General features: G+C 72.4%; 51 protein-coding genes (2 of these 51 only partly in view). 25 read left to right on the top strand and 26 right to left on the bottom strand.

Annotation, left to right across the window (positions count from 1 at the left end; translation table 11 throughout):
• From OG896_RS39600 to OG896_RS39565, 8 genes are all read right to left on the bottom strand, one after another.
• On the bottom strand, positions 1 to 1484 hold the 5' portion of the coding sequence (locus OG896_RS39600) for a UxaA family hydrolase (protein ID WP_329373340.1). The gene continues 46 nt to the left of window position 1, outside the view; the window shows 1484 of its 1530 coding nt (coding positions 1-1484); its start codon is at positions 1482 to 1484; its stop codon lies beyond the left edge, outside the window.
• A 228-nt stretch (positions 1485 to 1712) separates the two neighbouring features.
• Positions 1713 to 2807 carry an ABC transporter permease gene (locus tag OG896_RS39595; protein ID WP_329373339.1) on the bottom strand — a complete coding sequence of 365 codons (1095 nt, stop codon included), beginning with the start codon at positions 2805 to 2807 and terminating at the stop codon, positions 1713 to 1715.
• Complete coding sequence (locus tag OG896_RS39590; protein ID WP_329373337.1) at positions 2800 to 3804, bottom strand: sugar ABC transporter substrate-binding protein; 1005 nt, start codon at positions 3802 to 3804, stop codon at positions 2800 to 2802. The genes OG896_RS39595 and OG896_RS39590 overlap by 8 nt, the downstream gene beginning before the upstream one ends.
• Positions 3801 to 4892 carry an ABC transporter permease gene (locus tag OG896_RS39585; protein WP_329373335.1) on the bottom strand — a complete coding sequence of 364 codons (1092 nt, stop codon included), beginning with the start codon at positions 4890 to 4892 and terminating at the stop codon, positions 3801 to 3803. The genes OG896_RS39590 and OG896_RS39585 overlap by 4 nt, the downstream gene beginning before the upstream one ends.
• Positions 4889 to 6394: a sugar ABC transporter ATP-binding protein gene (locus OG896_RS39580; protein ID WP_329373333.1), complete on the bottom strand. Its 1506-nt coding sequence runs from the start codon at positions 6392 to 6394 to the stop codon at positions 4889 to 4891. Before OG896_RS39580 ends, OG896_RS39585 begins: the two co-directional genes overlap by 4 nt.
• 488 nt (positions 6395 to 6882) lie before the next feature.
• Positions 6883 to 8406, bottom strand: coding sequence for a UxaA family hydrolase (locus tag OG896_RS39575; RefSeq protein WP_329373331.1), 1524 nt, complete (start codon positions 8404 to 8406; stop codon positions 6883 to 6885).
• 451 nt (positions 8407 to 8857) lie between these two features.
• Entirely contained in the window at positions 8858 to 10381 is a 1524-nt protein-coding gene (locus OG896_RS39570) for a ricin-type beta-trefoil lectin domain protein (protein WP_329373329.1), read from the bottom strand.
• A 191-nt stretch (positions 10382 to 10572) separates the two neighbouring features.
• Positions 10573 to 11046, bottom strand: a complete 474-nt coding sequence (locus tag OG896_RS39565; RefSeq protein WP_329373327.1) for a cupin domain-containing protein — start codon at positions 11044 to 11046, stop codon at positions 10573 to 10575.
• Positions 11047 to 11395: 349 nt separating this feature from the next.
• Here OG896_RS39565 and OG896_RS39560 point away from each other — a divergent pair, with 349 nt between their 5' ends.
• Entirely contained in the window at positions 11396 to 13036 is a 1641-nt protein-coding gene (locus OG896_RS39560) for an MFS transporter (RefSeq protein ID WP_329373325.1), read from the top strand.
• A gap of 266 nt (positions 13037 to 13302) precedes the next feature.
• Here OG896_RS39560 and OG896_RS39555 read toward each other — a convergent pair whose 3' ends face one another.
• The 4 genes from OG896_RS39555 to tdh form a co-directional block, all read right to left on the bottom strand.
• Positions 13303 to 14109 carry a DUF6461 domain-containing protein gene (locus OG896_RS39555; protein WP_329373323.1) on the bottom strand — a complete coding sequence of 269 codons (807 nt, stop codon included), beginning with the start codon at positions 14107 to 14109 and terminating at the stop codon, positions 13303 to 13305.
• A gap of 103 nt (positions 14110 to 14212) precedes the next feature.
• Complete coding sequence (locus OG896_RS39550) at positions 14213 to 15133, bottom strand: LysR family transcriptional regulator (RefSeq protein WP_329373321.1); 921 nt, start codon at positions 15131 to 15133, stop codon at positions 14213 to 14215.
• Positions 15134 to 15137: 4 nt separating this feature from the next.
• Positions 15138 to 16349: a glycine C-acetyltransferase gene (locus tag OG896_RS39545; protein WP_329373319.1), complete on the bottom strand. Its 1212-nt coding sequence runs from the start codon at positions 16347 to 16349 to the stop codon at positions 15138 to 15140.
• Positions 16350 to 16478: 129 nt separating this feature from the next.
• Complete coding sequence (tdh, locus tag OG896_RS39540; RefSeq protein WP_329373318.1) at positions 16479 to 17507, bottom strand: L-threonine 3-dehydrogenase; 1029 nt, start codon at positions 17505 to 17507, stop codon at positions 16479 to 16481.
• Positions 17508 to 17943: 436 nt separating this feature from the next.
• On the opposite strand from tdh, the gene OG896_RS39535 reads away from it, so the two are divergent.
• The 7 genes from OG896_RS39535 to OG896_RS39505 all read left to right on the top strand — a co-directional run bounded on the left by OG896_RS39535 (position 17944) and on the right by OG896_RS39505 (position 26860).
• Complete coding sequence (locus tag OG896_RS39535) at positions 17944 to 20079, top strand: ROK family protein (RefSeq protein WP_329373316.1); 2136 nt, start codon at positions 17944 to 17946, stop codon at positions 20077 to 20079.
• A 26-nt stretch (positions 20080 to 20105) separates the two neighbouring features.
• The gene (locus OG896_RS39530) at positions 20106 to 21002 is read left to right on the top strand and encodes an ABC transporter permease (protein WP_329374575.1); all 897 of its coding nucleotides are present in this window, start codon (positions 20106 to 20108) and stop codon (positions 21000 to 21002) included.
• Positions 20995 to 21921, top strand: a complete 927-nt coding sequence (locus OG896_RS39525; protein ID WP_329373314.1) for an ABC transporter permease — start codon at positions 20995 to 20997, stop codon at positions 21919 to 21921. The genes OG896_RS39530 and OG896_RS39525 overlap by 8 nt, the downstream gene beginning before the upstream one ends.
• Positions 21921 to 22922, top strand: a complete 1002-nt coding sequence (locus tag OG896_RS39520; RefSeq protein ID WP_329373311.1) for an ABC transporter ATP-binding protein — start codon at positions 21921 to 21923, stop codon at positions 22920 to 22922. The genes OG896_RS39525 and OG896_RS39520 overlap by 1 nt, the downstream gene beginning before the upstream one ends.
• Positions 22897 to 23913, top strand: a complete 1017-nt coding sequence (locus tag OG896_RS39515) for an ABC transporter ATP-binding protein (RefSeq protein ID WP_329373309.1) — start codon at positions 22897 to 22899, stop codon at positions 23911 to 23913. The genes OG896_RS39520 and OG896_RS39515 overlap by 26 nt, the downstream gene beginning before the upstream one ends.
• Before the next feature lie 60 nt (positions 23914 to 23973).
• A complete protein-coding gene (locus tag OG896_RS39510; protein ID WP_329373307.1) occupies positions 23974 to 25569 on the top strand; it encodes a peptide ABC transporter substrate-binding protein in 1596 nt (531 codons plus the stop codon).
• Between the two features lie 100 nt (positions 25570 to 25669).
• Positions 25670 to 26860, top strand: coding sequence for a Gfo/Idh/MocA family protein (locus tag OG896_RS39505; RefSeq protein ID WP_329373305.1), 1191 nt, complete (start codon positions 25670 to 25672; stop codon positions 26858 to 26860).
• Between the two features lie 78 nt (positions 26861 to 26938).
• Here OG896_RS39505 and OG896_RS39500 read toward each other — a convergent pair whose 3' ends face one another.
• A complete protein-coding gene (locus OG896_RS39500) occupies positions 26939 to 28033 on the bottom strand; it encodes a DUF4037 domain-containing protein (protein ID WP_329373303.1) in 1095 nt (364 codons plus the stop codon).
• Between the two features lie 172 nt (positions 28034 to 28205).
• Here OG896_RS39500 and OG896_RS39495 point away from each other — a divergent pair, with 172 nt between their 5' ends.
• Both OG896_RS39495 and OG896_RS39490 read left to right on the top strand, forming a co-directional pair.
• On the top strand, positions 28206 to 28376 hold the full coding sequence (locus OG896_RS39495; RefSeq protein WP_329373301.1) for a hypothetical protein: 171 nt from the start codon (positions 28206 to 28208) through the stop codon (positions 28374 to 28376).
• A gap of 218 nt (positions 28377 to 28594) precedes the next feature.
• Entirely contained in the window at positions 28595 to 28987 is a 393-nt protein-coding gene (locus OG896_RS39490; RefSeq protein ID WP_329373299.1) for a PPOX class F420-dependent oxidoreductase, read from the top strand.
• A 151-nt stretch (positions 28988 to 29138) separates the two neighbouring features.
• Here the strand turns inward: OG896_RS39490 and OG896_RS39485 are convergent, their stop codons facing one another.
• From OG896_RS39485 to OG896_RS39465, 5 genes are all read right to left on the bottom strand, one after another.
• Positions 29139 to 30107 carry a phosphotransferase family protein gene (locus OG896_RS39485; RefSeq protein WP_329373297.1) on the bottom strand — a complete coding sequence of 323 codons (969 nt, stop codon included), beginning with the start codon at positions 30105 to 30107 and terminating at the stop codon, positions 29139 to 29141.
• Positions 30097 to 30666: a universal stress protein gene (locus OG896_RS39480; RefSeq protein ID WP_329373295.1), complete on the bottom strand. Its 570-nt coding sequence runs from the start codon at positions 30664 to 30666 to the stop codon at positions 30097 to 30099. The genes OG896_RS39485 and OG896_RS39480 overlap by 11 nt, the downstream gene beginning before the upstream one ends.
• Before the next feature lie 182 nt (positions 30667 to 30848).
• Positions 30849 to 31655 carry a helix-turn-helix domain-containing protein gene (locus OG896_RS39475; protein WP_329373293.1) on the bottom strand — a complete coding sequence of 269 codons (807 nt, stop codon included), beginning with the start codon at positions 31653 to 31655 and terminating at the stop codon, positions 30849 to 30851.
• Positions 31648 to 32217: a carboxymuconolactone decarboxylase family protein gene (locus OG896_RS39470; protein ID WP_329373291.1), complete on the bottom strand. Its 570-nt coding sequence runs from the start codon at positions 32215 to 32217 to the stop codon at positions 31648 to 31650. The genes OG896_RS39475 and OG896_RS39470 overlap by 8 nt, the downstream gene beginning before the upstream one ends.
• A 290-nt stretch (positions 32218 to 32507) precedes the next feature.
• The gene (locus OG896_RS39465; RefSeq protein WP_329373289.1) at positions 32508 to 33323 is read right to left on the bottom strand and encodes a class I SAM-dependent methyltransferase; all 816 of its coding nucleotides are present in this window, start codon (positions 33321 to 33323) and stop codon (positions 32508 to 32510) included.
• A 489-nt stretch (positions 33324 to 33812) separates the two neighbouring features.
• Here OG896_RS39465 and OG896_RS39460 point away from each other — a divergent pair, with 489 nt between their 5' ends.
• The 3 genes from OG896_RS39460 to OG896_RS39450 all read left to right on the top strand — a co-directional run bounded on the left by OG896_RS39460 (position 33813) and on the right by OG896_RS39450 (position 39687).
• Entirely contained in the window at positions 33813 to 37217 is a 3405-nt protein-coding gene (locus OG896_RS39460) for a lectin (RefSeq protein WP_329373287.1), read from the top strand.
• A gap of 258 nt (positions 37218 to 37475) precedes the next feature.
• Positions 37476 to 38588 (top strand): PP2C family protein-serine/threonine phosphatase, encoded by a 1113-nt coding sequence (locus OG896_RS39455; RefSeq protein ID WP_329373285.1) that lies wholly within the window; start codon positions 37476 to 37478, stop codon positions 38586 to 38588.
• A 124-nt stretch (positions 38589 to 38712) separates the two neighbouring features.
• Positions 38713 to 39687 (top strand): aminoglycoside phosphotransferase family protein, encoded by a 975-nt coding sequence (locus OG896_RS39450; protein ID WP_329373282.1) that lies wholly within the window; start codon positions 38713 to 38715, stop codon positions 39685 to 39687.
• Between the two features lie 173 nt (positions 39688 to 39860).
• Here OG896_RS39450 and OG896_RS39445 read toward each other — a convergent pair whose 3' ends face one another.
• The 4 genes from OG896_RS39445 to OG896_RS39430 all read right to left on the bottom strand — a co-directional run bounded on the left by OG896_RS39445 (position 39861) and on the right by OG896_RS39430 (position 42628).
• Positions 39861 to 40481 carry a hypothetical protein gene (locus OG896_RS39445; RefSeq protein ID WP_329373280.1) on the bottom strand — a complete coding sequence of 207 codons (621 nt, stop codon included), beginning with the start codon at positions 40479 to 40481 and terminating at the stop codon, positions 39861 to 39863.
• Positions 40482 to 40599: 118 nt separating this feature from the next.
• Positions 40600 to 41181 (bottom strand): histidine phosphatase family protein, encoded by a 582-nt coding sequence (locus OG896_RS39440; protein WP_329373278.1) that lies wholly within the window; start codon positions 41179 to 41181, stop codon positions 40600 to 40602.
• Positions 41182 to 41228: 47 nt separating this feature from the next.
• Positions 41229 to 41636 (bottom strand): RidA family protein, encoded by a 408-nt coding sequence (locus tag OG896_RS39435; protein ID WP_329373276.1) that lies wholly within the window; start codon positions 41634 to 41636, stop codon positions 41229 to 41231.
• Between the two features lie 98 nt (positions 41637 to 41734).
• Positions 41735 to 42628 carry a helix-turn-helix domain-containing protein gene (locus OG896_RS39430; RefSeq protein WP_329373274.1) on the bottom strand — a complete coding sequence of 298 codons (894 nt, stop codon included), beginning with the start codon at positions 42626 to 42628 and terminating at the stop codon, positions 41735 to 41737.
• A gap of 245 nt (positions 42629 to 42873) precedes the next feature.
• Here OG896_RS39430 and OG896_RS39425 point away from each other — a divergent pair, with 245 nt between their 5' ends.
• The 5 genes from OG896_RS39425 (at position 42874) to OG896_RS39405 (ending at position 46099) form a co-directional block, all read left to right on the top strand.
• Positions 42874 to 43191, top strand: coding sequence for a carboxymuconolactone decarboxylase family protein (locus OG896_RS39425; RefSeq protein WP_329373272.1), 318 nt, complete (start codon positions 42874 to 42876; stop codon positions 43189 to 43191).
• Between the two features lie 135 nt (positions 43192 to 43326).
• A complete protein-coding gene (locus OG896_RS39420; RefSeq protein ID WP_329373269.1) occupies positions 43327 to 43728 on the top strand; it encodes a (R)-mandelonitrile lyase in 402 nt (133 codons plus the stop codon).
• A gap of 98 nt (positions 43729 to 43826) precedes the next feature.
• Entirely contained in the window at positions 43827 to 44849 is a 1023-nt protein-coding gene (locus tag OG896_RS39415) for a zinc-dependent alcohol dehydrogenase family protein (RefSeq protein ID WP_329373267.1), read from the top strand.
• Positions 44850 to 44943: 94 nt separating this feature from the next.
• Positions 44944 to 45321 carry a DUF2255 family protein gene (locus OG896_RS39410; RefSeq protein ID WP_329373265.1) on the top strand — a complete coding sequence of 126 codons (378 nt, stop codon included), beginning with the start codon at positions 44944 to 44946 and terminating at the stop codon, positions 45319 to 45321.
• A 112-nt stretch (positions 45322 to 45433) separates the two neighbouring features.
• A complete protein-coding gene (locus OG896_RS39405; protein WP_329373262.1) occupies positions 45434 to 46099 on the top strand; it encodes an SDR family NAD(P)-dependent oxidoreductase in 666 nt (221 codons plus the stop codon).
• A gap of 76 nt (positions 46100 to 46175) precedes the next feature.
• On the opposite strand, the gene OG896_RS39400 is transcribed toward OG896_RS39405, so the two are convergent.
• Complete coding sequence (locus OG896_RS39400) at positions 46176 to 46322, bottom strand: hypothetical protein (RefSeq protein WP_443057216.1); 147 nt, start codon at positions 46320 to 46322, stop codon at positions 46176 to 46178.
• 121 nt (positions 46323 to 46443) lie between these two features.
• Here OG896_RS39400 and OG896_RS39395 point away from each other — a divergent pair, with 121 nt between their 5' ends.
• Positions 46444 to 47340, top strand: coding sequence for a DUF3626 domain-containing protein (locus OG896_RS39395; protein ID WP_329373260.1), 897 nt, complete (start codon positions 46444 to 46446; stop codon positions 47338 to 47340).
• A gap of 189 nt (positions 47341 to 47529) precedes the next feature.
• On the opposite strand, the gene OG896_RS39390 is transcribed toward OG896_RS39395, so the two are convergent.
• Positions 47530 to 48138: a YdeI/OmpD-associated family protein gene (locus OG896_RS39390; protein ID WP_329373257.1), complete on the bottom strand. Its 609-nt coding sequence runs from the start codon at positions 48136 to 48138 to the stop codon at positions 47530 to 47532.
• 302 nt (positions 48139 to 48440) lie between these two features.
• Here OG896_RS39390 and OG896_RS39385 point away from each other — a divergent pair, with 302 nt between their 5' ends.
• From OG896_RS39385 to OG896_RS39370, 4 genes are all read left to right on the top strand, one after another.
• Entirely contained in the window at positions 48441 to 49115 is a 675-nt protein-coding gene (locus OG896_RS39385; RefSeq protein WP_329373255.1) for a DUF6000 family protein, read from the top strand.
• Between the two features lie 166 nt (positions 49116 to 49281).
• Positions 49282 to 50385 (top strand): NAD(P)/FAD-dependent oxidoreductase, encoded by a 1104-nt coding sequence (locus OG896_RS39380; protein WP_329373253.1) that lies wholly within the window; start codon positions 49282 to 49284, stop codon positions 50383 to 50385.
• Between the two features lie 349 nt (positions 50386 to 50734).
• Positions 50735 to 53368 (top strand): hypothetical protein, encoded by a 2634-nt coding sequence (locus OG896_RS39375; RefSeq protein WP_329373250.1) that lies wholly within the window; start codon positions 50735 to 50737, stop codon positions 53366 to 53368.
• 221 nt (positions 53369 to 53589) lie between these two features.
• Positions 53590 to 54159 carry a histidine phosphatase family protein gene (locus OG896_RS39370; RefSeq protein WP_329373249.1) on the top strand — a complete coding sequence of 190 codons (570 nt, stop codon included), beginning with the start codon at positions 53590 to 53592 and terminating at the stop codon, positions 54157 to 54159.
• A 271-nt stretch (positions 54160 to 54430) separates the two neighbouring features.
• Here the strand turns inward: OG896_RS39370 and OG896_RS39365 are convergent, their stop codons facing one another.
• Positions 54431 to 54982 (bottom strand): TetR/AcrR family transcriptional regulator, encoded by a 552-nt coding sequence (locus OG896_RS39365; RefSeq protein WP_329373247.1) that lies wholly within the window; start codon positions 54980 to 54982, stop codon positions 54431 to 54433.
• Between the two features lie 110 nt (positions 54983 to 55092).
• On the opposite strand from OG896_RS39365, the gene OG896_RS39360 reads away from it, so the two are divergent.
• On the top strand, positions 55093 to 56112 hold the full coding sequence (locus OG896_RS39360) for an NADP-dependent oxidoreductase (RefSeq protein WP_329373244.1): 1020 nt from the start codon (positions 55093 to 55095) through the stop codon (positions 56110 to 56112).
• 39 nt (positions 56113 to 56151) lie between these two features.
• Here OG896_RS39360 and OG896_RS39355 read toward each other — a convergent pair whose 3' ends face one another.
• Entirely contained in the window at positions 56152 to 56526 is a 375-nt protein-coding gene (locus OG896_RS39355) for a nuclear transport factor 2 family protein (RefSeq protein WP_329373242.1), read from the bottom strand.
• Positions 56527 to 56564: 38 nt separating this feature from the next.
• On the opposite strand from OG896_RS39355, the gene OG896_RS39350 reads away from it, so the two are divergent.
• A protein-coding gene (locus OG896_RS39350) for a TetR/AcrR family transcriptional regulator (protein ID WP_329373240.1) crosses the window boundary here: on the top strand, positions 56565 to 56908 show its 5' portion. It continues 247 nt past the right edge of the window; the window shows 344 of its 591 coding nt (coding positions 1-344); it begins with the start codon at positions 56565 to 56567; its stop codon lies beyond the right edge, outside the window.

Here is a 56908-nt window from a genome sequence, read left to right as displayed (position 1 = left end):
AAACCGAGTTCCTCGGACTTGCTCGACCGTCCCGACGCGGTGTCCACCAGCAGCTCGAACAAGCGGGTGCCGTGGCGGACCTGCTCCGCGTGCGACAGGGCGGGACCCGCGTCGAAGTCGACGTCGCCCGTCATGTGCCGGAACAGCCGGGTGGTCGTGCTGATCTTCACGCAGGGCACCGGGCGGGAGCCGAACAGCGAGCCCCGACCGGTGGTGAACGCCAGCAGGTTGGCGCCGCCGGCGACCATGCCGGTCGCCGACACCGGGTCGTACCCGGGGGTGTCCATGAAGGTCAGGCCGGGTGCGGTGACCGGCTCGGCGTAGTCCACCACCGCGTTGAGCGGGCTGGTGCCGGCCTTCAGCACCGCGCCGAGCGACTTCTCCCAGATGGTGGTGATGCCGCCCGCGCGGTTGCCGGCGGACGGGTTGTCGTCCAGCGCGGCGCCGTTGCGGCGGGTGTACTCCTGCCACCAGCGCAGCAGTTCGTCGATGCGCCCGGTCAGCTCCGGCGTGGCCGCGCGGTCTTTCAGCAGGTGCTCGGCGCCGTGGATCTCGGGTGTCTCACCGAGCACGACCCGGCCGCCGGCGGCCACCAGCAGATCGGCGGCCACGCCCAGGGTCGGATTGGCGGTCAGGCCCGAGTAGGCGTCGCTGCCGCCGCACTGCAGGCCGAGGACCAGCTCGGACACCGGGATCGGCTCGCGCCGCGGCCGCGCCGTCCGGTCCGCCAGGCAGGCGATCCGGCGCAGTCCCTCGGCCACCGCGGCGGCGGTGCCGCCGTGGTCCCGGATCGTCAACTCCTCGACGGGGGCGGCCCCGAGGCCGCTCTCCACCTGGCCGGCCTCGCCCCCCAGCCCGACCAGCAGGACGCCGGCGATGTTCGCGTGGGCGGCGTAGCCGTGCAGGGTCCGGCGCAGGATGTCCGCGCCGGGGCCACCGTCCGGCGTGTCGCGGCCCAGGTCGTGGGTGAGGGCCACGACTCCGTCGAGGCCGGCCCGGCCCGCGTGCGCCGCGCCCGCCGCCTGGGCGACGAGCCGTGCCACGGTCGCCGACGACCCGGTGGCCGGCAGCACGGCGAGGTAGTTGCGGGTGGCGGCCCGCCCGTCCGGGCGCCGGAAGCCGAGGAAGTGCTCGCGGGTGGGCGCCGCGGGCGGCTTCCACCCGGCCGTCGCCGCACCGCGTGCGGACGAGGCGGCCGGCTCCCGCCCCACCCCCATGTTGTGCAGGTGCACATGGTCCCCGGGCGCGATGTCCGCCGTGGCGTGGCCGATCGTCTCGGCGTACTTGCGCACCGCGGCGCCGCGCGCGATCGCCTTCAGCGCGATCTTGTGGCCGGCCGGGATGTCGCCGCGTGCGGGCACGGCGCCGGTGTCGACGGCGACTTCCGTGCCCGCGGCGACGTCCGCCAGGACGAGTCCCACGTTGTCGGGACCGGGACGGGCGACGAGCGGAGTGACCAACTGCTGGTGTGGATCGTCAATCACCCGGAATCCAATCGCACACGTCCGTGCCGGCTTCCTGCCGGCCGGTTGCGGACAAGGAACAATGAGGGACCGGAGTACGGCCGCGGCCGTAGTCCCGATCATAGGGAGCGGTTCTCCGTGCCGACAGCGCGTCCGGCGGAAGAGCGTCATCCGGTATGCGGATCGGCCGGCCGAAGGCGGCCGCGGGAGAAGGCGGCCGCGGAAGCACCCGGCCCACCGTCCCGCCGGTCAGGCGGCGGCCGTCCGCGGCCGCACCCAGCGGGCGAGGCCGTCGGCACTGGCGGCCAGGAAGATGAGCGCGCCGGTCACCATCTGCTGGTCGTAGGAGGCCAGTCCCAGCAGGCTCATCCCGTTGGAGAGGAACCCGAGGAACAGCACCCCTGTCGCGGTGCGCAGCAGGCTCCCCCGGCCGCCGAACAGGCTGGTCCCGCCCAGCACGACTCCGCCCACGACGTTGAGCAGCAACGGGCTGCCCATACTCGCGCCGGCCCCGGCCAGTTCGGAGGTCAGGACGACGCCCGCCAGCGCCGAGAACAGGCCCGCCACCGCGTAGACGCCGACCTTCACCCGGCCGACGCTGACGCCGTTGACACGGGCGACCTCCTCGCTGGCGCCCAGCAGGATGACGCGGCGTCCCCAGGCCGTACGGGTCAAGGCGATCTGCGCGCACACGTACAGCCCGAGCGTCATCCACACCGCGTACGGCACGCCGCCGGGACCGTCGATGCTGAAGTCGATGAATCCGGCCGGCACGGGCGCGATGGTCCTGCCGTGGCTGAGCAGCGTGGTGCCGCCGCTGACGACGTACAGCGCGGCGAGGGTGACCGCGAACGGCACGACGGGCAGCCTGGCGACGAGCAGGCCCACCAGTGCCCCGATGCCGGCGCCGACCAGGAGCGCGAACGCGATGCCCGCCGGGACGCTGTGGACGGTGGTGATGACCCAGGCGCCCGCGACACCGCTCGCCCCGATCACGCTCCCGGTGGACAGGTCGATGCCCCCGGTGAGGATGACGAAGGTCGCCCCGATGGCCGCGATCGCGACCACGGTCGACTGGCTGAACACGTTGATGATGTTCGAGGACGTCAGCAGCCCGTCGGTGGTCACGCTCAGCACGACGATCAGCACGGCGAGGGCCGGCAGCATCGACAGGTCCGCGAACCATGCGGGCCGGCGGGCCGGATCGCGCAGCCGGGCCAGGGGCGCCGGTCGCGGTCCGGCGCCTGCGTCGGCGTCGGCGTCGGTGTCGGTGTCGGTGTCGGGTGCCGGGGTTGCGGGGGCGGACGCGTGCGCCGGGTCCTCACCGGTCCTGGAGCTAGCCACCACAACCCCAGACCCGGGACTCGGTGGCCGCGCGGTTGGCCTGGTCGAGGGTGACGCCGGCGCTGCGGACCGTCCTGGGCACGACGTCCTTGCCGGCCAGCGCCGTGGTGATCGACGTGACGGCCTCCTTGCCGAACTGGTCGACGCGGGTGGCGATGTCGGCGTCCAGGGTCTTGGCGCGGATGGCCTTGCAGCCGTTCTGGTCGCCGTCGATCGTCACGAGGAAGACGTGCTGGGGGTCGCCGACCGGTGCCAGCCGCTTGGCGGTGGTCAGTGCCGACTGCACGGACGGCAGGAGGAAGTCCGAGGGGACGAAGACCGCGTTGATGCCGGGGTTCTTCTGCAGCGCGTTCGAGGTGCCGTCCAGCGCCTGGGACGGGTCCCAGTTGGTGGGCACCTGGCTCACCACGGTCACCTTCGGGTTGCCCTTGAGGGTGTCGCCGAACCCGTCCCGGCGGCCGATCGCGTTCTGGTCGGTCAGCGCGCCCACCAGTTCGAGGACCTTCAGCGGCTTGGTCCTGGCCGCCGCGATGAACTCGTCCGCCGCCAACTCGCCGTCGGCCTTGGGGTCTCCGGTGATCTGGAAGGAGACGTCCTGCTCGTCGGCGACCGCCCGGTCGATGGTGACGAAGGGGACGTGGCGGGCCTTGGCCAGGCTGATCGAGGAGGCGATCTGCTTGCCGTCCTGGGCGATGACGATCAGGGCGTCGACCCGGCGGGTCTGGATCAGGTCCTGGATCTGCGACGCCTGCTTCTGGGCGTCCTGGTCGGCGACGTCGAAGACCACCTTGTAGCCGGCCGAGGCGGCCGCCTTCTGGATGGCCGACTTCTCCGACGTGCGGACCGCGTTGAGCAGGTCGAAGCTGACCCCGATCGTGCCGTGGCCCTTTCCCGACGCCGCTCCCGAGCCGGACGTGGAGGTAGGGCCGCAGGCCGCGAGCGCCAGGGTCGCCATGGCGGCCACGGCCGCGCATCGGGCAACGGGGTACCGTCTCATCTGAACTCCTTCATCATGGTTGCGCCGGCTTCCGCCGGCTCGGTCCGGCCCCTGCCCCACGGAGCGCCACCGGCCGGCGCGACCGCCCGGACCAGCTCCCGCCACCGCACCGCGGCCGCCAGAACGGCGACGAGCAGCACCGCGCCCCGCACGATGTCGAAGACGTAGGGCGAGGCTCCCGAGAACACCAGGCCGGTCTGCGCGGTGGTGAGGACGAGCGCGCCCAGCACGGTGCCGGTGACGCTCCCCCGGCCGCCGAACAGGCTGGTGCCGCCGAGGACCACGGCGGTGACGACGGTCAGTTCGTACCCCTGGCCGATGGACGGCTGCACCGCGCCGAGGCGGCCGGTCTGGGTCAGGGAGGCGAGCGCGGCCAGCAGTCCGGCCAGCACGTACGCCCCGACGGTGACCCGCCGCACGGGAAGGCCCGCGTGCACGGCCGCCTCCCGATGGGAGCCCACCGCCTGGAGGTACCTGCCGAACACGGTGCGGCTGAAGAGCAGTCCCCCGCCGACGGCCGTGCCCGCCGCCAGCCATACCGGCACGGGGACGCCGAGCGCGGTCGCCGTGCCGATCCCGCGCAGGTTCGCCGGCAGGGTGATGTTCCGCTGGCCGGTGATGTGCCCGCCCGCGCCGCGGAAGACCTGGAGCGTGGCGAGGGTGACGACCAGGGCCGGCACCCGGGTCGTCGCGACCGCGGCGCCGTTGACCAGCCCCATGCCCACGCCGGCCGCCGCGACCGCGAGGAAGACCAGGCCGGCCGGTCCGCCGGACAGGGCGTCGCTGGACTCGATGGCGGCCGCCAGGAAGAGCATCGAGCCGACGGACAGGTCGATGCCCGCCGTGATGATCACGTAGGTGGCGCCGACGGCGGCGATGGTCAACGGGCTCGCCTGGACGGCGATGTTGCGGAAGTTCGCGGTGCCGGCGAAACCGCCGTAGGACACGGACAGCGCGACCAGCAGGACCAGGAGGACGGGCAGCAGCGGCTGGCGCCGCACACCGGCGAGAAGAGCGTCGCGGACGTAGCGGACATCGCGGACGTCCCGGATGTCGCGGACGCCGCGGACCCGGGTGGCCGGCTTCATCGCCCGCCCCCCGTGGCGAGCCGGATGACCGCTTCCTGGGTGGCCTGCGAGCGGTCCAGGACACCGGCCAGCGCGCCGTCGTGCATGACCCCGACACGGTGGCTGAGGCCGAGCACCTCCTCCATCTCCGAACTGATCAGCAGGATCGCGGAACCTGCGCGGGCCAGATCGACGAGCAGCCGGTGGATCTCCGCCTTCGCGCCCACGTCGATGCCCCGGGTCGGCTCGTCCAGGATGATCAGCCGGGGCCTGCCGGCCAGCCACTTGCCGATCACGACCTTCTGCTGGTTTCCCCCGCTCAGCGAACGGCCGCCCGACTCCAGCCCGCCGCGCGCGACCAGCCGCACCTTGGCGGCGAGTTCCCCGGTGAGACGGCGTTCCGCGCCGCTCCTGAGCCAACCGCCCCACCGGGAGGCGGACACCGAGCCGAGCACGACGTTGGACAGGCTCTCCCGGATGGGGCGGTCGAGGAACAACCCCTCGTGCGCCCGGTCCTCGGTGACGAACGCCATTCCGGCCGCTATCGCGGCCCGCACGTCGCCACGGCGCAGCGGTCTCCCGTCGACCTCGATCCGCCCCGTCTTTCCGCCGAGCCCGAAGACGGCCCGGGCGACCTCGGTGCGGCCGGAGCCCATGAGTCCCGCCAGTCCGAAGATCTCCCCCTGGGCAATGTCGAACGAGATCCCGTGCACCCGCGCGTTGTCGTCCAGATCCCGTACCGACAGCATGACGTCGGGGCGCGGCCGTGGAAGAGCCGGATGTCCCCGGGCCAGTTCGCGGCCCACCATGAGCGATTCGAGGGTGGTCCGGTCCAGTTCAGCCGTCGGCCGGTCGCCGACGACGCGTCCGTCCCGCATCACGACCACCCGCCCGCTGAGCCTGGCGATCTCCTCCAGGTAGTGGGAGATGTAGAGCACCGCCACTCCGTCGTCGCGCAGCTGCTCGACGATCCGCATCACCAGCTCGCGCTCGTCGAGGTTCAGCGAGGCGGTCGGCTCGTCGAAGACGACGGCGCGCGGGTCGGCGGCGAGCGCCTTGGCGATCTCGACGAGTTGGCGCTGCCCGGCGGCCAGGTCCCGCACCACCGCGTCGGGGCCGAAGCGGGCTCCGACCCGCTGGAGGAGGGGGGCCGCGATCCGCCGCAGCCGCCCTGGCCGTACGACCGGCGACCGCCCGGTGCGAAGCCGCCCGATGAGGATGTTCTCGGCGACCGTCAGGTCCGGGAAGAGGCTGGTCTCCTGGTGGACGGTGGCCACACCGGAGTGCCTGGCGCCGCCCGTGCCGGCGGCGGGCCCGGCCCCGCCGAACTCGACCTGTCCGGCGTCGGGCCGCAGGATGCCGCCGATGAGGTTCTTCACCGTGGACTTGCCCGCGCCGTTCTCCCCGGCCAGCGCTACGACCTCGCCGCCGGAGACGGTGAAGGACACGTCCTGGACCGCGGCGACGCCACCGAACGACTTCGACACGTTGCGCACCGCGAGCGTCGGCGCCCGGCCGGTCATCCTCGGCTCGCAATCCCGGCGATCGGGGTTGCCCGCGCCGGCGACGCGCAGCCCGCCGTCGCGTCAGCCGGGCAAGCGGTGCCCGGCTGCGATGTGCCGATCCGCCCCCAGTGCTCAGACATGCTTCCTCCGTGGAGTTCCGGTCCTGTGTACGTCGGCGGGCTCGCGTCCTTCCGCCGTCGCGCCCTCGTGCATGCCGAAGGGAATGGCAGGGGACGGCCCTTGGTACCGCTCTTCTCCCGGCGTCGAATTCCCGCTCGTCAGGATGCGATCGACGCTAGGCCCCGGGGTCGCGGGTGTGAAGTTCGTGTTTCGGCAGGCGTCAATCCGTTAACCGGATAGCCGCCCTGCCCACCGCCGTCGCCAAGCGGCGGGCATGCCTTTGCACCGCGCCGCGGAGGCCGACGGTTCGCTATTCCGGCGATTCGCGCGGGGCGGGGCAGAGCAGGGCAGGGAAGGTCAGGACAGGAAGGGTCAGCGAGTGGCGGTCACAGCACCGCGCCCATCCGCCACGGCGTGATCTCCTCGGCGCCGAAGCCGAGTTGCTCCGCCGTGGTCGGGTGTCCGGACGCGGTGTCCACGAGGGCTTCGAACAGCAGCCGGCCGTGTGTCACGTGTTCCGGGCGGGCCGTCGCCCGTCCACCGTCGAAGTCGATGTCGCCGCTCATGGCCTGGTAGAGCCCGGTGGTGGTGCTGATCCGTACGCACGGGGTCGGGCGGGAGCCGAACAGCGAGCCGCTGCCGGTGACGGAGGCGAGCACCGTCGCTCCCCCGGCGACCATGCCCGTCGCCGAGACCGAGCCGTGCCCGGGGGTGTCCATGAGCGTCAGCCCTGCCCCGGTCACCGGATCTGCGTACCCGACGACGTGCTCCACCGGGGCGGTGCCGGCCTTCAGTACGGCGGCCAGCGACTTCTCGCCGAGCGTGGTGATGCCGCCGGCCCGGTCCTCCCGCGAGGGTTCGCCGTGCGGGCCGGCCCCTTCGCGGGCGGCGTACTCCCGCCACCACGCGAGGAGTTCCTCGATACGGACGGCGACGCCGGAGGTCGCGGCCCGGCGGCGCAGAAGGTGCCCGGCGCCGTGCAGGGCGGGCGTCTCGCCGAGGATCACCCCCCCGCCCGCGGCCACCAGCAGATCGGCGGCGACGCCCACCGCCGGGTTCGCGGTGATCCCGGACCAGGCGTCGCCGTCGCCGGACTGCAGTCCCAGGGTGAGTTCGGCCAGCGCAACGGGTTCCCGGCGCAATGTCCTTACCTCGGCGACGAGTTCGGCGACCTGGGCGAGGGCCGCCCGCACCGCCGCCGCGGTGCCGCCGACGTCCTGGATGGTCACGGTGGTGTCCGCCACGTCGCCGAGGGCGTTCCCGGGCTGGTTGATCTCGCAGCCGAGGCTGACCACAACCGCCCCCACCACGTTGGGATGCGTGGCGTATCCGTGCAGCGTGCGGCGCAACAGGCCGTCGCCCGGCGTCCCTTCGGCCATCCCGCAGCCCAGGTCGTGGGCGAGCGCGATGACGCCGTCCAGGCCGGGCACGCCGGCGTGTTCGCGTTGCGCGGCCTGCGCGACCATCCGGGCCACGGTGGCCGAGCAGTTCACGGTGGGCACGATCGCGATGTAGTTGCGGGTCGCGCCCCGGCCGTCGGGGCGGCGGTAGCCGAGGAAGTGGTCGCGGGTCGGGGCGATCGGCGGGGACCAGGCCGGCGGGGCGGACCACCCGCGCTCACCGGGGTGGTCCTGGCCGGGCCCGAGGTTGTGCAGATGGACGTGGTCGCCGGGTCTGATGCCGGTCAGCGCCACCCCGATGACCTCGCCGTGCCTGCGGACCGGCTGTCCGGCGGCGACCGCGCGCACCGCCACCTTGTGTCCGGCCGGGATGTCCGTGGCGGCCGGGACCGTCGTGCCCCCGACCATGACGGGAGCGCCGCCCGGCGCGTCGCCGAGGACCAGTCCGACGTCGTCGACGTCCGGGCGCAGGACCAGCGGCCGGACCGGGGCGAGGGCCTCCCCGTTCATACCGCGGCCTGCCGGGCGGTACCGATCTCCGGGGACGGCATTTCCCCGCGCCTTTCGGCAACGTGCCGGGCCCCGGCGCGCGTGACGCGCATTCCCTTTGCGGAGCGGTCGTTCAGGAAGCGGTCGGGGCCCGGAGGGGGCCCCGGGGAGCGAGTCGTCATGTCACCGACGGTAAATTCCCGTTCCGGAAAACCCAAGTGCGAGAATCGGCAGGCGTCCATCCGGATTTCGGATCTTTCCTCCGGCGAAACGGGCGCCTTACGGAAACGGGCCGGCGGTTTCGTGATTCTCCCGGCGGCGGGCTTCTCCCGTTGGCGGTTCGCCCAGCGGCTCGCCCGGGCGGCGGTTCGCCCGGCGGCGGTTCGCGGGAATGCCCGCCGCCGGTCACGGTGACGGTTCCCGTGGCCGGCGGCGCGCGTACGCGGTGGCGGTCCCTGCCTGTAGGGCCTGCCTACACGGTCTGCCACTTCTGGTTGTCGCCGTTGCCGCAGGACCAGAGCTGGACGTTCTGCTCGCTGTACAGGTCCGCGTCCAGGCAGAGCTTGGAGCCGGCGTTGCGGATCGTCCCGTCGGAGAACTGGTACCACTGCTGCCCGGCCCCGCCCTGGCAGTCGTCGATGACCACACGGGTGCCGTTGGTCGTGCCGGAACCCGCGGCGGCCAGGCACTTCGTCCCGCCGTACACGGTGATCGTCCCGTCGGAGTGCCGGGTCCACTGCTGGTTGTCACCGCTGCCGCAGGTCGTGACCTGGACCTGGACGCCGTCGGCCTGCGACGCGCCGGGCACGTCGAGGCACGCGTCGTAGCCGACGTTCTGCAGCCGGGTGGTGTCCGAACTCGGCGTGCCCCAGGCGTACTTGAGACGGTTGACGGCGGTGGGGTTCGGCGTCCACAGCGGCAGGTTCTGGGTGCTGCCGCTGTCGAAGCCGCTGAAGAGCCGGAGGATGTTCAGCGAGTCGTGGTCCGGGCTCGTGGTCCTGCCGCCGATGCCGTGGCACCAGATGGCACCGAGGTTGTACTCGCGTATGACGTCGGTGATGGCCCGCAGGAACGCGACTTCCTTGGGGGTGGTGGCGCTCGGAGTGGCGTCGTAGTCGATGCCGTTGTCGGCGTCCGCGCCGAACTCCTCGATGACGGTGCGCGAGGGGCAGTTCCCCATGTACGTCTTGATGTCGTTGACCCAGTCGTCGTAGCTCCGCGCGCCGTAGGGGAAGGCGTAGCGGTGCATCGCGAGGTAGACGCCGTCGAAGCGGGAGTCACCGCACAGCGGTCGCAGGTCGCTGCCCCAGCCGCCCGAGTCGGCCTCGGCGCCCTCGATGAACATCCGGTTCCTGGGCAGGCCGTTGGCGCTCTCGCGGGCGATCCAGTTGGCGGCGAAGTCCAGCCACTGGGCGGTGGTGAAGCCGACCGGCTCGTTCATCGGGTCGAAGTAGACCAGCGGGTTGGACAGGTACTTGGCTACCTCCGTGTCCCACATCTGGTTCCAGGTGGGCAGGTAGCTGTCGGCGATCTTGTTGCTGCCGTCCTCGGACCAGTAGCACAGGATGACCTTGAAGCCCTTGGCGGTCGCGGCGTCGATGACGGCGTCGTAGGTGTGCCAGTCGGCGGTGGCCGGGTTCATCGGCAGCCGGACGGTGTTGGCGCCCAGCGTGCTCTGGAACGTGGCGAACATCGCGTCGGCCTTGCTCCTGGCCGAGTTGTAGTCGTCGTCCGCGGACAGTCCCTGCAGCACGAGCCGGTCGGGGGTGAAGTTGTCGCCGAGGCGGGACCAGTGCACGCCGTGGAACTGGCTGGGGTCGAGGCCGCTGTCGGCGGCGGCGGCCGGGGATGCGGTGGACAGCGTCATGAGCGGCACCGTAGCGAGCAGGGCCAGGGCACACAGCATCCAGGCCAGCACGCGGCGAGGGAGGAGCGTGCGCACGGAGGCGGGGGCGGGGACTTCGGGGTGGTTGGCAACGGGAGTGGGGGGCGGCATGACTTCCTCTCCGGCTTGGCGCGCGAGAGTGGCCGGACGTGGCCGTGAATTCACCGCAACGCGCCGTTGACAGGGTGGAAACGAAGCTATCCGCGCTCCCCACGTGCGTCGATCGCGTCTTTCGGAACACCCGTATCCGTGTGGCGAATAGCGGCCCTGGAAAACGAGTTGCTGGAGGTGGTGCTCTCGCCTTACCAGGCAGGGCTGGTGACGAAGTGGGTGTCGTAGCGGTGTTGCTCGGTGAGCAGGCTGTCGCGGCCGGCTTCGCCCCGGCGGATTCTGGCGACCTGCCGGAGGTAGTCGAATCGTTCGATGCCAGGGGTGATCACGATCAGGGCATCGGCGGTGTCCTCCGGGGCGGCGCGGAACGCGTGGGCACAGTGCGGCGGGATGACCAGGAGGTCGCCGGAGCCGGCGGTGATGACCTTCGATCCCACAAGCACCTGGAGCGTTCCGTCGACGACGAAGAACAGCTCCGAGGAGTGGTCGTGCCGGTGCGGGACCGCGCCGTCTGCGCCGCGGGCGAGTCGGACGCGGTGGGCGCTGAGCGCCCCGTTGCTGGCACTGGCGTCAGCCAGTAGCCAGTGGCCGATCTCGGGCAGTTGCTCGGCGTCGGCTGCGCGGACGACAACCGGGTCGTGTGGATCGGCTGCAAAAGCAGACACGGGAGACCTCCTGGGCTAGGATGCTAGCAATCTAGCGAGCTAGTATCGCCCGACGGGTGATGCGGAAGTCAAGCAGTTCACCGTGCATCCGCCGCGGAGGCTGATCAGGCAGGTCGAGCACCACGCGATCGAGCCGGGCATGTCCTTGTCCGCGCTGGTCACAGACGCCTTGCGCGCCTACCTCGACGACGCCCATGAGCGGCGGCTGTTCACTTCCGGAAAGGAGTCACGCCATGGCAACCGAAAGGTTCGAGGCGGTGTTCGTGGAGGCCCAACCTGCCGGGCCCACCCGGTGGCGGCGCTTCCGCCACCGACCGTGGGGATGCGAGGAGCGAAGGATGGGAAACGAATGAGCAGATGGCGCGGCAATCCCTGGGCGGTGCTGCTGACGCTCAGCCTGGGATTCTTCATGACACTGCTGGACCTGACGGCCGTCAACGTCGCCGTCCCCAGCATGATCGGCGGCCTGCACGCGTCGCTTGACGAGGTGTTATGGGTGATCAATGTCTACATCCTCGTCCTCGCCGCACTGCTGATCACCTTCGGCCGGCTGGGCGATGTGCGCGGGCCGCGCACCATGTTCATCGGGGGTGTCGCGCTGTTCACCGTGGCATCGGTGCTGTGCGGCCTGTCGCAGGGGCCGGCCCAGCTCATCGCCACCCGGGCCGTGCAGGGCCTGGGTGCGGCGGCGCTGATGCCGCAGACGATGACGATCATCATCGGCACGTTCCCGGCCGAGCGCCGGGGCGCCGCACTCGGCGTCTGGGGCGGAGTCGCGGGCGTGGCCACCATCGCCGGGCCCACCCTCGGCGGGTTCCTGGTGAGCACGGCCGGCTGGCGGTGGATCTTCTTCGTCAACGTCCCGATCGGCGCGATCGTCCTGGCGATGGCCGTCACGCTCGTCCCCGACATCCGGCACGGCAACCACCGAAAGCTGGACATGGTGGGTGTCGTCCTCGCCGCGGCGACGCTGGTATGCCTGACCTTCGCGCTCACCGAAGGCCAGCGATACGACTGGAACGCCGGGATCTGGGCGCTGCTGGGCGCGGCTGCCCTGCTGCTGGTGCTGTTCCTGGTTCACCAGGGCACCCGGCAGCACGGCGAACCGCTGCTGCCCTTCGTGCTCTTCCGCGACCGCGACTACGCGGTCATGACCTTCGTGTCCGCGACCGTCCAGGTCGGGATGCTCGGCCTGTTCCTGCCGGTGATGATCTATCTGCAGTCGGTGCTGGACTTCAGCCCCCTCACAGCCGGGCTCGTGATGGCGCCGGCGATGGTGGTGTCGGCGGTGCTGTCGCCGGTCGCGGGCCGGATGTCGGACCGGATCGGCGGCAAGTACGTCCTGATGACCGGTCTGACCCTGTTCGCGGCCGGGATGGCCTGGCTCACCTGGGTCACCGATGTCGGCCGCGCGTGGTGGGAGTTCCAGCCCGCCCTGGTCACGGCCGGGGTAGGCATCGGCTGCGTGTTCGGCCCGATGGTCACGGTCGCCATGTACAACGTGGAGCCCGCGATGGCCGGGGCGGCCTCCGGCGTGATGAACACGATCCGCCAGATCGGCACGGTGATCGGCAGCGCCGCGGTCGGCGCGGTACTGCAGAACCGCCTGGCCGCGTCACTGCAGGACGAAGCGGCGAAGCGGGCGGCCGGCCTCCCGGCCGACGTCCGCGGCCCGTTCCTGGCCGGCTTCCGCAACGCCGCCAGGAGCGGTCAGGAGGTCGGCGTCGGGCGGAACGGCACGGTGGTCCACCCGCCGCAGGGAACACCGCCGAGCCTGGCCCATCACATCGACCAGGTGGCGGCGTCCACGTTCGAGCACGGGGTCGTCCACGCGATGCGACCGACCCTTGCGCTGCCCATCGTCGTGATCGCGGTCGGCGCCGTCTCGTGCTCCTTGGTACGACGCCGACCGGTCGGCGGCCCGCGCCCCGCTCCGGAACCGGTGGACCTCGGCACCTCGGCCCCCACCCGCCAGGAGTTCCTGGGCTGAGGCCGTCGTCGACCGTGGCCGCACGGTGGCCAGTGGCCCTTGCCGCCTTGGTGCCGACAGCGTCCGACAGCGGCCGGCGGGCGGCCGGCCACCCTCCGGCCGGCGCGGTTCGGCGGCGGTACCCGCCGGTCGGCCGTGCTGGGGCGCCGCCCCCGTCTCGACCCGTCCGGCCGCGACCTGCCGGCGCCGGCGCCGGCCTCTGACCAGCGCTCCGACGCATGGTCGGCTCCGCGGTCAACCCCCGAGGGGCTTCCGGAGCCGACCGCTCAGACCGTGTCCTCCGGGGCGGAGAGGGGGTCGATCCTCGGGTGGTCGGCCTCCGCGCGGCGGCGGGAGGCGGCTTCCTCGATCCGGGCACGGGTGAACTTCCGGTAGAAGCGCTCGCCGTGGGCGTCGGTGATGTCGACGACGACGGTGGTCCACTCCTCGGCGGGCTCGTCGGGGACGAGCCCGAGCCGGTAGTGCGCGTCCCGGAGCACTTCCTCCGTCAGCCGGACGCCGGTGAGCCGCTCGGTCAGGGCGAGGACCGCCGCCTTGTCGTCGGTGCCGCCGCTCCTGCGGTCCTCGTCCCGGAGGTCGCAGCCGACCTCGCGCATCATCGGGAGGAGGGCGTCGGGGGTGCTGCCGCTTCTGAACGTGGGCCCTTCGAAGGTGGTGCGCAGCTCCCCGTCCTCGTACCAGGAGAAGCCGTTGATGGGCTTGCCGCCGTTGCGGGAGTGCTCCACGGCCCGGCCCCCCGCCGAGAGGGCCTTCATGAAGCGCGGCTGGATGCCCGTGCCGCCCCGTGCGAGTTCCCAGACGAGTGTCCAGTCGCCGTCCTCCCCCGGCACGGTGAACGCGCCGGCGAGGAAGGAGCTGTCCGAGTAGTCCAGCTGGTCGCACAGCTCGTCCTGGAGCTGGATCAGCTCCTCGACCCCCGCGCATGTGCCCTGCGGCTCCGCGCCCATGACCCGCAGCACCTCCTCCGGGGGCACGCCCCGCACCAGGGCCAGGCTGTAGCCGCACTCCAGCGCGTGGCCGAAGAGCGGGGAGGAATGTATCCAGGCGTAGTCCTGCGCGGTCACCGAAGTCATGGGCCGATTCTGACCGCTGCCACCGACAGTGCGGCCTTCCCCGCCGACCCGCGGCATGAAGGTGCCCTGACGCGACCGCCTGTGGCGCGGCGCCTCGCGCCGGTCAGTCCGCGTCGGGGCTCGCCGTGGCGGCTGCCTCCTGGAGTTCCGAGAGGACCGGGCGGATCAGGGGGTGCTGCTCGGCGCCGCGCCGGACCGCGGCGAAGACCCGGCGGGTGGCGGGGCTGCCGGCGACGGGGCGGATCACGACATCGGGCAGGTGCACCCCGCGCAGCGCGGAGCGCGGCACCAGCGCGACACCCGCGCCGACCCCGACCAGCGCGGCGACCGCGCGGAAGTCGTCGGACGAGTGCGCGACGCGGGGCTGGAAGCCCGCCAGCTCGCAGGCGAGGGTGACCACGTCGTGGCAGGGGTTGCCCGGGTAGGGGCTGATCCAGTACTCGTCGGCGAGGTCCTCGACCCGGACCCGCTCGCCCTCGTCCAGCCGGTGGCCGCGCGGCAGGACCGCGTCGAAGGGCTCGGCGTACAGGGCCACCCGGGACAGCCGCTGGTCGTCGTCGCGCGGCGCACCGCGGTACTCGACCGCGACCGCGACATCCGCGTGCCCGTCCAGCACCATGGCCAGGCTCTCGTCGCCCTCGGCGTCGCGCACGCGGACCCGGATGCCCGGGGACGACAGCGTCAGCGCGGCCATCGCCCGGGCCAGCACGGTGGTGATGCCTGTGGCGAAGGACACCACGGTCACGGTGCCGGCCGCCCCGCCCGCGTAGGCGGCGAGCTCGGCCTCGGCCCGCTCCAGCTGGGCCAGCACGGTGCTGCTGTGCGCGACCAGGATCTCCCCGGCGGCGGTCAGCCGGACCCCGCGGCCGTCACGCACCAGCAGCTGGTGGCCGACCTCGGCCTCCAGTGCCGCGAGTTGCTGCGAGACCGCGGAGGGGGTCAGGTACAGCACGGCGGCCGCGGCGGTCACCGTACGGTGGTCCGCCACGGCCCGCAGGGTTCGCAGCCGGCGCGTATCGATCACCTGGTCATCCTGCCAGGGACTCCCGGGCGGCCACGAATGCCGCGACGGCCCGCTCGACGTCCTCGGCGGAGTGGCTCGCGGACAGCTGCACCCTGATCCGGGCCTTGCCGTGCGGCACCACCGGGTAGGAGAAGCCGATCGCGTAGACGGCGTGCTCCAGCAGCAGGTCGGCCAGCCGCCCGGCCTGTTCGGCGTCGCCGATCATGACCGGGACGATCGGGTGGCCGCCCGGCGCGAGCTCGAAGCCCTCCTGGGTCATCCGCTCCCGGAACAGCGCGGTGTTCTCCTGGAGCCGGGCCCGCAGCAGCGGTCCCGGTCCCGCCTCGGACTCGTCCTCCAGCAGGTCGAGCACCTTCAGGGAGGCGGCCGCGATCACCGGGGCGAGGGAGTTGGAGAACAGGTACGGCCGGGAGCGCTGGCGCAGCAGCGCCACGATCTCGGCGCGGGCGGCGACGTAGCCGCCGGAGGCGCCGCCGAGCGCCTTGCCGAGGGTGCCGGTGAGGATGTCGATCCGGTCCATCACGCCGTGCAGTTCGTGGGTGCCGCGCCCGCCGGGGCCGACGAAGCCCACCGCGTGCGAGTCGTCCACCATCACCATGGCCCCGTAGCGGTCGGCCAGGTCGCAGATCTCGTCCAGCGGGGCGACGAAGCCGTCCATGGAGAACACGCCGTCGGTGACGATCAGCTTGCGGCGCGCGTCACCCGCCTCCTTGAGCCGCTGCTCCAGCTCGGCCATGTCCCGGTTGGCGTAGCGCAGCCGGCGGGCCTTGGACAGCCGGATGCCGTCGATGATGCTGGCGTGGTTGAGCGCGTCGGAGATCACCGCGTCCCGCTCGTCCAGCAGCGTCTCGAAGACGCCGCCGTTGGCGTCGAAGCACGAGCTGTACAGGATCGTGTCCTCCATGCCGAGGAACGCCGACAGCCGGGACTCCAGCTCCTTGTGCACCTCCTGGGTGCCGCAGATGAACCGCACGGAGGCCATGCCGTATCCCCAGCGGTCCAGCGCGTCCTTCGCCGCGGCCACCACGTCGGGGTGGTCGGCCAGGCCCAGGTAGTTGTTGGCGCAGAAGTTCAGCACCTCGCCGGGGCGGCCGCCCGCGGTCACCTCGACGGTGGCGCTCTGCGGTGTGCCGATGACGCGCTCGGGCTTGTGCAGACCGGCGGTGCGGATCTCGTCGAGGGTGGCGCGCAGATCCGCGCGGACGGAGTCGAGCATCGGGAGGGTCTCCTTGAGGCGAGGGGCGGGAGCCGGGGGCGAGGGGGCAAGTGCGGGTGCGGGTCCCGGAGTTCGGGACATGGCGCGGTGCGGGTACGGCGGGCGGCGCGGGACGTACGGCCGGAGCGCTCAGGCGGTCCAGTCGAGGATGACCTTGCCGCAGCGCCCGCTCGCCGCGTCGTCGAACGCCTCGTCGAAGTCCTGGTACGAGTAGCGGCCGGTGATCACCGGGCTGAGGTCGAGACCCCCTTCGAGCAGCACCGACATGGCGTACCAGGTCTCGTACATCTCCCGCCCGTAGATCCCCTTGAGGGTGATCATCGACGTGACGATCCGGGCGAAGTCGACGGCGAACTCCTCGGCCGGCAGGCCGAGCAGGGCGATCTTGCCGCCGTGGGTCATGTTCGCCACCATGCTGCGCAGTGCCTCGGGGCGGCCGGACATCTCCAGGCCGACGTCGAAGCCCTCGCGCAGCCCCAGCGCGCGCTGGCCCTCCTCGATCGTGGAGGTGCGCACGTCCACCGCGAGGCTCACCCCGACCCGCTCCGCCAACTCCAGCCGGAACGGGCTGACATCGGTGATCACCACGTTGCGGGCGCCCGCGTGCCGGGCGACCGCAGCCGCCATGATCCCGATCGGGCCGGCCCCGGTGATCAGCACGTCCTCGCCGACGAGCGGGAAGGACAGCGCGGTGTGCACGGCGTTGCCGAACGGGTCGAAGATCGCGGCGACGTCCGGGTCCACCGGCACCCGGTGCACCCACACGTTGGCGGCCGGCAGCGTCACGTACTCGGCGAACGCGCCGTCCCGGCCGATGCCCAGGCCGACGGTGCTGCGGCACAGGTGCCGGCGTCCGGCCAGGCAGTTGCGGCAGGTGCCGCAGACCAGGTGCCCCTCACCACTGACCCGGTCGCCCGCGGCGATGCCGGTCACGCCGGGCGCGACCTCGACGACGTCGCCGACGAACTCGTGGCCCAGCACCAGCGGGGTGCGGATCGCCTGCTGCGCCCATCCGTCGTACGCCCGGATGTGCAGGTCGGTGCCGCAGATGCCGGTGCGCAGCACCTTGATCAGGACCTCGCCCGGGCCGAGCGCGGGCTCGGGCACGTCCGTGAGCCACAGGCCGGGCTCCGCCTTCGCTTTCACAAGTGCCTTCACCGGCGGACTCTCCTGAGCTGGGTGGGATCACCGCGACGTGACCGCCGTGGCGATCCCACCTTTCCGCCCCGTGCCGCGCCGGGTCCATCGAGGGTTTCTTAAGCCCCACCCAAGCTGGGCTTCATGATCGCGCCGGCCGAGCGAAATACGGACTATTCACCTCAATATCCTTGAATACGCCCACGCCGCGCGCGGGGGCGAAAACGCGCGGGCCCACACGTCCCAAAACGCCCATGGATTCGCATGTCCGATGATTCACCGCATCGACTCACAAGGGTGTCTTCGCCGCCCCCGCAGCGGAAGTCCACATGCCGGACAGGGTCTTGACCTGCCGAAAGACTGGCCCGAATCTCTTGCGCAACAGCCTTCTTAACCAATATGAAAGCTGCTGTGAAACCCGAGTGTCGGGCAGCCGGCGAAGGCAAGGACGAGAAAAGTGGCGAATTCGGACGGCAAGCGCACGATCGGCTCGCGTGCGCTCTGTATTGCCGCGATCCGGGATCTGGGCCGGGCGACCATCGCCGAGATCGCCGCCCGCGCGCGCCTCTCCAGGCCGACGGTGGAGGCCGCTCTGGCGGACCTCACCTCCGACGGCCTCGTCGAGGCCGAGGCGGACCAGGTCCAGCACGGTGAGACGGGTGGCCGTCCCGCCAGGCAATCGAGGTTCCGCGCCGAGACGGGCGTCGTCGTCGGCGTCGATCTGAGCGCCTCCGAGATGCAGGTCCTGCTCACCGATCTGGCGGGCCGCACCCTCGCGATGGGCTCGTCGGGGCAGCCCACGTGCAGCGACGCGCGGCCCGATCCGAGCCGGGTGGTCTCCGTCGTCGACGACGCCCTCGGTCGGGCCGGCTTCACCCGGGCCGATCTGCGGGCGGTCGGTATCGGCACCGCGGGGCTGGTGACGCCGAGCGGCGAGGCCCTGACATCGCCGGTCAGGTCCTGGAACGGCACCAACCTCCAGGACCGGTTCACGGCGCTGCTGGGCGTCCCCGTGATCGTCGACAACGACCTGTCGCTCGCCGCTGCGGCCGAGTCGTGTTTCGGTGCCCTGGAGGGAGCCGGGACCGGCGTCTACGCGCTCACCTGGCACCATGTCTCGGCTCGGATAACGGTCGACGGCGCGGTGCTTCGCGGGCGCCACAACAGCGCCGGCGAGGTCGGCCTGCTCCGGTCGTTCAGCGACATCGAGTTTCCCGTCGGGCCGCTGAACGAGGCCGTGTCCCAGATCGCGCGGCCGCTGGAGCGGTTGCGCGCGGACCCCACGGACGCGGAAGGCCGCAGGACGCAGCAGGCGCTGGTGTCCGCCATGACCCCGGCCATCGGTGCGCTCGTGCTCGCCGTCGACCCCGACGTGGTCGTGCTGGGGGGCGAACTCGCCCGTTTCGGGGACCTGATCGCCTCGGACCTGGCCACCGCGGTGGGCGAGTTCACCGACGGCGCGGGCGAGCTCGACGTCGTGATCACCCCGACCTCCCTCGGCCGGCACGGGGTGTGTGTCGGCGCCGTTCACCGGGCCTTCGAGAGCTTCTCCGGCGCGATCTACGGCACCGAGGAAGTGGCGCCGCCGCGGGTGGACCCCGACCTCGCCTCCGGCGCCGGGCTCCCCGTGAGCCACCCGCGGATCGCCTTGCTGGACGGCGGCGGTGCGCTGGGCGAAGCGGTCAGGGCGTCACCGCTGGCGAGTGGAGTCCGCAACCACGCCGGGGTGTCCGAGGTGATGGCACTCGGCATCGCACCGGAGCACGTGTTCATCGATCTGCCCGGCCCGGAGCGGGTCGAGGCAGCGAAGGCCGTGCTGGAGCGCGGGATCGCCGTCACGCTCGCGGCGCCGCCGGCCGACTCGCCGGCCGCGCTGGACGAACTGCTGGAGGTGGCCCGGCGGACCGGCGCACCGATGCGCGTCGACCACGCGCCGCGCAGATCTCCGGCGGTCCGTACGCTCAAGCGCTGCATCGCCGACGGCCTCGTCGGGGACGTCAACGCCATCTGGTGCCGGCACCTCACCGGGACCGACGTCCACGTGACGGACGATCAGCTCGCTCTCGACGTCGACGTCATCCACTGGCTGTCGGGTGGCACGACCGAGCACCTCAGCGCCGTCGCGTCCCTCCCCCGCCCTGACCGGGCCACCGGTGACGAACCGCGGCTCTCGATGATCGCGTTCGTGCTGGACAACGGTGTGCCGGCCGGCTACATGCGCGGGTGGGGCGCGGGTCCGGATCGGCGCTACTACACCGTCGTCGGGACGACCGGCCGCCTGGAGAGCGACGGCGACCAGGTCTGGCTCACCGCGACCGCAGCGGAGGCCGGAGAGCGGACGACGGACCCGACCGGGGCCCGCGCCGACCCGTCCGCCCCGCTGCCCCCACCGCCGCCCGAAGACCCGCTGGACGTACGGGCGGTGACGGCCGGCCCCACCCGCTCGGTCCGGGAGGCGCGCGAGGCGGTGGCAACGGTACACGCGATCCGGCTCTCGCTTCTGCGTGAGGGCGAGCGCTGCCGCGTCGAGCCGCCCCCCGCGGATCTCGTCACTTACTTCACCAGCACGAACCAGGAGGAACCTCGGTGCTGAGGTACACGATCACGCGAGTGCTGTACATGATCCCGACCGTCATCGGTTCGACGCTCCTGATCTATCTGCTGGTCTTCCTGGTACCCGGTGACCCGGTGCTGGCGCTGGCCGGCGGCAACAAGCGGCTCTCGCCGTCGAGCATCGCCGCGATCCGCAAGCAGTACAACCTGGACGACCCCTTCTTCGTGCAGTACGGGAAGTACCTCGACAACGTGCTGCACGGCAATTTCGGATACGACTTCAACGACAACTCGGTCACCGCGCTGATCAAGACCGCCTTCCCCTACACCTTGGCGCTCGCGCTGTCGGCCTTCGTGTTGAAGATCGTCATCGGTGTGCTGCTGGGGGTCTGGGCCGGGCTGCGCAAGGACGGCATGCCCGAGAAGTTCAACCTGTTCTTCACGGTCGTCTTCCTCGCCGTACCGGGTTTCCTCGTCGCCTACTTCTCCCAGTACCTGATCGGTATCAAGGGGCACCTGCTGCCGATAGCCGGTGTCCAGGCGGGCTACCCGAAGGCGTTCATCATGCCGGCCCTGGTACTGGCGCTGGAGACCGCGGCGCCGCTGGCGAGGCTGACCCGGACCAGCCTGGTCGACGTCCTGAAGGCGGACTACATCACGACGGCGCGGGCCAAGGGCGCCTCTCCCGGCCGGGTGATCTGGCTGCACGCTCTACGGAACGCGTTCCTGCCGGTGGTGACCTACCTCGGGCTGAGCCTGGCCAGCCTGCTGGGCGGTTCGGTGCTGATCGAGTCCATCTTCAACCTGCCCGGTCTCGGCGGCACCCTCGCCACCGCGATCTCCCAGCAGCAGGGGCCGGTCGTCGTCGGCGTCTCGGTGTTCCTGCTGCTCTTCTACCTGGTCACCGCCCTGGTGGTCGACCTGCTCTATCCGATCATCGACCCGAGGGTCCGCCATGTCTGATGCCATCGAGGCTCTGGTCGCGACCGGAGCCAAACCCGAGCCGTCCGCTCCCCCGCAGCGCGGCGGGAAGCGCCCCGGGCTGGTGACGCAGGGGCTGCTCCGCACCCGCCGGCAGCCGTTCTTCATCCTGTCCGTGCTCATCATCGCGCTGGTCGCGGCGATGGCCGCCGTACCGGGGCTGTTCACCCACACCGACCCGCGGGACTGCTCCCTCGTCGACTCCCGGCTAGGCCCCCGATCCGGGCATCCGTTCGGCTACGACATGCAGGGCTGCGACTACTTCTCCAACGTCGTCCACGGAGCGCGGATCTCCCTGGAGGTCGGCCTGCTGGTGGCGATCTTCACGTTCTTCATCGCGATGATCGCCGGTGCACTGGCGGGGTACTTCGGCGGCGCCGTGGACACCGTCATCTCCCGCACCGCCGACATCGTCCTGGGTGTGCCGGTCGGGATCGCCAGCCTGGTGATCCTCTACCAGTTCAAGTCGCGGACCGTGTGGACCATCGTCTTCGTGCTGGTGCTCTTCAGCTGGGCCGGAACGATGCGGTACCTGCGCGGTTCGGTGCTCCAGATCAAGCAGCTGGAGTACGTCCAGGCCGCCCGGGTGCTGGGCGTCCGGCACTGGGGAATCCTGCGCCGGCATGTCATCCCCAACGCGATCACTCCCCTGGTCGTGATGTCGACCCTCAGCGTCGGCGCCGCCATGACGGCCGAGGCGGCCTTCTCCATCCTTGGTGTCGGCATCAAGCTGCCGGCGTTCTCCTGGGGCGTCCAGATCGCGGCGGCCAGTACGGACGGCAACTGGCAGGTCGCCCCGCACCTGATGTTCTTCCCGGCCGGAATGCTCGGCCTGACCACGCTCGCCTTCGTCGTGTTGGGCGAGAACCTGCGTGACGTGCTCGATCCCAGGGGGCGTTGATGAGCAACCCACTGCTCGAGGTCAAGAACCTGGGCATCGAATTCCGCTCCGGCGAGCGCCGGTTGCCGGCCGTCCAGGACCTCAGCTTCAGCATCGCCCGGGGCTCTACCCTGGCCGTGCTGGGCGAGTCGGGATGCGGCAAGAGCATCACCGCCAAGGCGATCATGGGCATCCTGCCGACACCGCCCGCGCGGATCACCGGCGGACAGATCCTGCTCGACGGAACCGACCTGCTGGGCCTGTCGCCCAAGGCGTTCCGCAAGGTGCAGGGGGCCGAGATCGCCATGGTCTTCCAGGACGCGCTGTCGGCGCTGAACCCGGTGGTGCCGGTGGTCCGGCAGATCGCCGAGCTGTACCGCATCCACCGCGGCGCCGGTCGGCGTGACGCGGAGACCGCCGCCATCGACATGATGAAGGCGGTCAAGATCCCGGACGCCGCGAACCGGGCCAGGGACTACCCGTTCCAGTTCTCCGGCGGGATGCGGCAGCGGATCATGATCGCCATGGCGCTGGCCCTGGAGCCCAAGCTCCTCATCGCCGACGAGCCGACCACCGCGCTCGACGTCACCGTCCAGGCGCAGATCCTCGACCTGCTCGCGGAGCTCCAGCAGGAGCGCGACATGAGCCTCATGCTCATCACGCACGACCTCGGCGTCGCCGCCCACATCGCCGAGGAGGCCCTGGTGATGTACGCCGGCGGCGCGGTCGAGCAGGCACCGATCGCGGAGCTCCTGGACCGGCCGGCCCACCCGTACACCATCGGCCTGCTCGGCTCGATCCCCGGACCGGAGCACCGGGGCGCGGACCTGCCGACCATCCCGGGACTGCCGCCCCAACTGGCGAACCGGCCGAGCGGATGCGGATTCCACCCCCGCTGCCGGTTCGCCACCGACCTGTGCCGGACCAAGGCTCCGCACGAGCTCCAGGTGTCCGCCGACCGCACGGCAGCGTGCCATCACTGGAAGGAGGCCATGGATGAATACCAGGCTGCTGGCGCTTGAGGACGTCAGGCAGGCGTACAAACCCAAGAGCGCGAAGTTCGGTGCCCGGCAGACGGGCACGGTCCGCGCGGTCGACGGCGTGACGCTGGACGTGGCGCCCGGTGAGACCGTCGGCCTGGTCGGCGAGTCCGGCTGCGGGAAGTCGTCGCTCGCCAAGCTGATCGTCGGGCTGGAGCGGCCGGCGTCAGGGCGCGTGCTCTGGAAGGGACGCGACCTCGCGGAGATGAGCCGCGCGGAGACGAGCGCCTTCCACCGGGGCGTCCAGCTGATCTTCCAGGACCCGTTCGCCTCGCTCGACCCCCGCCGTACGATCCGCGACTCGGTCGCCGAGGGCATCCTCGCCCACAGGCTGTTGCCCAAGCAGCAGATCCCGCAACGGGTCGACGAGCTGCTGGCCGACGTGGGCCTGGACCCGGCACACGCGGACAAGTACCCGCACGAGTGCTCCGGCGGCCAGCTCCAGCGGGTGGGCATCGCCCGGGCCCTGGCGCTCGGCCCCGACCTGCTGGTCTGCGACGAGCCCGTGTCCGCCCTGGACATCTCCGTCCGGGCGCAGGTGCTGAACCTGCTGAACCGGCTCAAGGAGAAGCACGGTCTGACGATCATCTTCATCGCGCACGACCTCGACGTGGTCCAGCACATGTCCGACCGGATCGTCACGATGTACCTCGGGAAGATCGTCGAGGAAGGACCGTGCGACGCGGTCTACGGCACCTCGGCCCACCCGTACACCCGGGCGCTGCTGTCGGCGGTGCCGAAGAGGCTGCCGCCCGGGCACCGGATCGACCGCGTCGTGCTGGAGGGCGATCCGCCGTCGCCGATCGACCCGCCGCCGGGCTGCCCGTTCCACACCCGCTGCTACACCGCCGTCGCCGAGTGCGCCGAGACCCTCCCCGCGCTCACCGAGGTCGGCACCGGCCACCGGGCGGCCTGCCTGCGCGCCGAGGACGTGCGTGCCTCCCGTGTCGGGCTGCCCTACCGGGCTTCCTGACACCTCCGCCTGCCTGGCCCCCTGCTCATACCGGGGTCCGTACCCCCGAGAGGAACCGCATTGAGAGTCGCCAACACCGTCGTCGCCGCAGTCACGGTCCTAGCCGCCTCGGCAGCTCTCACCGGCTGCGGCAGCCTCAACGGCACCTCGGGCGACGGCATCCGGTCGGGTGCCATCACCGCCGTGCAGACGGGGACGATCGCCCGGATCACCGGCCCGCAGAACCCCAGCAGCCAGATCGGCATGGCCCTGTGTGAGGGGCTGACCAGGATCGACGACGCCGGCAAGGTCCAGATGGACGGGGCCCAGAGCGTCAGCAGCCCCGACCAGGTCACCTGGACGATCAAGGTCGCCCCCGGCCGGACCTTCTCCGACGGCACGCCGATCACCGCGCAGACCTGGGTCGACTCCTTCAACTTCACCGCACTCGGTTCCCACGCGATGGCCAGCAACTACGCCTACGAGCACGTGCGGGGGTACCCGGAGCTGAACCCGGCGAAGGGCAAGGCCAAGAGGACCACGCTGTCGGGGCTGAAGGTGATCGACAAGAGCACCTTCACCCTGACCACGGACAGCCCGAACAACGACCTGCCCTACATGCTGGCCACGCTGCCCTTCTGCCCCATGCCGGAGTCGGCGTTCAAGAACCCGATCGCCTACGACAAGAAGCCCGTCACCAACGGCCCCTACGTCCTCACCAAGCTGAACCCGCAGTTCCAGGCGGTGGTGGAGCGGCGCAAGGACTACAAGGGCTGGATACCCGAGGGCGCGGCGAAGAAGATCACGTTCCGGGTCTACAACGACCCCAACACCGCCTACCAGGACGTGGTCGCCGGCAACACCGACGTGCTGCGCAGCCTGCCTCCGGGCCTCGTCGCCCAGGGCAAGAACGCGCTCGGCGACAAGGGCCTGACACCCATCGCCAAGAACACGCTGGAGACCTACATCACCTGGCCGACCTACCTGGACAAGAAGTACCCCAAGGAGGTCCGTGAGGCGTTCTCGATGATCGTCGACCGGGACGCCATCTCCAAGCACCTCTTCCTCGGCTCCAGCCAGGCAGCCCGCTCGCTCATGCCGAACTCGGTGTCCGCCTACCGCCCGGACGCATGCGGCTCGACGTGCGGCTTCGACCCCGCCGGTGCCAAGAAGCTGCTCGAACGGTCGGGCTTCAAGGGCACCATCCCGCTGCTCTACGACTCGTCGGACACCACGTTCGCCGCCGCGGCGCTGGCCATCTCCAACGAGGCGAAGAGGATCGGGCTGAACGTCGAGCCGCGGCCCAGGCCGACAGCCGCACTCGGCGCGGACACCAACAACTACGCCCTGGACGGGCCGAGCATCGCCCTGTGGGGTTCGTCGTTCCCGAGCGCGTCGGAGTGGGTGGCCTCCGTCATGGTCGACGCCAACTACCGGCTGAAGTACACCAACGCGACGGCGTCCTCGGAGGTCACCCAGGCATGGGCGGCGAAGAGCCCGGCCGACGCCGATCGGCACTGGCGGGCCGCGGAGGACTCGATCCTCGCCGACCAGGTCATCCAGCCCCTGTACTACCAGGTGATGTACATCGCGCACGACGCGTGCCTGAAGCCGCACTCCGCCGGTGGCGACATGCAGATCTACCGCACCCAGATCACCTGCAAGACCAGCAACTGACGCGTATCGCGCGGGTGCGGCGACCGACCGGCCGCCGCATCCGGCGCGTACCCCGGTGGCCGTTCCGGTCACCAAGCTATGCAACGAGGAGTCATCGCACATGGACGCACGCATCGGCATCATCGGTTTCGGCCTCAGGTCGAGCCTGTGGCGCTACGCCCACAACCCGGGGAACGGCTCGCGGGTGGTCGCCGTCTGCGACAGCGACGAGCGCGGCCGCACCGACGCGGTGGAGAAGATCGGCGACGGCGTCCAGGTGACGGCCGACATCGACGAGTTGCTGGCCCTCGATCTCGACGCCGTGATGGTGCTGACCCCCGACCACCTGCACGCCGAGCATGCGGTCCGGACGTTGGAGGCGGGGGTGCCGACGTTCCTGGAAAAGCCGATGGCGATCACCATCGAGAGCGCGGACCTGATCCTGGAGACGGCCTACCGCACCGGGACCCGGCTCTACATCGGGCACAACATGCGGCACATGCCGGTGATCAAGGCCATGCGGGACGCGATCCTGGCCGGCCGGATCGGCCAGGTCAAGGCCGTCTGGTGCCGGCACTTCGTCTCCGCGGGCGGCGACTTCTACTTCAAGGACTGGCACGCCGACCGGACCAAGTCCACCGGGCTGCTGCTGCAGAAGGGCGCCCACGACATCGACATCATCCACTGGCTGGCCGGCGGCTACGCGACGAGCGTGTCGGCCATCGGGTCGTTGAGCGTGTACGGCGACATCACCGATCGGCAGGACAACTCCGGGCGCCGGATGTGGGACTGGTACGACACGAACAACTGGCCGCCCACCGCCCAGCGGGAGTTGGCGCCGAAGATCGACGTCGAGGACATCTCGATGGCGAACCTCGTGCTGCACAACGGCGTGCTCGCCTCGTACCAGCAGTGCCACTTCACGCCTGACTACTGGCGCAACTACACGGTCATCGGCACCGAGGGCCGGCTGGAGAACTTCGGTGACGGTGAGGGCAGCACGATCAAGCTCTGGAACAAGCGTTCCGACGCCTATCGTGAAGAGGCCGACGAGATCATCGAGGTGCCTCCGGCCGAGGGCGGCCACGGCGGGGCCGATCCGATGCTGATCTCCGAGTTCGTCCGATTCGCGGTCGAGGGCGGCCCGACCATGACGTCCCCGGTCGCCGCCCGGCAGTCGGTGGCAGCGGGGATCGCGGGAACGGAGTCGATCCGCGGCGGTGGCGGCGCGGTCCAGGTGCCGCCGATCCCCGCCGAGATCGAGGACTACTTCCTCCGCGACCAGGTCAAGGCCGACCACGCGGGGCTCTAGTGCCGTGGCATCGGGCAGCGCGGAGTACGTCCGCGCTGCCCGCTGCGGGTGCGTAGGGGCGTACGTGCGGGGGACGGGTCAGGACGTCGTGCCCGTGGCGCCGGCCGGTGCGTAGGGGACGTAGGGGACGTGGCGGTGGCGCAGGGCCGCGTTCGGGCTCGCGGTGAGTTCGGTGCTGTCGACGTACTGGTCGACGGCGCCGATCGGGGGCCGGGCGCGCAGGGCGGGGTCGGTGATGGTGGCGGTGAGCGCGTGCGTGAAGCGGTGGGCGTCCAGCACGAGGAACGGGCGGTCGTGGAAGGGCCGGACCGAGGGGTCGAGCGGGTCGGTGAGGGCGAGGGCGTTGTGGAGCGCGGCGGCGGCCTCGTAGGCGGGCGTGAGGTGCCGCTCGCGGGCGCGCCAGGTGCCGGCGGACAGCGCGCCGGTGAGGTGCGGGGTGAGGTCGGCGGCGCAGGGCAGCGCGGCGAAGGCGGTGCCGAGCCACTTGCCGTAGGGCGGGTAGACCCGGTGCATCAGTAGGCACAGCCGCATCAGGTCGCGGACCTGGCGGGCGGCCACCACCGCGGAGCCGAGTTCGTCGCCGACCTCGCCGCAGCGGCCGACGAAGGGCTCCTCCTGGGACAGCCGCATCCACTGGCAGGCGAGAACGTGGCGCCACACGTCGTCCGGGTACCAGGCGAGCTGCTCGCGGTACGCGGCGAGCCGGCCGAGCCCGTCGTGGAAGACGGCGCCGGCGGTGAGTTCGCGCAGGGTCTGGGTCGGCGTCGTCAGCCAGGCGGAGACCGGTACCCCGCCGGCCGGGTCCGCGCCGAGCTGCTCGGCGAAGTACGCGCCCAGGTCGATGGCGTCGACCCGGTGCCGGGCCGGCGTCCCGGGCGGGAACTCCCAGCGCACCGGGTGGCCGCCGAACGCCTCGGGCAGTTCGCGGTCCAGCAGCGCGGTGAGATCGGCGGCGCGGGCACGGAAGTCCTCGCCGCCGAGGAAGACCTGCACCCGCGGGCCCCAGGCGTGGTCGGTGGAGCGCTCGGTGTCGTACCCCTGCACCTCGGAGCCGGCGCCGATCAGGCCCGCGGAGTACGGCACCGGTCCCAGCGCGGAATCCAGCAGCGGCCCGACGATCTCGGCGTGGAACGCCTCGGCGAGCGCGAGTCCCGGTACGAACGATCCCGTCACCCCTCCACCCTCCCAGAGCCCGCCCCCGCCCGGCGACCCGGTTTCCCCACCCCGCCCCGCACCTCCCCCTCCTTCAAGGGGCCGGGCGCCCTTCACCGATTCCGCGGTGGGCGGGCGGCCCGTCGTGGTCATACGGTGGTGGAGTACGCACTCCCATCGGGAAGTGAGCGACATGGACAAATCCAGCGACAAGGATCAGCGAGCACGGCAGGCCGCCGAGGCCGAGCGGCGCTCGAAGGAGAGCGGCGCCCACGAGGCGGACGAGACCAAGGACCGTGGTGACGAGCACCTCGTCGAGGACGAGGACCGCTCCATGCAGTCCCTCAAGCGCGACGACCGGTAGCTCACCGCGACCGACCATCGCTCACGGTGAAACGTCCGGTCCTGACGGCGCCCGCCCGGCAGCACGGGCGGGCGCCGACGCGTCGCGCGCCCCGGGGATACGGCACCCACGCCGATCGGAGCCGGCCGGTGCCGGCCGATGTCACAACGGGACCGCCGCCCCTGTCGTACCTGGGCAAGGCCCGCACACCCGCGGGCGAGAAGCAGCGGAGGCATCCGATGACGCACACCCGTACCCCGTTCGAACCCTTCGTCCGGCAGAAGACGATCCTGCTGACCACGTACAAGAAGGACGGCACGCCCGTCGGCACGCCGGTGAACATCGTGGTCGACGGGGAGCGGGCCTTCTTCCGGACCTACGACGCCGCGTGGAAGGTCAAGCGGCTGCGGAACAACCCGCGGGTCGAGATCGCGCCGTCCACCGTTCGGGGCAAGCCCACCGGCCCGGCGGTCGAGGCGCGGGCCACCCTGATCACCGGGGAGGAGGCCGACCGCGCCGCGAAGTCCCTCGCGCACAAGTACCCCTTCCTGCACGGGGTCCTGGTGCCCTTCGTGCACCGCAGGAAGCACTACGCGACGCTGCACTACGCCCTGACGGCGCCGGGCGAGTAGGTCAGCTGGGTCCGCCGGTTCCGCGCCCGCCGCCCGATGGGTGTCGGCCCTCCCGTCGGGCGGCGCGCTCCTGCGGCCGTTCACGATCAAGGCGGAAGCGGGCAGGCCCGGCCGAGCCCTCGTCCTCGGCCGCGGCCCGGACCGCGTCGGCTCAGCGCAGCGTGTCCATCAGGATCGTGACATACGCGTCCAGCCGTTCCTCCACCACTCGCGTCGTCAGCTCCGTCCGCCCCGCCTCCCGCCACGGCCGCGAGAACTGCCGCACCTCTTCCGACGCCGCCAACCCGTCCCGGACCAGCCAGTACAACCGCTCGCTCGCAGCCGCGGCCAGCACACCGCCCGCCTCCTCGTACGCCGCGGCGAACCGCAGCCCCCATGCCGGACCGTGCAGCAGCGCGAGATTGGTGCAGCAGTGCGCGACATCGAGGTCCGCCGGACCCCAGCAAGCCCCGGCCCAGTCGACGACACCGGCGATCCGGACGCCTGCCGGACTTGACGCCGGCGCGTCGAACAGCACGTTGCCGGGCTGGAAGTCCCGGTGCAGGAACCGCCCTTCCCAGCGCGGAACCGGCCCGCGGATCACGTCGATCGCCGCAGCCCACACCGCCGCGTCACCTCCCTCCGGAACCACGACGGTGTCGGCGGTCGTCAACGCCACATACCCCCGTACCCGCTCGACCGGGCGTACCGCATGGATCGCCACGAGGTGACGGGCGAGCAGAGAAGCGCGCCGCTCCACTCCCTCGTCCTCAAGGACCGTCCGGCCCGGCAGGCACGTCATGAGGAGCGACGGAAACTCGCAGTGCGCGGCAGTCGCGTCGACCGCGATCAGCCCGGGCGCCGGCACACCGGTCCCCACGAGCAGGGTCAACGCGACGGACTCACGGTCCAGCCAGTCCTCCGCGTCCTCCACGTCCACGAAGGTCCGCAGCACCAGGTCACGGGTACGCCCGTCCCGCGCGCCGACGGTCAGCTTCCGCATCTCGGCCGTGATACCGCCGTGCAACACCTCACTCCCGACGATCCGCTCGCCGGCCTCCAAGTGCCGGCTGACCCAGGCCAGCGTCAACGGTCGCACCGGTTGTTCCGCGGAACGGGCGCGCTCTCGCTCAACTCCCATGCCGCCTCCTGGAGCCGTCCGACCTGCCGTACCCCCCGGCGGACAGCAACCGGGTCAGTTCCCGATCCGCGGACGTGGAGTGCTGCTCAAGCCCCACTGCCAGACGCAGCCGCCGCAGCGTGGTGTGTTCCCGGTCGGCCACCGGTACCGCGACCACGGGGACCCGGCACTTGCGCAGCAGCCTGCGGACCATGCGGCGCGCCAGTACTCCCCGCCACGACGGCGGGTGAGCGACCATGACGAGGTCGGCCCGCACCTCCCGGGCGACGCGGGCCAGGCCGGCGGCAGGATCGCCGTGCAGCTGGCGCAGCCGTAACTCCGACAGGGGTCCGGCCAGTTCCCGCACCTGCGCGGCGACCCGTGCGTGGGCCGCCTCGTGGGCGCCCGGTTCCTGATACGGAATGAATCCGGGCGTGCCCACCAGCACGAACTCCCGTCTGAAGTGCACCGGCAGCACCATCCCCTCGTATCGGCAGGCCATCGCCGCCGCCATCCGCAGCACCGGCCGGCAGCGCGGGTCGTCCGACACCATCACCACGATCAGCGGTTGCTCCTGCACGGCCCGCTCCCTTCGTTTCGGCTTGCGCCTGCTGCGTGGTCGTCGAAGACGGCGACCGTGCGCCCAACGCTCACAAGCACGTTGCCCGCACGGTCGCCGAGGTACGCCGGTCACCGACCCCAGTCCTTCTCGTCGAAGGTCTTCACGTCCAGACATCGAGGGCTGCTCCAGCGCCGCCGGGGTCAGGGCTGCGCCGCCTCAGCGAGTTGACGCGCGTGGGACCGGGTCTCGTCGTTCATCGGGAAGAAGCACTCGATGCGCAACTCCTGCAGCGTCACGTCCTGCGGTGTCCCGAGCGTCGTCACCGTGGAGAAGAAGTCGAACCGCCGGGCGCCGCGCACGTACCGGATCGGCACGATCGGCAGCACCGGCGTGGCCGCGTCGAGCGACCGCAGCGAGGCCGGCACCCCGGGGTAGTCCAGCACCTCGTCGAGAATCCGCTGGGCACGCTCGTCGGTGATGCCCCCGATCGCCTCCCGGCGGGCGCGCCGGACCAGCGCCTCGGCAACCTCCGGCCAGTTCGTCACGTGCCGGCGGACGCCGTCCGGGTGGAACATCCGGCGCAGCACGTTCGCCGGCCCGGGACCTGTCTTCGCCTGCCCGTCCTGGAGGAAAGCGAAGAAGCGGCGAGCGGCGGCGTTCGTGTGCCGGATGTCCCAGCTCCGGTCCATCACCAGAGCCGGAAAGGGCTCCTGCTGCGTCAGGATGGTGTCGAGCGCGTCCCGGACGGCGGCGAGCGACGGCGCGTCCAGTTCGGACTCCGGGTACTCGGGCGCGAACCCGGCCTTGAGCAGCAGGGTGTTGCGTTCGCGCAGGGGTACGTCGAGCACCTCGGCGAGCTTCAGGACCATGGCCCGGCTGGGGTTCGCACGGCCGGTCTCGAGGAAACACAGATGGCGGACCGACACCGCGGCCTCGGCGGCCAGCGCCAGCTGGCTCAACCGCCGTGCGCTCCTCCAGTGTTTCAGCAGGTGACCGACGTCAGACACCGCTCGAGTATCCCGCAGTCCACGCGTGCGGCCGCACCGCCACCTCCAGCGGTGGCCGGGCCACGTTCGCGGTGTAGTTCGTCATCGCGGAGATCGCCACCCCGGTGATCACTTCGAACAGCTGCTCCTCGGTGAAGCCGGCCGCCGTGAACGCCGCCACGTCCGCCTCGTCGAGCCGGCCCCGCTTGTCGATGAACGCGCGGGTGAGCGCCGACAGCGCCGCCATCCGCGGGTCGGCGGGCAGATCGCCGCGGCGCAGGGCCTCGACCACGGCCGGTTCGACCCCGTCCGCGAGCGCCTCCAGCGTGTGGAACGCGACTGCCCATTCGCTGCCGTTGGCGACCGCGTTGGACAGCAGCAGGACCTGCCGTTCGTCCGGGCCGAACGTTCCGTCACCCCGGAAGTGCCCGAATGCGGAGAAGAAGGTGTTCAACAACGCCGGCGAGTTCGCCATGAGCCCGGCCGCGGCCGGAACGAACCCGAATGCCCCCTGCAAGGCCGTCAGCGGCTCCTTCACGGCTTCGGACGCGGTGTCGGCGGTATGGATCTGGTAGCTGGTCATGACTCGGAGTCTGCGACAGCCACGATGTCGAACCAATTCCCTCGGAGGTAAACGCGCGCGAGACCGCCGGCACGTGGTCACCGCAGCGGTTCGACGAGGCCGGCAGCTGATCCCGCGTTCCGCTCCGCGTCGAACGGGGGGCTCACCCAGCGCCTCGACGACCTTTCGCCGCATCTCACGCCCTTCGTTGACGTCGTCCGGGTCCAGGACACCCTCGCGCCGGCGGGCGCGCCTGCTACGCCGGCCGTGGACGCGACAGGATGCGGACCTGTCAGAGGGCGGCTCGTGGTTCACAGGGCGCGGGCCAGGAAGACGTCGGTGACCTGGAGTACGTCGATTCCGCCGCCGTGGGCGGCGAGCACGCGTCCGGCCTCGGCGAGTGCCTGCCGGCGATGGTCCTCGGGCAGGATGCGATAGGCAGACAGCGAGGCGAGGTGGCCGAGGTAGCGGTCGGTGTCGTACCGCAGGTCCTGCCGGAACCGGACCGATCGCAGGTCGGTGAAGCGGCCGTCCCGGCGGCATTCGGTATCCGGCCAGTCCTGGTCCCAGTTCCCGGGCTCGTCGCCGGAGAGGTCGGCGGCCAGGAAGCGGTGTGGTGAACCGGTGATGCCGTGACGGTCGCCGATACCGGCGAGTTCGGCGCGCAGTCCGGGGTCGTGTATCCCGTGAGGGTTTCTGATCAGCGCCACGGAACCGCCGGGGGCGAGCGCGGCGTGGACCAGGTCCCAGCGCCGGTCACGGTCCAGGAAGTTCCAGGCGGAGGCGGCGAACAGCAACCCGTAGTGCCGCCCGCCCGGTCGCCACCGCTCGAAGTCGCCGACCTCGACCCGGACGTTCGGATGGCCGGCGGTGTTGCGGCGCAGGACCTCGGCCATGCGGGCGTCGGGCTCGACGCACACCAGCGGAATCCCCAGCGCGGCGAACGGCACGGTGGCCTTCCCGGTACCCGCGCCGACCTCCACGGCCGGACGGTCCCCGAGAGCCGCGTACGCCAGGACCTCCGTGACCATCGCGGGCGAGTAGCCGGGGCGGGCGGCATCGTAGAGCTCGGCCACCTCGCCGAAGACCTTGCTGCGCGCGGCGTTGACGTGTCCCTCTGAGCCCATGAGCGTCCCTCGGCTTCGTGATCGGCAGGCGGGCACCCTACCGACCGGAACGCTTCACCATCCACCGCTTTGGGAGCCGCCCCTTCCTCGATGACCACAGGGACGGAGCAGCAGGCGGTCGCCTGCCCCGCGACGCGCACGGCTCCCGTCCCACCGCGTCGGTTCGTCGGGCCCGACGCCGGTCGGCTCGGCCCCACCGCAGGTCCCGCTTCCGCGCCGACGCGACACGCGAGGTGACCTCCGCCGAAGCCGTCGGCGGACCGTCCGGCGAGCGGTCGCGACACGCCTGGGGAGGTGCGCGGGGTGGGAGCGACGGGAGTGAAGACTCCTCCTGGGTCATTGACAGGCCCTCAGGGTCCGCGCTCTACTCATGCCTCGTGCAGATTGGCAACGTTGTCAGTCCGTGAGCCGTACGACGCCGCTGTCGATCGAGGACGCCACCCGTCCCTGGCACACCCATGTGTGACGCACGAATCGCGGAGGCAACCGATGGTCAGACAACGGCGCCCCGACCGGGCCCGTTTCAGCAGCAGATTCCGTCAACGCCTCGCCGTGGTGTCCCTGTTGGGCATCGCAGCGCTCCCGATCCAGTCCCTCACCGGCGCCGACGCGGCGTCGGGGCCGCAACTCGTCGCGGACCCGGCCGCGTTGATCAATCCGCTGATCGGCACCTCGGGCGCCGTCAACACCTTCCCCGGGCCCGACATGCCGTTCGGCATGATGCAGTGGGGGCCGGACACCACCCCTGCCCGGACGCAGGGCGGCGGCTACGAGTACAAGGACAGCAAGATCTCGGGCTACAGCCTGACGCACATCTCCGGGCCCGGCTGCGACGTCGCCGGCGACGTGCCGATCCTGCCGGTCACCGGCGCGCTGTCGGGGAACCTCTCGAACCTCTCCTCGCAGTTCAGCCACGACGACGAGCAGACCGGCGTGGGCTACTACGGCGTCACCGACTCCGCCGGGGTCAAGACCGAGCTGACCGACACCACGCGCGCGGGCCTGGGCCGGTTCACCTTCCCGGCCGGCACGCAGTCGAACCTGCTGCTCAAGCTGAGCAGCGGCGCCTCGCAGGTGGACGGCACCCGGGTGCAGGTGGTCAGCGACCGCGAGGTGAGCGGGTCGGTGGACAGCGGGCACTTCTGCGGCGCGGCCAACCGCTACACCCTGCACTTCGACATCAAGTTCGACCAGCCCTTCACCGCGAGCGGAACCTGGGTCGGCAGCACCATCAACCCCGACGCCACCAAGCTCAGCGAGGGCCGGCCGCAGCAGAAGCTCGCCACGCACTCCAACACCCCGCTGCACGAGCAGCACTTCACGGTGCCGGGCAGCGCATCGCCGAAGATCCACCCCAGCGGCAGCGCCTCGCCCTCCGCGAGCCCGGACAACTCCACCGCGAGCCCGAAGAGTTCGTCCGCGGCCACGTCCGCGACGGCGGGCCCGCCGGTGACCGGCGCCAACGGCATGTACCTCACGTTCGACACGGCGAAGAAGGCCGCCGTGACGGCGGCCGTCGGCATCTCGTACACCAGCGACGGCAACGCGAAGTCGAACCTGTCGACCGAGGTCAAGGGCTGGAACTTCGACGCCATGCGCAAGGCCAACCACACCGCGTGGAACGACGTGCTGGACAAGGTGCGGATCGGCGGTGGCAGCCACGACCAGCAGGTGCAGTTCTACACCGCGCTCTACCACGCGCTGCTGCACCCGAACGTGTTCTCGGACGACAACGGCCAGTACATGGGCATGGACGACCAGGTCCACAAACTGACCAAGGGTCAGAAGGCCCAGTACGCCAACTACTCGGGCTGGGACACCTACCGCTCCCAGACGCAGCTGATCTCGATGGTCGCGCCGAAGCAGACCGGTGACATCGTCACCTCGATGCTCAACGGCTACGACCAGACCGGCCTGCTGCCCAAGTGGGCGTCGAACAACGGCGAGAGCTACGTCATGGTCGGCGACCCGGCCACCTCGATCATCTCCGACGCCTACGCGTTCGGGGTGCGCAACTTCGACACCGCGCACGCCCTGTCGGCGATGGAGCACGAGGCGACCGCGCCGAACCAGGACCGCCCGGGCGAGGCGGTGCGCGACGCGAAGGGCTACCTGCCGCTGGACGGCACGTACTCCTGCTGCAACTTCTACGGCCCGGTCTCGACCCAACTGGAGTACGACAGCGCGGACTACGCGCTGGCGTCCTTCGCGAAGTCGCTGGGCAAGACCGCGGACTACAAGAAGTTCGCGACCCGCGCGCAGGACTGGATGAACGTCTTCAACCCGCAGACCGGCTACATGCAGGCGAAGAACTCCGACGGGCAGTTCGCCGGCGGCTTCACGCCGGGCACCTCGAACGGCTTCGTGGAGGGCACTTCGGCGCAGTACACCCCGATGGTGCCGTTCGACCTCCAGCAGTTGATCACCGCCCGCGGTGGTACGGCGGCCTACGGGTCCTACCTGGACAGCCTGTTGAGCGACATCGCCGATCCGTCGGGCACCAACGCCGACCTGAGCAACGAGCCGAGCCTGGAGATCCCCTGGGAGTACAACTACCTGGGACAGCCGTGGAAGACCCAGGCGGCGGTGCGCGAGGCGCAGCAGGACCTGTACTTCAACGCGCCGGTCGGGTCGTTCGGCAACGACGACCTGGGCGCGATGAGTTCGTGGTACGTGTGGTCGTCGCTGGGGATGTACCCGGAGACGCCGGGCACCGACACGCTGGTGCTGGGCAGTCCGGTCTTCCCGGTCGCGAAGGTCACCCTCGGCAACGGCAAGCAGGTCGCGATCAACGCCCCGCAGGCCGCGACGAACGCGCCGTACGTCCAGTCGCTGGACGTCAAGGGCAAGGCGTGGAACGACTCCTGGCTGACCTTCGGACAGTTCGAGAAGGCGGGCACGCTCGACTACAGCCTCAACACGGTGCCGAACACGTCGTGGGCTTCGTCGGCCGACGCGGTTCCGCCGTCCGACGCCACCGGCGGCGGGCGGGTGCTGGCGGCGACCGGCCCGAGCAGCGACGGGTTGATCATCGCTCCCGGGGGCTCCGGGGAGGCCACCTTGCGGCTGACCAACCTCGGCAGCAAGGCGGTCACCGCCGACTGGGCGGCCACCGCGCCGTCGGGAGTGACGCTCGGCACCTCCTCGGGCTCGCTGACGGTGCCGCCGTCGGGCAGCGCCGAGGCGAAGGTGCAGGTGACCGCGGGTGACACCGAAGGCGCGTACGCGGTGGCCTTCGCGGTGACCGACCACAGCGGCGGCGCGGCGCTGGCGAGCGCGACCCTGGGGGTGGCGGTCGCCAAGCCCGGCGAGCTGTGGCCGTACGAGACGAACGAGGGCGTCTACCCGGACGCCACGCACTTCTCCGGCGGGTTCGACGACGGCGGCTGGGCGTACTCGCAGAACGCGCTGGCCGCCGCCGGGGCGACCGGTGGCGCGAAGGTCAGCGCCGACGGCCTCGACTACACCTGGCCCGCGATCGCCTCGGGACATCCGGACAACCTGGAGGTGGCGGGCCAGACGCTGCCGCAGCCGGCGGGCACGTCGGGCGCGTACCTCGGTCTGCTGGGGTCGGCGACCAACGCCCCGACCGACGGCAGCGGCGTCCCCGGCGCGCTGACCGTCACCTACACCGACGGCACGACCGCCAAGGCGACGGTGACGTTCTCCGACTGGACGCTCAACGGCGCCGGCAGCAAGCCGGTGCCGGGCAACACGACCGCGATCACCACCGACTACCGCAACACCGGCAGCGGCGGCAAGGACAACGTCAAGGCGTACGTCTTCTCGGTGAAGGTGCCCCTGGACGCGACGAAGACGGTGGCGTCGGTGACGCTCCCCGTGACCGGCGCGTCGGGAACCGTCCACCTCTTCGCGATCAGCTTCGGCGGATGAGCGAATGACGAGGTGATCGGCCACCCCGCCGCCTGAAGCGGCGGTGAACGACCCGGGCGCGTCCCCCACTTCGGCGGGGGCCGCGCCCGGCCCCGTCCGCCCCCGGGCGCGGGGCGCGGGGCAAGGCGGGCGGAGTGCGGGGCGCCGGGCTTGCGGGGGTGTCACCAGGGGCTACGGTGGATGGGCAGGTGCCCGCGCCGGGCACTGGGGGCGGCCGCGGCGGCGCCCGGCAACCAGGCGCCACAAGGAGCACGGGCGATGGGAGTGCGGGCCGGATGGTGGAGGGCACCCGGAGTGCCCGGGACGCTCGCCGCGCTGGCGCTGGTGTCGGGCTCGCTGCTCGACGTGTTCGGGCCGGAACCGTATGTGGGGCTGCCGCTGCTGGCCGCGGCTCCGCTGGTCGCCTCGGCCACGCTGTCGTTCCGCACGAGTGTGGTGTTCGCGGTGCTCGCGGCCGCCGCGTCGATCGGGCTGGACTTCGACCAGGACCGGGCGTGGCTGTCGAGCCTGGTCGACCTGGCGGTGGTCGGCGTGGTGGGAGTGCTGGCGCTGGTGGTCAACGTGCTGATGGGCCGGCAGGTGAGCGACCTCGCCCGGGCCACGGCCGTCGCGGAGGCGGCGCAGCGCGCGGTGCTCCCGCAGCCTCCGGCCCGGGCCGGACCGCTGGCGGTCGCGTCGACGTACACCGCGGCGCAGGCGGAGGCGCGGATCGGCGGTGACCTGTTCGCCGTGCAGGAGACGCCGTTCGGCGTGCGGATGATGATCGGGGACGTGCGCGGCAAGGGGATGCAGGCGGTCGGGGCGGTGTCCGTGGCGATCGGCGCGTTCCGGCAGGAGGCGGAGCACGCGCCGGACCTGCCGGATCTGGCCCGCCGGATGGACGAGGCGCTGGCGCGCAACGCCGCCCGGGAGAGCTTCAACCACCCGACCGAGGAGTTCACGACGGCGCTGCTCGCCGAGGTGACCCCCGACGGCCGGACGCTCTCCGTGGTCAACCGCGGCCACCCGCCGCCGTACCTGGTCAGCGACGGGTCGTTCGAGCCGCTGCTGCCCGCCGCGCCCGCGTTTCCGCTGGGCATGGGGCTGTCGCCGGTGTCCGGCGACGGCACCGCCCACCCCGCCGACTCCTGGCCGCTGCCACCCGGCGGGACGGTGCTGTTCGTGACCGACGGCGTCACCGAGGCACGCAACCGCAAGGGCGTCTTCTACGATCCGTGCCGTTCGGCGCTGGTCGGCCACCACTTCGACGAGCCGCGGGACCTGGTCGACGCGCTCACCGAGGACGTCGACCGGTGGACGGGGCACACCCGCCAGGACGACATGGCGGTCCTCGCCGTGACCCGGGTCGCGGAGACCCCCTCCCGGTCCTGACGGTCCCGGCGCCACGGTCCCGGCGCTGACGGTCCCGCTCCCGTCGGTCACGGTCCAGGGTGGCAGCGGCCGGCCGGCGGAAAAGCCGTTGCGGAGGCACGTGTGCCACGTCCACGATCCCTGGATGATCGAGAACGTACGGGGCGGCTCCCCCGGCGAAGGCAGCGACCGGCCCGAGGGCGAGCGAACCGGCGACGACGCGCCCGGCGACGACGGCCGGGCCGGGATCGACGCGGCGCTGGTGCGGCGGCTGATCGCCGAGCAGTTCCCGCGGTGGTCCGGGTTGCCGGTGACCCCGGTGGCCGTCGACGGATGGGACAACCGGACGTACCGCCTCGGCGACAGGATGACGGTGCGGCTGCCGACCGCCGAGGGCTACGTCCCCGCGGTGGACAAGGAGAACCGGTGGCTGCCGGTCCTCGGGCCGCAGTTGCCGGTTCCGGTACCACCCCTGCTCGCGAGGGGCGAGCCGGGCTGCGGCTACCCGTACCCGTGGTCGGTGCGCGGCTGGCTGGAGGGCCGGACCGCGCGGCCGGAACGGATCGGCGACCTGACCGGGTTCGCCGTGGAACTGGGCGGGTTCCTCCGTGCCCTGCAGCAGATCGACGCCACCGGGGGCCCGGCGGCCGGCGCGCACAGCTTCCACCGCGGCGCGCCGCCTGCCTACTACGACGACGAGACGCGCCGGGCGCTGTCCGCGCTGCGCGGCCGGGTCGACACCGAGCGGGCCGGACGGCTGTGGGACGAGGCGCTGAGCAGCCGGTGGCAGGGGCCGCCGGTGTGGTTCCACGGCGACGTCGCCCACGGCAACCTGCTGGTCAGGGACGGCCGGCTGGCCGCGGTCATCGACTTCGGCACCTGCGGGGTCGGCGATCCGGCGTGTGATCTCGTCATCGCGTGGACGATGTTCCGCGGCCGCAGCAGGGCGGCGTTCCGCGCGGCGGTCGGCCAGGACCGCGACACCTGGGCCAGGGCCCGCGGCTGGCTGGTCTGGAAGTCCCTGATCAGCATCGCGGAGCACCACGACAGCAACCCCGCGCTGGCAGCCGAGCACCGCCGCTCGCTCGACGAGGTGCTCGCCGACCGGGAGGAGCGGTAGGCGGGGAGCCGTAGGCCGTGTGACGGCCCGGGTGCGCCATGCCCGGGTACGCCGCGCACGGCCGCGCCATGCCCGGGTGTGCTGCGCCCCGCCGCGCCCGGGTCCGCCATACCCAGGTGCCGGCTGCCCGGTGTCTCGGGCCCCGCCGTCCGGCGCCCGGCCCGCACCCGGTGTCAGGGTCGCCCGGCCGAGGCGTCGATCTGGGCGCGGTACCCCGCGCGCAGCGCGGCCACGGAGGAGGGCGGCGTGATGACGGTGGCCGCGCCGAGCGACGGCACGCGGCGCCGGCGTCCGTAGCCGTCGGGGCTCCACTCCACCAGCGCGTCGCCGTGCAGCAGCGCCGGGGTGCCGTCGTCGAGGAGGGCGAACACGCCGTCGGGCAGGCCGGACCACGGCAGTGCGTGCAGGCGGCGGCGGTGGGTGCCGCGGTGCAGCCGCTCGGCGTGCAACCGGCTGTTGATCGCGCGCGCGGACGGCACGGGCACGGACAGCGCGCGGCTCCAGGCGTCGCGGTACGCCGTGTAGTCCGCGCGGCGGCACTCCGCGCAGGGGCGGTGGCCGGCGGCGAGCGCGACCGCTTCGTCGTGGAAGTACAGGTACGTGTAGTGGTGCGGCCGCCACTGCGGGTTCCACCGCCCCCGGAAGTCAAGGGCGCAGGTCAGCCAGGCGTCGCTCGCGTGGAAGCGGACCACCCGGTGGCCGTCATGCAGGATTCCCCGGTTCCCCGTCCAGGCTCCGCGCAGCGGGAAGGCCGCGATGTCACCCAGCGGTGTGACCCGGTTCCTCTCCGCCATCGCGTACGCTCCCGCCTCCGGTCCGCCGACCCCGGTGCCGTCCCCGCTCCTGCCTCCGCTCCCCAGGCAACCACACGGCACCGACAACGCCGCCCGGCCTCGATCGGGGCGCGCCGCCTCACGGCCACGCGGGGCAGTGCCAGGCGCGGCGCTCGCGGTCGTACGTGACGAGGAAGGGTTCCGCGTGCGGCAGCGGGGCTCCCCAGACCGCGCCGCCGAGGCCGCACAGGTGGCTCAGGGCCACCGTCAGGGAGGCGACGTGCCCGACCACGGCGACGGTGCCGCCCGGGTGCGCGCGGGCGATGTCGTGGAACGCGGCGGTCGTACGCGCGAGGACGTCGTGCCCGCTCTCGCCGTCCGCGACCCGCGACTCCAGGTCGCGCTCGACCACCCACGCGTGCAGCACCTGGGCGGTGAGCTGGTGGACGGCGGGATCTCGCGAACCCTCCAGGGCGCCGATGCCGACCTCGGTCAGGGCCGGCAGCGCCCGCGGGTCGGCGCTCACGCCCGCGCCCTGGGCGGCGATCTCGCCGCTCTGGCGCGCCCGCAGCGCGGTGCTCGTGTAGATCGCCACCGGACGTTGGGCGGCCAACACGCGGCCCGCCGCGGCGGCTTGACCGCGACCTCGGGCCGTCAGCGGCACGCTCGGCACGGCTCCGGCGGTGCCGCTGGTGACGTTCTCCGACTCGGCGTGGCGCATGCACCAGATCCGCACCTCGGGCTTCGTCCCGTGAACGTACCCGCGGGTCACGGCAGCGCCGCTGTCAGATCGACCTCGACCAACTGCCCGGTGAAGCCGAGCCGGTTGACGCCGAGCAGGGTGCTCGCGGTGGTGAACGCCGGGCCGATCGCCGAAGCGGTGAGTCGCCGCCAGGCCGCGCCCAGGACCTCGGTGACGTCGGTGCACACGTAGATGACGGAGCGTACGACGTCGTCGGGTTCCGCGCCCACGGCGGCCAGGGCGGCCAGCGCGTTCGCGGCGACCTGGTCGATCTGGGCGTCGAGCGATCCCGGACCGACCAGCACACCGTCGCGGTCGAGCGGGCACTGCCCGGCGAGGTGGGCGGTGCGGCCGGCCTCGACCACGGTGATGTGGTGGTAGCCGGGCGTCGGGTGGAGCCGGTCGGGGTTGATGCGGGTGATCCTCGGGCTCATGGCCCCGAGCCTGGCGAACGCGGACACGAGGCGCACCAGGTTTTCCGAAGGACCCGAACCGGCGCCGGCTGTTGCGGCGGCTTACGGCCGCGGGCGCGTCAGGGCGCGGTCTGCTCGGTTCGGGCGGCCGGTTCGGTGGCGGCCCAGGCGGCCAGGAGGGTCAGGCCGTCGGCGGAGGGGGTGCCGGGGTCGGCGCTGTAGCTGGTGAGGGTCAGGCCGGGGTCGGCGGGCAGTTCCATGGCCTCGAAGTCGAGGGTGAGGTCGCCGACGACGGGGTGGTGGAAGCGCTTGGTGCCGGTGTGGTGCAGGCGCACGTTGTGCTTGGCCCACGCGGTGCGGAACTCCTCGCTGCGGGTGACGAGTTCACCGATCAGGTCGGTGAGGTGCCGGTCGTACGGATCGCGGCCCGCCTCGGTGCGCAGCAGGGCGACGGTGGTGTGGACGGAGGTGTCCCAGTCGGGGAAGAAGTCGGGCCCGTCGGGGTGGAGGAACTGGAAGCGGGCGGTGTTGACCGGCCGCTCCGGTGCGTCGAACAGCGGCGCGTACAGGGCGCGGCCGAGGGTGTTGGCGGCGAGGATGTCCAGCCGGCCGTTGCGGATGAAGGCCGGGGTCCCGGTCATGGAGTGCAGGACCCGCAGCATGGTGGGGCGGACCTGGCGGCGGGCCGGATGGGTGCCGCGGCGGGGGCCGGTACCGGCGGCGCGGGCGAGGTCGTGCAGGTGGGAGCGCTCGGCTTCGTCGAGTTGCAGGGCCCGGGCGATCGCGTCCAGGACGCTGTCGGAGACACCGGCGAGGTTGCCGCGCTCCAGCCGGACGTAGTAGTCGACGCTGACCCCGGCGAGCAGGGCGACCTCCTCGCGGCGCAGTCCCGGCACCCGCCGGTTGCCTCCGTACGCGGGCAGCCCGGCCTGCTGGGGGGTGATCCTCGCGCGGCGCGTGGCCAGGAACTCCTTGACGTCGCTCCGGCCCGCCCCGCTGGTCCTGCTGTCCATGCCCTCCAGGCTACGGCCGGCCCGCGGCGGCTGAGGGGTTCTGTCATTACCTGGAACAGCAGGTCCTTCCTCACCGGCATGACCTGCGGTTTCCTCGATGGTGAAGCGGTCCGGAGACCCGGCGGGCACCGCACGGACGCCCTACGGCGGCACCACGCAGGACCCGTCCGGGGAACCTGTCCCGGCGGCGCTCCGACGCCGGGACGACCTTTCGACCGATCGACCTTTCGACGTGAGGAGACGCGATGGCAGGACAGACCGCACCCCGGCACTTGGCTTCGGTGGCGCCGAAACTGGTGGAGCTGACCGACGAGGTGCTCTTCGGCGACGTGTGGGAGCGGCCCGGCCTGTCCGCGCGCGACCGCAGCCTGGTCACGGTGAGCGTGCTGGCCGCGCTGTACCGCACCGAGCAGCTTGGCTTCCACCTGAAGCTGGCGATGGACAACGGGCTCACCCGCGAGGAACTGGGCGAGGCGCTGACCCATCTGGCGTTCTACGCCGGCTGGCCGGCCGCGATGACCGCGGCGAACCGGTTGCACTCCCTCGTCGAGGACACCGCGTGAACGGGCGCGCGCCGGTGCGGGGCCCGTCCCCGTACCGCGGGCAGCGCCCGTGGCCGCACCGCACGTGAACACCCGCACCCGATCCGCACCGCACGTGAACACCCGCACCCGAGCGACCGCAGGGAGAACCGTCGTATGGAACTGCTCGCCACACCCCCCACCGCCAAGCTTCCCGGGAAGTGGTTCACCGGCGACGCGTGGGCCGATGTGATCCACCGCGGCGAGGAACCCTCCCGGGTGCGCGCGAACACGGTGCGGTTCGCGCCCGGCGCGCGGACCGCGTGGCACTCCCACGGCCTGGGCCAGACCCTCTACATCGTCGAGGGCATCGCGCTGATCCAGTCCCGGGGCGGCGAGATCCTCCGGGCGCGTCCCGGGGACGTGGTCTGGACCCCGCCGGGCGAGGAGCACTGGCACGGCGCCGCCCCGGACCGGTTCATGGTGCACCTCGCGCTGTGGGAGACCGACGACGTCGACTGGCTGGAGCACGTCAGCGACGCCGAGTACGCCGGGCCCGGCGCGGGTACCCGCGCCTGAGGGGGCGGGCGACCGGCCCCCGCGGCGCCCTCGCCGCGCCCCCTCCGCAACCCCGAGACGCAAACCCCGAAACGATCAAGAAGGCAAGGTAGATCATCATGCGTGGAGCCGTCATCCACTCCCCCGGTGACGTGCGCCTGGAACAGCGCGACGACCCGACGATCGTCGAGTCGACCGACGCGGTCATCCGCACCGTCGCCACCTGCGTGTGCGGGTCGGACCTGTGGGACTACCGCGGCGTCAACCCCGTCACCGGGCCGACCCCGATGGGCCACGAGTACGTCGGCGTCGTCGAGCAGGTCGGCGCCGACGTCGAGCTGGTCAAGCCGGGCCAGTTCGTGGTCGGGTCGTTCTTCGCCTCGGACAACACCTGCCCGAACTGCCTCAACGGCTACCAGAGCAACTGCCTGCACCGGGTGCCCGTCGGCGCCATCGGCTCCCAGGCCGAGTACGTGCGCATACCGCTGGCCGACGGCACCCTCGTCGCCACCCCCGAGCTGCCCGACGACGCGTTCGTGCCGAGCCTGCTGGCCTGCTCCGACGTCATGGGCACCGGCTGGTACGCGGCCGTGGCCGCGCAGGTCAGGCCCGGGCAGACGGTCGTGGTCGTCGGTGACGGCGCGGTCGGCCTGTGCGCGGTGATCGCCGCGAAGGAGCTCGGCGCGGAGCGGATCATCGCCATGAGCCGGCACGAGGCCCGGCAGAAGCTCGCCACCGGGTTCGGCGCCACCGACATCGTCGTCGAACGCGGCGACGAGGGCGTGGCCCGGATCAAGGAGATGACCGGTGGCATCGGCGCCGACGCCGTCCTGGAGTGCGTCGGCACCCAGCAGTCGATGCAGCAGGCCCTGCGTTCCACCCGGCCCGGCGGCAACGTCGGCTTCGTCGGCGTCCCGCACGGCGTCGCCGTCGACGGCACCGAGTTCTTCTTCTCCCACGTCGCCATGCGAGGCGGCCCCGCACCGGTCCGGGCGTTCCTGCCCGACCTGATCGAGCGGGTGCTGTCCGGCCGGATCGACCCCGGAAAGGTCTTCGACCTCACCCTGCCGCTGGACCAGGTCGCCGAGGGCTACCGCGCGATGGACGAACGGCGCGCCGTCAAGACGCTGCTGCTCCCCTGACCGCACCCGACCCCTTACGGCCCCCGCACCCGTATCCGTATCCGTATTCGTATCCGCACCCGAATCACACGCCGACCGAGAAGGAGCCGACGCCATGACGAACTGGCCGCACGACGAACTCCAACGGATCGGGGAAGCCGACGAGTTGGCGATCGCGCCCGCACGCGCGGACGGCACCCGGCGGGCACCCACGACGATCTGGGTGGTCCGCGACGGCGACGAGCTGTACGTGCGGGCGTACCGCGGCCGGCAGGGCAGCTGGTGGCGCGCCGCCCGGGCCGGCCTCCGGGGCCGGATCAGCGCCGGCGGGGTGGAGCGCGACGTCGCCTTCGCGGAGGTCGACGACCCGACGCTCAACGACCGGGTGGACGCCGCCTACCGTGGCAAGTACGGCTCCTCCGGGCCGTACGTCGCCGCGATGGTGTCGGAGCAGGCGCGGGCCACCACGCTCGCGGTCCGCCCGAGCCCCTGACGTCCTGAGTTCCCGGCCGCAGGGTTCCCGCCGCCGGTCGCTCCCACCGTTACCGCCGGCAGGTCCGTACCGTACGAAACCGCACCCGCACCCCACACCGCCTGGAGAAGCCGTGACCACCATCGCCATCATCGGAGCCGGCCCCGGTCTCGGAGCCGCCGTCGCACGCCGGTTCGGCCGCGAGGGCTTCGACGTCGCCGTCATCTCGCGCGCCCAGGATCACGCGGACGCCCTCGCCGCGCAGCTCGGCGGGGAGGGGGTGACCGCGCGGGGCTTCTCCGCCGACGTGCGCGACCCGAAGGCCCTGACCGCCGCGCTCGACGCCGCCGCGGCCGCGCTCGGCACCATCGAGGTGCTCCAGTACAGCCCGGTCCCACACCGGGACTTCATGAAGCCCATCCTGGAGACGACGGCCGCCGACCTGGTCGGGCCGGTCGAGTTCTCGGTCTACGGTCCCGCGACGGCCGTCGGGCAGGTGCTGCCGGGCATGCGCGAACTCGGCCGCGGCACCCTGCTGTTCGTCAACGGCGGCAGCGCCGTCCAGCCGCTCCCCGAGCGCGCCGGCACCTCCATCGCCTTCGCCGCCGAGAGCATCTACGCCCAGCTCCTGCACGACACCCTCGCGGACGCCGGCATCCACGCCGCCCAGCTGATCATCCCCGGCGCGATCACCCCGGGTGACCCGCACAGCGACCCCGAGATCCTGGCCGACACCCTGTGGTCCCTGCACCACACCCGCGAGGGCTTCCGGCACTTCGCGTCGCCCCTGACCACCTGACCGCCTGGCCGCCTGGCCGTCTGGCCGTCTGCCTGGGGCCGACCCGGGCGTCCTGACCCGGACTTCGCCCGCCGGATCAGGGGCGGGTGCCGGTGAGGTGGGCGTAGGCCACGACGTTGCCCTCGTACTCCTGGCGCTTCTTGTCGAACCCGCCGCCGCAGGTGATCAGGCGCAGCTCGGGGCGCGCGGAGTTGCCGTAGATCTCGACCGTGGGCGGCTCCATTCGGGTGACACCCCGTCGGGGTTCGCGAAAGGGCGGCCCCGGGCGGTTCGTGCGCCCGGGCAGCCCACCGTGCGCACCACAATTCCCTTGCGTACGGCGGCCGGCCCGGCAGACTACGGGGATGACGATCAGCGACCCGCCGCCCACTCCCGCGCAGCGGGCGCTGCGGCACGTCGAGGAGCGCTCGACCGGCGCCCCGGTCGACCCGCGGCTGCGGGTGACGCTCAACTTCCACCCGGACCGGGCGCACGACGGCCTGCCGATCCTGGCCCGGCTGGCCGCCGACGGCGTGTACCGCTCCCAGTTCGTGACCGGCACCAGCAACGGCGGCCTGACCGCGCGTCCGGGCGGCGACCGCTGGCGCTGGGAGAGCCGGATCTTCGGCGGGGCGTACGACGACGCGCCGCCCGAGCAGCGGCCGGTGTACGGGGCGCTCGACTTCCGCCGCCGCTCCACCGGCGGGGCGCCGCGGTTCGGCTCGGCGCACTTCCGGCTGACCGCGGGCGCCGTCGCCCGGACCACGTTCTGCTACCCGGACAGCTTCTGCGAGCCCTCCGACTTCGGCGTCGCGGGCCGCATGGCGCTGGTCGCGCTCGCCGAGGCGGACGACAAGGACGCGCTCGACGACTACGTCGAGGCCCAGGTGCACGGTCCCGTCCTGCTGGAGCGGGACGTCGAAGCCCTCGTCCTCGACGCCTGCCACCGGAACACCGCGGTCGAGGAGCAGGCCCGGGCGCTGCCCTGCCCGCTGGAGTGGCACGCCGGATTCCGGCTCTCCGTCGCGGAGTTGCGGCGCCATCCCGACTACCGGGGGCCGCGGTTCGTGGAGCTGGGCACCCGGATCGCCGTCGACGGGCAACTCGACCCCGCGATCATCGCGGCGGCAGTCGCCACCGGCACGCACGACCCGCAGGACCTGAAGAAGGTGTGGCACTACCTGGCCCGCTTCGGTGCCCCCGCGACCCGGGATTCCGCCCCGCTCCCCCGCGACACCTCCCCCGCGAGCGCCCACCCCTGAGCTTGGACGCGTGATGCCCGGCGGGCCTTTGCGGACGTCAGACGCGAGCCGGGACCTGCTGCGCCGAGTGACCCAGGGCAGCGGCGAGGACGGTCAACGCCTCGTCACTCGACCAGGCACGCTCGGGGTTCCACACGGCGATCTCGGCGCCGGGGTGTCCGCAGCCGATCCGCTCCGGACTAATCCGGACTACGGGTGCAGCTTCTCGCCCTTCGCCAGCATCGCCACGTACTTTTCGATCCGGCGCGCCCGGGTCTCGGCCTTCTTGGCGTCGTGAATCCGGTAGAGGATCGCGTAGCGGTTCTGCCGGTCCAGTGTCTCGAAGAACTCCGCCGCGGCCGGGTCGGCGGCCAGGGCGGCCGCGAGGTCGTCCGGCACCGTGGCGGTCCTCGCCCCGTCGTAGGCCGCTTCCCAGCGGCCGTCTGCCTTGGCGCGGTCGACCTCGGCCTGTCCCGGCGGACGCATCCGGTCCTGCTCGATCAGGGCGGCCACCTTGTCCCGGTTGGCCTTGGACCACTTGCTGCGCGGCTTGCGCGGGGTGAACCGCTGGAGCCACCACTGGTCGTCGAACTTCGCCTTCTGGCCGTCGATCCAGCCGTGGCAGAGGGCCACGTCGAGCGCCTGGGTGTAGTCCAGCGCGGCGGTTCCGGTGCCCTTCTTGCGGAGCTTGAGCCAGATGCCGGGCGAGACGGCGTGGTTCTCGCCGAGCCATGCCTGGAACGCCTCGGCGGATTCGAATGCGACGATCTCCAAGTCCTGAGTCACCCCAGCAGCGAACCACACCCGGCCGACGGCCATGAGGCATTCGGCACGGCCCCGGACGCGGGATGCCGGCTCCACGGTCGTCCAGGCCGCACGGGGCCTGCGTCGTGTCCTGGCCGGCCCTGATGGCAGCCTTCCGCTCGCGGGCCCGCCGCATCCTGCCCGATGCTCGGGTGGCCGCCCCGCGAGAGACCTCGCGGCATCCCGCGATGGTCTGCCATGGGGCGTTCTTCGATGGTGTGGGGCACCGTGGTGGTCGGCAACCGGTAGGGGGCGTTGTGGCCAAGGGCAATGGGGTGTAGAGGTCGCGTCTGCGTGCGGCGGCGTGGATGGTCCGAGTGGACCTCGTCGGTCTGCGGGACTACGCGGCGGCTTTCCCGCGCGGGAGGTTCGGCAGCCCTGAGGACCGCTACCGGCATCGATTGATCCGGCGCTACGTCGGCCACGGCGGTCGTTGCCTGCACCTGCGCGGCGGGGTGCTGTTCTGGCCGCGGCCCCGGCAGCGGCTCTTCCAGTACCGGCTGCGCTGGTCCGCGCGCAGGGCCGGCACCCAAGATCTGACGACGCTTCTGGACACGGGAGGCTGGCGCGAGCGGTCGGCCGCCTCGTGGCTCATCGCGGTCGGACGGCGCGCCGACCTCCGCGACCGAATCGCCCGGGACCTGCACAGCGGTACCGCGTGCGGGTACGGCTGGGACTACTGCACGGCGTTGGCCCGACTGGGCACAGAGCAGGATGCCGAACTGCTGCGTCGCTATCTGGACCAGGCCCTTCTCGCTCCACGCCCCGTGGATGAGGACGATCACCGGCACTGCCGGCGGCGGGCCATGGGGGCGCTCCTGTTTCTCGACGGCGTGCTCGGCACCAGCCGTGCACAGCCGCTTCTCGCTCCAGGCGGGTTGTGGGAGCAGTGGTCCGGTGAGGAGGGCACGGACTCCTTGGCGGAGGAGCGGGAGTCGGTCGCACAGTTGGTGGCCTTCGCGGCAGGCAGGAGACCGCAGATCAGGACGTAGGCGCGGTGGTTTCCCGGCACCGGAAGGACGTGGTGAACGGCGCCCGGAACCACCGACCAGGACGAGCGCCGACGCCAGGCCGTCATCGCGGGCGGGCCGGTATCCCGTTTTGCCGGAACGGCACACGCCTTTGCTCATGTGACCGCGGTGCGCGCAGGGTGGGGGCATGAGCGAGCGAGAGATGGCGCGTGTGGACGGGACGACCTGGGACGTCGTGGTGATCGGGGGTGGGACGGCCGGGCTGTCGGCCGCGTTGAACCTGGCCAGGGTGCGCCGGTCGGTGCTGGTGATCGACGCGGGCGAGCCGCGCAACGCCCCGGCGGAAGAGGTGGGGGTGCACGGTCTGCTCGGGCGTGAGGGGATCTCCCCGCTGGAACTGCTGCGCCTCGGCCGCGAGGAGGTCGCCTCCTACGGTGGCCGGGTCGTCGCGGGGCGCGTCAGCCGGATCGAGCGGCGCGACGACGGTTTCGGCGTGATCACGCAGGACGCGCGGGAGGTGCGGGAGGTGCGCGCGCGGCGGTTGCTGGTGGCCACGGGTCTGGTCGACGAACTCCCGGACGTGCCGGGGCTGTCGGAGCGGTGGGGGCGTGACGTCCATCACTGCGTGTACTGCCACGGCTGGGAGGTCCGCGACACGAAGATCGGCGTGCTGGGCAGCTTCCACCAGGCTCTGATGTTCCGTCAGATGTCGGACGACGTCACGCTCTTCCCGAACGGCGGCCCCGAACTCACCGACCAGCAGTGGGAGCAACTGGCCGGCCTGGGCGTCGCGGTGGTGGACGGCCCGGTGACCGGTCTGCGGATCGACGACCGGGACCGCCTCGCCGGGGTCCTGCTCGGGTCCGGCGCGGTCGTGCCCGTCCACCACCTGGTGGTCGCCCCCTACTTCGCCGCGCGCGCCGGCTTCCTCGACGGCCTGGACCTGCCGCTACGGGACCATCCCCGGGGCGTGGGCAAGCAACTCGCCGTGGACGCGGGCGGGTTCACCGGAGTCGCGGGCATCTGGGCGGCGGGCAACGTCAGCGACCTGCTCGCGGGTGTCCCGGCGGCCGCCGCCGCGGGAGTCGGCGCCGCGGCCGCGATCAACATGGACCTCCTCACGGCCGACGCGGAACGCGCCGCGGCCCTCCGCACCCCGCCGCAACACACCCCGCCCAGCGCCGCGTCCGACCCGTTCGACGCGTTCGCCCCGGCCATGGAGGCGGAGGTCTCCCGCCGCATCCTGGGCACCCGCGTCCACGGCCTGGACTCCCCCACGGCGGAGCTCTGAGGACGCGCGTGACCGGGTGCCGTCGCGCCATACGTCCATCCGGTCACGCCGCCCGGGTGCCGCTCGGCGAGGGCCCGCACACGGCGGCACGCCTCCCCGTCGGGCGGTCGGCGGGGAGGCGGTCGCAACTACCCTGTCCGTAGGGGATCTCGGACGGCTGCGGCGGGTGTGACACCGGTGTCGAGGGGAAGTCATACACCTGCGTTATTGTGCGGAATCACGCGATGGTCGCGTTCATGGGTACATATCGGCGAGCAGGATGCGGTGACGGTTGGTGAGACGGTGGATCGGCACGCGTCCGCGCCGTGGGGCGGACGGCGGACGGCGGGACGCGGAGGGTGCCGAGGCGGTGGGCGGGGCGGCGGGCGCGGGGCCCGGCTCCGTGGACGCGGTGGACCCGGACGCCATCCACGTCGAGGAGATCGACGGCGTCCACGTGGTGCGTACGGTGGGCGAGCCCGCGCCTGACCCGATGTCGATCGCCGAACTCGGCTACGCCATGGCCGCGCAGGACGGCACCACGGTCACCGTCGTGGTCGGCACCGAGAGCGAACGGGCCTGGTCGGGCCTGGAGGAAGTGCTCGACGGGCAGCGGCCGGGCTCGTTCCGCGAGGTGCTGCTGGTGCTGTCGCACGCCGCCACCGCCCGCGCGGACCGGCCCGCGGTCGCACGCAGGATCGTCGAACGGTGGGGTGTGCGCGTGGTCGCGCCCGACGGGGCCGCGCTGCTGGTGCCGGGCGGCTCGCTGTTCGTGCCGCGGCGCCCGGAGGACCCTGAGGAGACCGGGGGCGGCGCCGGGGCCGGCCAGAACCGCGGCTGGTGGCGGTTCGCCCCCGAGGGCGAACCCGAGCCGCTGGGACGGCAGTTGCCCGCGCCGTCGTGGCAGGCGGACCTGGACCGGCTGTCGGGGACCGCGACCGGGGAGACCGCGATCCACCGGATTCCGGCGGGCGTGGCGCTGCGCCCGCTCGATGAACCCGCTCCGCTTCCCGGCGACCTGGCGTTCGCCGTCCCGGTCGGCCCGGACCGGCCGGTGGTACTGGTGGGCGCGCCCGGCGACGAGGTCGAGCTGACCCCGCACGACGTGGTCGGCGCCCTGACGCTGCTGCCGCCGCCGATACGCTCGGCGATCCGGCTCGCCCCGGGCGGCAACAGCGACCTGCTCGCGGCCGGACAGCTGGCCGCGGACACGTTCCGCATCGAGGTGGAGGTGCTGACCGGCGCGCCGCTGATGACCGACGGCCTGTCGCCCGACGGCGACACGCACCAGGTGCGCACCGTACTGATCGGGCGGGACGGCACCCCGGCCTGGCGCCCCTTCGTGGAGTCGGTGGTGTGCCGCCCGCAGCTCGACGGCCCGCCCGTACCGCCGCTGCTGCTGCGCTGGCAGCCCCCGCTCAGGGGCGTCGGTTCGGCGCGGACCGGGGTGCTGCGGCTCTCCGAGTCCTGGCAGGTCGCGGTGACCAGGTCCGGGCTGCGCGTGACCCGGGTGAGCGGCATGCCGATCGCACTCGCCGAGCGCCCGGTCGACGCGGACGCGCCCGCGATCGAACTGGGCACGCCGGGCCGCCCGTTGGGCTCCTCCGCGCTGCCCGCCCTCCGTACGCTGCTGGCCGCGCTCAGCCCGGAGGTACGCGAACGCGCGGTGCTCCACCTCTACGGCGACTGCGGCACGGAGCAGGCGCGCGAGTTGAGCCGGGTGCTGTCCGAGCACGGCGTCAAACGGCTGCGGACGAAGCCGCCCCAGCCCGCCGCGCGCCGCCCGGCTCCCCCGGCCCGGCCCCACCCGCTCCCGGCGGCACCGGCGGTCCCTGCGTTCCCTGCGCCCGGTGGAACCCGCCAGCAGCCCGGGCCGCGGCTGCCCGCCCGCCCCGTGCTGCCCCGGCCGTCGGGCGGCGGTCAGGCAGGGCCGGCGCCGGTTCCAGTTGCGGCACCGGCACCGGCACCGGTGAGCGCGCCGGTGCCCCCGCCTCCGGCCGCACCCGCACCCGTGCCTGTGCAGGCCGCTGCCCCTGCGCCCGCACCCGACGCCCGAAGTGCCGTACGCAGCAAGGCCGTCGAGCCGCCCACGGCGCCCGGGCCCATACCGCCGCGGCCGCCGGCCGGCACGGCTCCCCCGGCACCCATACCGCCAGGACCCGTACCGCCGCAGGCCGCACCGCCTGCGCCCGTACCCCCCGCAGCCGTACCGCCCGTGGTGCGACGGCCGGTGCTGACACCGTCGTTCGGGCTGGGCCACCGCAGTTCCGCCGCCCAGCGCGAGGCGTTCCGGGCCCTGGTGCCGGACGAGGTCTGGCGCGCGCAGGAGGAGGCCGTCGAGCGGATGCTGGGCCGGGCGGCCACCGAGGAGATGGGCGAGTGGGCGCCGCATCCCGTCGACGTGCTGGCCGTTCACCTGTACCTCACCACGGGGGACGGCCCGCTCGGCCACCTCGCGCTCGGCGCCGCCCTGCGCGCGGGCGACCCTCGCGTGCTGCCCTACGCCGCGTGCCTCGCGTCGGGCCTGGGCCGCATGGTGCCGTACCGGGGCCCCGCGTTCAGGAGCGGTGACGCGCTGGCGCCCGAGCGGACCGTACCCGGCCGGCTGCTGCGCGCGCCCGGCCCGGTCAGCGCGTTGACCGCGAACCTGCGCGGCCCCTCCGCGACCACCCGGTACGCCGTCTGGTCCGAGAACGGGCGACGGGTCCGCCTGGAGCGCGGTGGCGCCCAGCCCCGCACCGGCGGCGCCGCGGAGTCCGCGGACGAGGTCGTCTTCGCACCGGGCACGACCTTCCGCGTCCTGGACGTGCGTGAGGTACGCGGGTCCGGCGTGGTGCTGCTGCGGGACGTGACGAGCGGCGCGGGCTCGGGCACGGCGGCCGAGCAGGACCGGGCCGCGCTGCTCGCCCTCACCGAGGCGCTGGACGAGGGTGTGCCGTCCGGCAGCAGGGGCCGGGTCCGGCGCTGGCCGGCACGCTGCTCGGGCCCCGCGGGCTGGGAGTGACGCCGAACGGCCGCCGAGGAGAGCCCTGGTGCCGATCCTCGGTCGGCCGCCGACCGGGCCCGTGGCCGGGGTGACCGCAGCGGTAGCGGCGGCGAGGCCGATCACCGCGGCGCCGGCACCCCGCTCGGCGACCTGGACGCCGTCGGTGCCGCCTTCGCACCAGCCGACGCCGCATCAGGCGATGTTCACCCTGTTTTCGAGGTGAGATACGGTCCTCGGCCATGGGCCAGTTGGTATTGATCAGGCACGGCGAGACCGCGTGGAGCCGGACCGGGCAGCATGCCGGCCGTACCGACCTGCCACTGACCGAGGCGGGCGAGGAATCGGCTCGTGCGCTCGCGCCCCGGCTGGCCGACCGGGAGTTCGCCGCCGTCCACACCAGCCCGCTGACCCGCGCGGTACGGACCGCCGAACTGGCCGGATTGAGCAGCGCGAAGCCCGACACCGACCTGATCGAGTGGGACTACGGTCGCTACGAGGGGCTGACCGCCGAGCAGATCCAGGAGTTCAGGCCCGGCTGGGAGCTGTGGCGCGACGGCGTCGACGGCGGCGAGGACCTCGGGCAGGTGACGGTGCGGGTCGATGCCTTCCTCGGCCGGGTCCGGCCGCTGCTTGACCGGGGCGACGTGGCCGTCGTCGCGCACGGCCACCTGTCCCGCATCCTCACCGCGCGCTGGCTCAGCCTTGACGCGTCGGCCGGGCGGCAGTTCGGGCACCCGCATCCGGGCACGATCAACACGCTGGGTCACGAGCACGGGTTGCCGGTCGTGCTCGGTTGGAACGTGCCGTGATACCGGCTGGCCCTCGCGGCGAACTGCGGCGCCCTCGTGAACATCGCCGCGTCGGCACCCGGTTCGACGTTACTCACGCCTGAGCCCGGCCCGGCGGTCGGCCCGACCATCGGGCCGACCGCCCGCCCCTCCCCCGGCGAACCCGGCGTCGTGTCGCGCGCGGCCGAACCCGCGGGTGAAGCAGTCAGCCGCGGCCCCGGGCGCGGCCTTCCCCCTCGGTCGCATCGCCGAGGGACCCACCCGTCAGGGCCCACCCGTCAGGGCCCACCCGTCAGGGCCCACCCGTCAGGATCGCCCCCGCGACCACGTCGAAGAGGCGATCGGCGCGGGGCGCGAGCGAGGGCTGGTCGCCGAGCCAGGCGAGCATGGCGATCAGCGCGAACAGGTCGGCGCCGTCGATGTCGCTCCGCGCCGTGCCCGCGGCCTGAGCACGGGTGAGGAGCCGCGCACCGGCCGCGCGCAGGGTGACGCAGGAGGCGTGGAGCGCGGACTCGGTGTCCTCGATGGCGGCTGCCATCAGCTCGGTCACGCCCCGGTACTCGGTCGCCCACACGACGCAGTCGCTCAGCCACGTGACGAGGGCGTCCTCGGGCGCGCTCGATGTCTCGAACTCGCCCGCCTTCGCCGTCAGTTCGTCGAAACTCGTGCGGAGCAGGGCGTCGAGCAGCGCCTCGCGGGTCGGGAAGTGCCGCAGCAGCGTGGCGAGCCCCACGTCGGCCCTGCGCGCGATGTCGCGCAGCGAGGCGTCGACGCCCTGCTCGGAGATGACGGTGCCCGCGACGGCGAGCACGTGGTCACGGTTCTTCCTGGCGTCCGCCCGCATCGGTCCCCTTGACTATCCGGATCAGTGGTCCATATATTCGGATCAGTGGTCCACTTATGTGGATCGCCGATCCGATTCAGCGTAGCCCGCAGCGCGAGCAGGAGAGAACGATGCCGACACACACGATGAGGGCGGTCCGGCTCCACGAGCACGGCGGCCCCGAGGTACTGCGCTACGACGAGGTGCCGATTCCCGTGCCGGGCCCGGGCGAGGTGCTGGTCCGCGTGCACGCGGCCGGCGTCAACCCGCCGGACTGGTACCTGCGCGGCGGGCTGACCACGATCCCCGGGGAACCGGATTCGACGGTCAGCCTGCCGGTGACTCCGGGCACGGACGTGTCGGGCGTCGTCGAGGCCGTCGCCGCCGACGTGGACGGCCTCGCCGTCGGCGACGAGGTCTTCGGCCTGCTGCGCTTTCCCGGCTTCGACGGCAGCGCCTACGCCGAGTACGTGGCCGCGCCCGCCTCGGACCTCGCCCGCAAGCCGGCCGGCGTCGACCACGTGCACGCCGCCGGGGCGCCGATGGCCGGACTCACCGCGTGGCAGTTCCTGATCGCACTCGGCCACGACCGCCCCTCGCCCTTCCAGCCGGTGCCGCATCGCCCGGTCCCCCTCGGCGCCGGCACGACGATGCTCGTCAACGGCGCCGCCGGCGGCGTGGGCCACTTCGCGGTGCAACTGGCGAAGGCGAAGGGCGCCCACGTCATCGCGGTGGCCTCCGGCGCGCACGAGGCGTTCCTGGCCGAACTCGGCGCCGACCGGTTCATCGACTACACCAGGAGCCGCCCCGAGGAACTCGTGCACGGCGTCGACCTCGTCCTCGACACCGTGGGCGGCCCCGACAGCAGGCGTCTCCTGCGCACGCTCAAGCGCGGCGGCGCCCAGTTCCCCGTGTTCCCCGGGGACTTCGACGACGAGGAGACCGCGAAGCTGGGGGTCACGGTCTCCCTCACCCAGGTCCGCTCGAACGGCGCGCAACTCGCCGAACTGGGGGGCCTGCTGGACGCGGGCACGGTCCGCGTCGCGATCGACAGCACGTTCCCGCTGGCGGACGCGCGGGCCGCGCACGAGCGCGCCGCGCGAGGACACATCCAGGGCAAGATCGTGCTCACCGTCGCCCAGGATGCGTAGCCGCCCCACGCCTCCTCACGCCTCGGGGCCGGCTCCGCGCTACGCCGCCGGCCGGCCCAGTTGACGGACGCGCCGCACCCTCCCGTCGTCGGCGACCTCGCCGATCAGCATCCACTCCATCACCACGGTCCCGAGCTTGCGGTGTTCGGCGCTGAGGCGGCAGCGTGCGGCGAACCGCCGCCCGTCGACGAGGAGTTCGTCGATCCGCATCCGCGTGGCGGTGACGTTCTTGCGGGCCGGCGCCGCGTGCGCGACCAACTGCTCGCGGGTGAGCTCCGTGCCGTCGGTGACCCAGACCGCGTCGCCGGTCAGGGTGCGATCCACGATCAGCGCGGGGTCCTCGTCGGACAGGGCGATGTCGCGGGTGTAGTCGATCAGGAGGCGGCGTGCCGCCCGTTCGGTTGTCTCTGACATGACTGTCATCCTTGGCAGGGCTGTTAGGGTTGTCAACCGTGTCAGAGATAAGGCGCCGCCGTCAGCGGGTGGAGGTCGGGCGCAACCGTGCCGCCGTGGTGTCGGCGGCGATCCGGGTGCTCGCCGAGCGTCCCGACGCGAGCATGGCCGAGATCGCGTCCGAGGCCGGTGTGACGCGGCAGACCACATACGTGCACTTCGGCACGCGCGAGGCGCTCCTCGCTGCGGTGCGCGACGAGTTGGGCCGCCGGGCGTTCGCGGTGCTGGAGGCCGCCGACCTCGAAGAGGGCACCGCCACCGCGGCACTCGGCCGGTTCCTGGGCGCCGTCGGGACGCTCCTGGCCGAGCAGACGGCGCTCGGCCGGCCGGGCGGCGATCCGGA

The sequence above is a fragment of the Streptomyces sp. NBC_00669 genome, assembly GCF_036226785.1.
In the GTDB taxonomy this organism is placed as follows: domain Bacteria; phylum Actinomycetota; class Actinomycetes; order Streptomycetales; family Streptomycetaceae; genus Actinacidiphila.
The sequence above is the reverse complement of the archived record's forward strand: the minus strand, read 5'-3'. Positions and strand labels throughout refer to the sequence as shown.

Coding starts and splice junctions, on each gene's coding strand:
- OG896_RS39360 (WP_329373244.1), top strand. CDS start 55,093: ATGCCGACACACACGATGAGGGCGGTCCGGCTCCACGAGCACGGCGGC.
- OG896_RS39515 (WP_329373309.1), top strand. CDS start 22,897: ATGAATACCAGGCTGCTGGCGCTTGAGGACGTCAGGCAGGCGTACAAA.
- OG896_RS39530 (WP_329374575.1), top strand. CDS start 20,106: ATGATCCCGACCGTCATCGGTTCGACGCTCCTGATCTATCTGCTGGTC.
- OG896_RS39490 (WP_329373299.1), top strand. CDS start 28,595: ATGACGCACACCCGTACCCCGTTCGAACCCTTCGTCCGGCAGAAGACG.
- OG896_RS39455 (WP_329373285.1), top strand. CDS start 37,476: ATGGGAGTGCGGGCCGGATGGTGGAGGGCACCCGGAGTGCCCGGGACG.
- OG896_RS39545 (WP_329373319.1), bottom strand. CDS start 16,349: ATGCTCGACTCCGTCCGCGCGGATCTGCGCGCCACCCTCGACGAGATC.
- OG896_RS39590 (WP_329373337.1), bottom strand. CDS start 3,804: ATGAGACGGTACCCCGTTGCCCGATGCGCGGCCGTGGCCGCCATGGCG.
- OG896_RS39370 (WP_329373249.1), top strand. CDS start 53,590: ATGGGCCAGTTGGTATTGATCAGGCACGGCGAGACCGCGTGGAGCCGG.
- OG896_RS39440 (WP_329373278.1), bottom strand. CDS start 41,181: ATGCGCCACGCCGAGTCGGAGAACGTCACCAGCGGCACCGCCGGAGCC.
- OG896_RS39435 (WP_329373276.1), bottom strand. CDS start 41,636: ATGAGCCCGAGGATCACCCGCATCAACCCCGACCGGCTCCACCCGACG.
- OG896_RS39520 (WP_329373311.1), top strand. CDS start 21,921: ATGAGCAACCCACTGCTCGAGGTCAAGAACCTGGGCATCGAATTCCGC.
- OG896_RS39525 (WP_329373314.1), top strand. CDS start 20,995: ATGTCTGATGCCATCGAGGCTCTGGTCGCGACCGGAGCCAAACCCGAG.
- OG896_RS39410 (WP_329373265.1), top strand. CDS start 44,944: ATGACGAACTGGCCGCACGACGAACTCCAACGGATCGGGGAAGCCGAC.
- OG896_RS39465 (WP_329373289.1), bottom strand. CDS start 33,323: ATGGGCTCAGAGGGACACGTCAACGCCGCGCGCAGCAAGGTCTTCGGC.
- OG896_RS39355 (WP_329373242.1), bottom strand. CDS start 56,526: ATGTCAGAGACAACCGAACGGGCGGCACGCCGCCTCCTGATCGACTAC.
- OG896_RS39400 (WP_443057216.1), bottom strand. CDS start 46,322: ATGGAGCCGCCCACGGTCGAGATCTACGGCAACTCCGCGCGCCCCGAG.
- OG896_RS39420 (WP_329373269.1), top strand. CDS start 43,327: ATGGAACTGCTCGCCACACCCCCCACCGCCAAGCTTCCCGGGAAGTGG.
- OG896_RS39570 (WP_329373329.1), bottom strand. CDS start 10,381: ATGCCGCCCCCCACTCCCGTTGCCAACCACCCCGAAGTCCCCGCCCCC.
- OG896_RS39415 (WP_329373267.1), top strand. CDS start 43,827: ATGCGTGGAGCCGTCATCCACTCCCCCGGTGACGTGCGCCTGGAACAG.
- OG896_RS39580 (WP_329373333.1), bottom strand. CDS start 6,394: ATGACCGGCCGGGCGCCGACGCTCGCGGTGCGCAACGTGTCGAAGTCG.
- OG896_RS39485 (WP_329373297.1), bottom strand. CDS start 30,107: ATGGGAGTTGAGCGAGAGCGCGCCCGTTCCGCGGAACAACCGGTGCGA.
- OG896_RS39505 (WP_329373305.1), top strand. CDS start 25,670: ATGGACGCACGCATCGGCATCATCGGTTTCGGCCTCAGGTCGAGCCTG.
- OG896_RS39380 (WP_329373253.1), top strand. CDS start 49,282: ATGAGCGAGCGAGAGATGGCGCGTGTGGACGGGACGACCTGGGACGTC.
- OG896_RS39450 (WP_329373282.1), top strand. CDS start 38,713: ATGATCGAGAACGTACGGGGCGGCTCCCCCGGCGAAGGCAGCGACCGG.
- OG896_RS39555 (WP_329373323.1), bottom strand. CDS start 14,109: ATGACTTCGGTGACCGCGCAGGACTACGCCTGGATACATTCCTCCCCG.
- OG896_RS39445 (WP_329373280.1), bottom strand. CDS start 40,481: ATGGCGGAGAGGAACCGGGTCACACCGCTGGGTGACATCGCGGCCTTC.
- OG896_RS39460 (WP_329373287.1), top strand. CDS start 33,813: ATGGTCAGACAACGGCGCCCCGACCGGGCCCGTTTCAGCAGCAGATTC.
- OG896_RS39560 (WP_329373325.1), top strand. CDS start 11,396: ATGAGCAGATGGCGCGGCAATCCCTGGGCGGTGCTGCTGACGCTCAGC.
- OG896_RS39430 (WP_329373274.1), bottom strand. CDS start 42,628: ATGGACAGCAGGACCAGCGGGGCGGGCCGGAGCGACGTCAAGGAGTTC.
- OG896_RS39585 (WP_329373335.1), bottom strand. CDS start 4,892: ATGAAGCCGGCCACCCGGGTCCGCGGCGTCCGCGACATCCGGGACGTC.
- OG896_RS39390 (WP_329373257.1), bottom strand. CDS start 48,138: ATGGCCGTCGGCCGGGTGTGGTTCGCTGCTGGGGTGACTCAGGACTTG.
- OG896_RS39425 (WP_329373272.1), top strand. CDS start 42,874: ATGGCAGGACAGACCGCACCCCGGCACTTGGCTTCGGTGGCGCCGAAA.
- OG896_RS39395 (WP_329373260.1), top strand. CDS start 46,444: ATGACGATCAGCGACCCGCCGCCCACTCCCGCGCAGCGGGCGCTGCGG.
- OG896_RS39575 (WP_329373331.1), bottom strand. CDS start 8,406: ATGAACGGGGAGGCCCTCGCCCCGGTCCGGCCGCTGGTCCTGCGCCCG.
- OG896_RS39365 (WP_329373247.1), bottom strand. CDS start 54,982: ATGCGGGCGGACGCCAGGAAGAACCGTGACCACGTGCTCGCCGTCGCG.
- OG896_RS39495 (WP_329373301.1), top strand. CDS start 28,206: ATGGACAAATCCAGCGACAAGGATCAGCGAGCACGGCAGGCCGCCGAG.
- OG896_RS39470 (WP_329373291.1), bottom strand. CDS start 32,217: ATGACCAGCTACCAGATCCATACCGCCGACACCGCGTCCGAAGCCGTG.